Source organism: Roseateles sp. (genome assembly GCF_036404855.1).
In the GTDB taxonomy this organism is placed as follows: Bacteria; Pseudomonadota; Gammaproteobacteria; order Burkholderiales; family Burkholderiaceae_C; genus Pelomonas.
In genome coordinates this window covers 1-56665 of record NZ_DASWYS010000374.1, presented here as the reverse complement: position 1 = coordinate 56665, position 56665 = coordinate 1, and the positions used below count along the sequence as shown (strand labels likewise).

General features: G+C 68.0%; 52 protein-coding genes (1 of these 52 cut by a window edge). 39 read left to right on the top strand and 13 right to left on the bottom strand.

The genetic code is table 11. The features are described 5' to 3' along the window. From VGF12_RS25235 to ftsZ, 15 genes are all read left to right on the top strand, one after another. Window positions 1–116, top strand: the 3' portion of a protein-coding gene (locus VGF12_RS25235; protein WP_293500408.1) for a division/cell wall cluster transcriptional repressor MraZ. The gene continues 316 nt to the left of window position 1, outside the view; 116 of the gene's 432 nt are visible here — the last part of the coding sequence; its start codon lies off the left edge, out of view; its stop codon occupies window positions 114–116. Between the two features lie 11 nt (window positions 117–127). Continuing rightward, window positions 128–1069: a 16S rRNA (cytosine(1402)-N(4))-methyltransferase RsmH gene (gene rsmH / locus VGF12_RS25230; protein ID WP_331178803.1), complete on the top strand. Its 942-nt coding sequence runs from the start codon at window positions 128–130 to the stop codon at window positions 1067–1069. 4 nt (window positions 1070–1073) lie between these two features. Continuing rightward, window positions 1074–1337 carry a cell division protein FtsL gene (gene ftsL / locus VGF12_RS25225; protein ID WP_331178802.1) on the top strand — a complete coding sequence of 88 codons (264 nt, stop codon included), beginning with the start codon at window positions 1074–1076 and terminating at the stop codon, window positions 1335–1337. Between the two features lie 70 nt (window positions 1338–1407). Beyond that, on the top strand, window positions 1408–3195 hold the full coding sequence (locus VGF12_RS25220; RefSeq protein ID WP_331178801.1) for a penicillin-binding protein 2: 1788 nt from the start codon (window positions 1408–1410) through the stop codon (window positions 3193–3195). Beyond that, window positions 3195–4661 (top strand): UDP-N-acetylmuramoyl-L-alanyl-D-glutamate--2,6-diaminopimelate ligase, encoded by a 1467-nt coding sequence (locus VGF12_RS25215; protein WP_331178800.1) that lies wholly within the window; start codon window positions 3195–3197, stop codon window positions 4659–4661. The genes VGF12_RS25220 and VGF12_RS25215 overlap by 1 nt, the downstream gene beginning before the upstream one ends. Window positions 4662–4669: 8 nt before the next feature. Beyond that, on the top strand, window positions 4670–6046 hold the full coding sequence (locus tag VGF12_RS25210) for a UDP-N-acetylmuramoyl-tripeptide--D-alanyl-D-alanine ligase (protein ID WP_331178799.1): 1377 nt from the start codon (window positions 4670–4672) through the stop codon (window positions 6044–6046). Continuing rightward, window positions 6036–7214, top strand: a complete 1179-nt coding sequence (gene mraY / locus VGF12_RS25205; protein ID WP_331178798.1) for a phospho-N-acetylmuramoyl-pentapeptide-transferase — start codon at window positions 6036–6038, stop codon at window positions 7212–7214. The genes VGF12_RS25210 and mraY overlap by 11 nt, the downstream gene beginning before the upstream one ends. Window positions 7215–7218: 4 nt before the next feature. Further along, window positions 7219–8913 (top strand): UDP-N-acetylmuramoyl-L-alanine--D-glutamate ligase, encoded by a 1695-nt coding sequence (gene murD / locus VGF12_RS25200; RefSeq protein ID WP_331178797.1) that lies wholly within the window; start codon window positions 7219–7221, stop codon window positions 8911–8913. After that, window positions 8910–10166 (top strand): putative lipid II flippase FtsW, encoded by a 1257-nt coding sequence (gene ftsW, locus VGF12_RS25195; RefSeq protein ID WP_414710201.1) that lies wholly within the window; start codon window positions 8910–8912, stop codon window positions 10164–10166. Before murD ends, ftsW begins: the two co-directional genes overlap by 4 nt. Then, the gene (gene murG / locus VGF12_RS25190; RefSeq protein ID WP_331178796.1) at window positions 10163–11239 is read left to right on the top strand and encodes an undecaprenyldiphospho-muramoylpentapeptide beta-N-acetylglucosaminyltransferase; all 1077 of its coding nucleotides are present in this window, start codon (window positions 10163–10165) and stop codon (window positions 11237–11239) included. Before ftsW ends, murG begins: the two co-directional genes overlap by 4 nt. After that, window positions 11236–12627, top strand: coding sequence for a UDP-N-acetylmuramate--L-alanine ligase (gene murC / locus VGF12_RS25185; protein WP_331178795.1), 1392 nt, complete (start codon window positions 11236–11238; stop codon window positions 12625–12627). Before murG ends, murC begins: the two co-directional genes overlap by 4 nt. After that, window positions 12624–13604 (top strand): D-alanine--D-alanine ligase, encoded by a 981-nt coding sequence (locus VGF12_RS25180; protein WP_414710200.1) that lies wholly within the window; start codon window positions 12624–12626, stop codon window positions 13602–13604. Before murC ends, VGF12_RS25180 begins: the two co-directional genes overlap by 4 nt. Before the next feature lies 1 nt (window position 13605). Next, window positions 13606–14433, top strand: a complete 828-nt coding sequence (locus VGF12_RS25175; RefSeq protein WP_331178794.1) for a cell division protein FtsQ/DivIB — start codon at window positions 13606–13608, stop codon at window positions 14431–14433. A gap of 8 nt (window positions 14434–14441) precedes the next feature. Further along, complete coding sequence (gene ftsA / locus VGF12_RS25170) at window positions 14442–15671, top strand: cell division protein FtsA (protein WP_331178793.1); 1230 nt, start codon at window positions 14442–14444, stop codon at window positions 15669–15671. Window positions 15672–15755: 84 nt separating this feature from the next. Beyond that, on the top strand, window positions 15756–17000 hold the full coding sequence (gene ftsZ, locus VGF12_RS25165; RefSeq protein WP_331178792.1) for a cell division protein FtsZ: 1245 nt from the start codon (window positions 15756–15758) through the stop codon (window positions 16998–17000). Window positions 17001–17053: 53 nt separating this feature from the next. Here the strand turns inward: ftsZ and VGF12_RS25160 are convergent, their stop codons facing one another. From VGF12_RS25160 to VGF12_RS25150, 3 genes are read right to left on the bottom strand one after another with little or no spacing between them, the layout of a single operon-like run. After that, window positions 17054–18238 carry a Bcr/CflA family efflux MFS transporter gene (locus VGF12_RS25160; RefSeq protein ID WP_331178791.1) on the bottom strand — a complete coding sequence of 395 codons (1185 nt, stop codon included), beginning with the start codon at window positions 18236–18238 and terminating at the stop codon, window positions 17054–17056. Next, on the bottom strand, window positions 18235–19056 hold the full coding sequence (locus tag VGF12_RS25155) for an alpha/beta fold hydrolase (protein ID WP_331178790.1): 822 nt from the start codon (window positions 19054–19056) through the stop codon (window positions 18235–18237). Before VGF12_RS25155 ends, VGF12_RS25160 begins: the two co-directional genes overlap by 4 nt. A gap of 14 nt (window positions 19057–19070) precedes the next feature. Next, window positions 19071–19766 (bottom strand): SDR family oxidoreductase, encoded by a 696-nt coding sequence (locus tag VGF12_RS25150; RefSeq protein ID WP_331178789.1) that lies wholly within the window; start codon window positions 19764–19766, stop codon window positions 19071–19073. Window positions 19767–19883: 117 nt separating this feature from the next. Between VGF12_RS25150 and VGF12_RS25145 the strand changes: the two genes are divergently transcribed. From VGF12_RS25145 to VGF12_RS25130, 4 genes are all read left to right on the top strand, one after another. Further along, entirely contained in the window at window positions 19884–20447 is a 564-nt protein-coding gene (locus VGF12_RS25145) for a TetR/AcrR family transcriptional regulator (RefSeq protein ID WP_331178788.1), read from the top strand. An 89-nt stretch (window positions 20448–20536) separates the two neighbouring features. Next, window positions 20537–22501 carry a sensor histidine kinase gene (locus VGF12_RS25140; protein ID WP_331178787.1) on the top strand — a complete coding sequence of 655 codons (1965 nt, stop codon included), beginning with the start codon at window positions 20537–20539 and terminating at the stop codon, window positions 22499–22501. Window positions 22502–22518: 17 nt separating this feature from the next. After that, window positions 22519–23454: a UDP-3-O-acyl-N-acetylglucosamine deacetylase gene (gene lpxC / locus VGF12_RS25135; protein WP_331178786.1), complete on the top strand. Its 936-nt coding sequence runs from the start codon at window positions 22519–22521 to the stop codon at window positions 23452–23454. Between the two features lie 10 nt (window positions 23455–23464). Further along, on the top strand, window positions 23465–23650 hold the full coding sequence (locus VGF12_RS25130) for a hypothetical protein (protein WP_331178785.1): 186 nt from the start codon (window positions 23465–23467) through the stop codon (window positions 23648–23650). Between the two features lie 275 nt (window positions 23651–23925). Here the strand turns inward: VGF12_RS25130 and VGF12_RS25125 are convergent, their stop codons facing one another. Both VGF12_RS25125 and VGF12_RS25120 read right to left on the bottom strand, forming a co-directional pair. Continuing rightward, window positions 23926–25407 (bottom strand): carboxypeptidase M32, encoded by a 1482-nt coding sequence (locus VGF12_RS25125; RefSeq protein WP_331178784.1) that lies wholly within the window; start codon window positions 25405–25407, stop codon window positions 23926–23928. Further along, complete coding sequence (locus VGF12_RS25120) at window positions 25404–25901, bottom strand: YqaA family protein (protein ID WP_331178783.1); 498 nt, start codon at window positions 25899–25901, stop codon at window positions 25404–25406. The genes VGF12_RS25125 and VGF12_RS25120 overlap by 4 nt, the downstream gene beginning before the upstream one ends. A 70-nt stretch (window positions 25902–25971) precedes the next feature. Between VGF12_RS25120 and dusB the strand changes: the two genes are divergently transcribed. The 10 genes from dusB to ruvC all read left to right on the top strand — a co-directional run bounded on the left by dusB (window position 25972) and on the right by ruvC (window position 35466). After that, window positions 25972–27021, top strand: coding sequence for a tRNA dihydrouridine synthase DusB (gene dusB, locus VGF12_RS25115; protein WP_414710199.1), 1050 nt, complete (start codon window positions 25972–25974; stop codon window positions 27019–27021). 17 nt (window positions 27022–27038) lie between these two features. Beyond that, window positions 27039–27290: a helix-turn-helix domain-containing protein gene (locus VGF12_RS25110; RefSeq protein WP_331178781.1), complete on the top strand. Its 252-nt coding sequence runs from the start codon at window positions 27039–27041 to the stop codon at window positions 27288–27290. Between the two features lie 14 nt (window positions 27291–27304). Beyond that, the gene (locus VGF12_RS25105) at window positions 27305–27664 is read left to right on the top strand and encodes a hypothetical protein (protein ID WP_331178780.1); all 360 of its coding nucleotides are present in this window, start codon (window positions 27305–27307) and stop codon (window positions 27662–27664) included. Between the two features lie 37 nt (window positions 27665–27701). Further along, window positions 27702–29282: a bifunctional phosphoribosylaminoimidazolecarboxamide formyltransferase/IMP cyclohydrolase gene (purH, locus tag VGF12_RS25100; protein ID WP_331178779.1), complete on the top strand. Its 1581-nt coding sequence runs from the start codon at window positions 27702–27704 to the stop codon at window positions 29280–29282. A gap of 224 nt (window positions 29283–29506) precedes the next feature. Next, window positions 29507–30916: a coniferyl aldehyde dehydrogenase gene (locus tag VGF12_RS25095; RefSeq protein ID WP_331178778.1), complete on the top strand. Its 1410-nt coding sequence runs from the start codon at window positions 29507–29509 to the stop codon at window positions 30914–30916. Between the two features lie 3 nt (window positions 30917–30919). Next, entirely contained in the window at window positions 30920–32569 is a 1650-nt protein-coding gene (locus VGF12_RS25090) for a GMC family oxidoreductase (protein ID WP_331178777.1), read from the top strand. A gap of 199 nt (window positions 32570–32768) precedes the next feature. Then, entirely contained in the window at window positions 32769–33233 is a 465-nt protein-coding gene (locus tag VGF12_RS25085) for a hypothetical protein (protein WP_331178776.1), read from the top strand. A gap of 33 nt (window positions 33234–33266) precedes the next feature. After that, a complete protein-coding gene (locus VGF12_RS25080) occupies window positions 33267–33917 on the top strand; it encodes a lysophospholipid acyltransferase family protein (protein WP_331178775.1) in 651 nt (216 codons plus the stop codon). Then, on the top strand, window positions 33917–34918 hold the full coding sequence (locus tag VGF12_RS25075; protein ID WP_331178774.1) for a phosphatidate cytidylyltransferase: 1002 nt from the start codon (window positions 33917–33919) through the stop codon (window positions 34916–34918). The genes VGF12_RS25080 and VGF12_RS25075 overlap by 1 nt, the downstream gene beginning before the upstream one ends. Further along, complete coding sequence (gene ruvC, locus VGF12_RS25070; RefSeq protein WP_331178773.1) at window positions 34918–35466, top strand: crossover junction endodeoxyribonuclease RuvC; 549 nt, start codon at window positions 34918–34920, stop codon at window positions 35464–35466. Before VGF12_RS25075 ends, ruvC begins: the two co-directional genes overlap by 1 nt. Window positions 35467–35509: 43 nt before the next feature. On the opposite strand, the gene VGF12_RS25065 is transcribed toward ruvC, so the two are convergent. Then, a complete protein-coding gene (locus tag VGF12_RS25065; protein ID WP_331178772.1) occupies window positions 35510–35989 on the bottom strand; it encodes a PEP-CTERM sorting domain-containing protein in 480 nt (159 codons plus the stop codon). Window positions 35990–36012: 23 nt separating this feature from the next. Further along, entirely contained in the window at window positions 36013–39060 is a 3048-nt protein-coding gene (locus VGF12_RS25060) for an ExeM/NucH family extracellular endonuclease (protein WP_331178771.1), read from the bottom strand. A 105-nt stretch (window positions 39061–39165) separates the two neighbouring features. On the opposite strand from VGF12_RS25060, the gene VGF12_RS25055 reads away from it, so the two are divergent. From VGF12_RS25055 to ubiM, 4 genes are read left to right on the top strand one after another with little or no spacing between them, the layout of a single operon-like run. After that, the gene (locus VGF12_RS25055; protein WP_331178770.1) at window positions 39166–40560 is read left to right on the top strand and encodes a sodium:solute symporter; all 1395 of its coding nucleotides are present in this window, start codon (window positions 39166–39168) and stop codon (window positions 40558–40560) included. Next, a complete protein-coding gene (locus tag VGF12_RS25050; RefSeq protein ID WP_331178769.1) occupies window positions 40539–42308 on the top strand; it encodes an ABC transporter ATP-binding protein in 1770 nt (589 codons plus the stop codon). The genes VGF12_RS25055 and VGF12_RS25050 overlap by 22 nt, the downstream gene beginning before the upstream one ends. After that, window positions 42295–44085, top strand: a complete 1791-nt coding sequence (locus VGF12_RS25045; protein ID WP_331178768.1) for an ABC transporter ATP-binding protein — start codon at window positions 42295–42297, stop codon at window positions 44083–44085. The genes VGF12_RS25050 and VGF12_RS25045 overlap by 14 nt, the downstream gene beginning before the upstream one ends. 46 nt (window positions 44086–44131) lie before the next feature. After that, entirely contained in the window at window positions 44132–45298 is a 1167-nt protein-coding gene (gene ubiM / locus VGF12_RS25040) for a 5-demethoxyubiquinol-8 5-hydroxylase UbiM (protein WP_331178767.1), read from the top strand. Here the strand turns inward: ubiM and VGF12_RS25035 are convergent. Together VGF12_RS25035 and VGF12_RS25030 are read right to left on the bottom strand one after the other, a co-directional pair. Beyond that, the gene (locus tag VGF12_RS25035) at window positions 45273–46529 is read right to left on the bottom strand and encodes a patatin-like phospholipase family protein (protein WP_331178766.1); all 1257 of its coding nucleotides are present in this window, start codon (window positions 46527–46529) and stop codon (window positions 45273–45275) included. The genes ubiM and VGF12_RS25035 overlap by 26 nt on opposite strands. A 17-nt stretch (window positions 46530–46546) precedes the next feature. Next, window positions 46547–47215: a phasin family protein gene (locus VGF12_RS25030; RefSeq protein ID WP_331178765.1), complete on the bottom strand. Its 669-nt coding sequence runs from the start codon at window positions 47213–47215 to the stop codon at window positions 46547–46549. 187 nt (window positions 47216–47402) lie between these two features. Between VGF12_RS25030 and VGF12_RS25025 the strand changes: the two genes are divergently transcribed. From VGF12_RS25025 to VGF12_RS25015, 3 genes are read left to right on the top strand one after another with little or no spacing between them, the layout of a single operon-like run. After that, window positions 47403–49397, top strand: a complete 1995-nt coding sequence (locus tag VGF12_RS25025) for an SDR family oxidoreductase (RefSeq protein WP_331178764.1) — start codon at window positions 47403–47405, stop codon at window positions 49395–49397. Between the two features lie 60 nt (window positions 49398–49457). Continuing rightward, window positions 49458–50000: a GNAT family protein gene (locus VGF12_RS25020; RefSeq protein WP_331178763.1), complete on the top strand. Its 543-nt coding sequence runs from the start codon at window positions 49458–49460 to the stop codon at window positions 49998–50000. Beyond that, window positions 49997–51226, top strand: coding sequence for a saccharopine dehydrogenase family protein (locus VGF12_RS25015; protein ID WP_331178762.1), 1230 nt, complete (start codon window positions 49997–49999; stop codon window positions 51224–51226). Before VGF12_RS25020 ends, VGF12_RS25015 begins: the two co-directional genes overlap by 4 nt. A gap of 7 nt (window positions 51227–51233) precedes the next feature. Here the strand turns inward: VGF12_RS25015 and VGF12_RS25010 are convergent, their stop codons facing one another. The 4 genes from VGF12_RS25010 to VGF12_RS24995 all read right to left on the bottom strand — a co-directional run bounded on the left by VGF12_RS25010 (window position 51234) and on the right by VGF12_RS24995 (window position 53454). Beyond that, the gene (locus VGF12_RS25010; RefSeq protein WP_331178761.1) at window positions 51234–51692 is read right to left on the bottom strand and encodes a DUF1203 domain-containing protein; all 459 of its coding nucleotides are present in this window, start codon (window positions 51690–51692) and stop codon (window positions 51234–51236) included. 73 nt (window positions 51693–51765) lie between these two features. Next, window positions 51766–52248 carry a hypothetical protein gene (locus tag VGF12_RS25005; protein ID WP_331178760.1) on the bottom strand — a complete coding sequence of 161 codons (483 nt, stop codon included), beginning with the start codon at window positions 52246–52248 and terminating at the stop codon, window positions 51766–51768. 59 nt (window positions 52249–52307) lie between these two features. After that, complete coding sequence (locus tag VGF12_RS25000; protein ID WP_331178759.1) at window positions 52308–52799, bottom strand: glycine zipper 2TM domain-containing protein; 492 nt, start codon at window positions 52797–52799, stop codon at window positions 52308–52310. 97 nt (window positions 52800–52896) lie between these two features. Continuing rightward, complete coding sequence (locus tag VGF12_RS24995; RefSeq protein ID WP_331178758.1) at window positions 52897–53454, bottom strand: HNH endonuclease; 558 nt, start codon at window positions 53452–53454, stop codon at window positions 52897–52899. A gap of 205 nt (window positions 53455–53659) precedes the next feature. Between VGF12_RS24995 and VGF12_RS24990 the strand changes: the two genes are divergently transcribed. The 3 genes from VGF12_RS24990 to VGF12_RS24980 form a co-directional block, all read left to right on the top strand. Beyond that, the gene (locus VGF12_RS24990; RefSeq protein WP_414710202.1) at window positions 53660–54376 is read left to right on the top strand and encodes a TetR/AcrR family transcriptional regulator; all 717 of its coding nucleotides are present in this window, start codon (window positions 53660–53662) and stop codon (window positions 54374–54376) included. A 39-nt stretch (window positions 54377–54415) separates the two neighbouring features. Further along, window positions 54416–56206 (top strand): acyl-CoA dehydrogenase C-terminal domain-containing protein, encoded by a 1791-nt coding sequence (locus tag VGF12_RS24985; protein WP_331178757.1) that lies wholly within the window; start codon window positions 54416–54418, stop codon window positions 56204–56206. Window positions 56207–56244: 38 nt separating this feature from the next. Next, on the top strand, window positions 56245–56665 hold a 421-nt coding region (locus VGF12_RS24980), incomplete at its 3' end, for a DUF2147 domain-containing protein (protein WP_331178756.1).

Below are 56665 nucleotides of genomic sequence, written 5' to 3'. Positions count from 1 at the left end.
TGCTGCTGGGCATGGGCAGCCACTTCGAGCTCTGGGATGCCGAGGCTCATGCCGCCCACGAGGCCGAGGTGATGGCCGGCCCGCTGCCCGACGCGCTCAAGGACTTCAGCTTCTGATGGCCGCCGGGATGAACGAGAGCGCCACGTTCCGCCACACCACCGTGCTGCTGAACGAGGCGGTGGACGGCGTGCTCGCGCGGCCGGACGGTGTCTACGTCGACGGCACCTTCGGTCGAGGCGGCCATTCGCGTGCGCTGCTGGCCAAACTGGCCCCTGGGGGCCGACTGATCGCCATCGACCGCGACCCCGAGGCTATCGCTGCGGCCGCGGCCATCGCCGATCCGCGCTTCGCCATCGTCCACAGCGGCTTTGCCGACATGGCTGAGCAACTGATGGCGCTGGGGGTGCACCAGGTGGACGGCGTGCTGCTGGACCTGGGCGTGTCCAGCCCGCAGATTGACAACCCGGCGCGCGGCTTCAGCTTCCGCTTCGACGGGCCGTTGGACATGCGCATGGACACGACGCGCGGGGCGAGTGCAGCGGACTTCCTCGCGAGCGCCGACGAGCGCGAGATTGCACGGGTGATTCGAGACTATGGCGAAGAACGGTTTGCTGCACAGATTGCAAAGGCGGTTGTTGCTCGCCGCGAAACCGGTGCGCGTCTCACGCGCACCGACGAGCTGCGCGAACTCGTGGCTCGCGCGGTCAAGACCCGCGAGCCCGGCCAGGACCCGGCCACGCGCACCTTTCAAGCCCTTCGGATTCATGTCAATGGCGAGCTTGAGGAGCTTGAGCAAGGGCTGAATGCCGCGCTGCACCTGCTGGCGCCCGGTGGGCGGCTGAGCGTCATCAGCTTTCATTCGCTGGAGGACCGCCGCGTCAAGCAGTTCATTGCTGCCCACAGCAAGGCCGAGGTGGACCGCCGCGCGCCTTTCGCGCCGCCGCCAGCGCTGGCGCTGAAGGCGTTGGGCCGTGTGATGCCCAGCGCCGCCGAAGTGGCCGCAAACCCGCGCGCACGCTCCGCGGTGCTGCGCGTGGCCGAGCGCACCGATGCGCCATTGAAGGCCTGACGGAGTGGTCAAGCTCAATCTCATCCTCCTGCTGGCCGTGCTGGCCAGTGGCCTCGTGCTCGTGCACAACGCCTACGAGTCGCGCCGCCTCTTTGCCGAACGAGAGCGAGCCAAGAATGAAGGCCAGCGCCTGGCCGCCGACGCCGAGCGGCTGAAAGCCGAGCGTCATGCGCAGGCCACCAACCTGCGCGTGGAGCAGGTCGCCCGCGAGCGCCTGCGCATGCGCGTGATCTCGCCCGCCGTTGTCGCGTCGGGGGTGACGCCATGAGCACTGCCCAGCGCCTCCTCAAGCAAGCTCGCCCACGCCCGGCGGGACGCGCTGCACGAAGGGGGCAGACATGACCCGGCAGAGCAGGTCAGGCGCACGCGCCCTGGGCTCGGGCCGCGGCGTCAGCTATTCCACGAGCCCGCTGCTGGCGTCCAAGACGCCGCCCTGGCGCTCGCGCTTCCTCGTCGCCCTGGTGGGGCTGGCATTCGCCGGCCTGCTCGCGCGTGCCATCTATGTTCAGGTGCTGCACACGGAGTTCTTCCAGAAGCAGGGCGAGGCGCGCTATGCGCATACGCTGGAGCTGCCGGCAAGTCGTGGCCGCATCAATGACCGCTCTGGCCAGGTGTTGGCTGCCAGCGTGGCCGTGCCGTCGATCTGGGCCATTCCCAAGGAAGTCGATGCTGACGCCGACAAGCGCCGCGAGCTGGCCAAGGCGCTGGGTCTGTCGAACAAGGAGCTGGCAGCGAAGCTCAATCCCGAGTCGCGCTTCGTCTGGCTCAAGCGTCTGGCCGATGACGACACCGCCGCACGTGTGAAGGCAATCGGCCTCAAGGGCATCTTCCAGGACCGCGAGTACCGCCGCAAGTACCCGGAGGGCGAGGCGGCGGCCCATGTGGTCGGCTTCACCAACGTCGAGGATCGCGGCCAGGAGGGTATCGAACTGGCCTTTCAGAAGGAGCTGCAGGGCCGCGATGGCTCGCGCTCTGTCGTGCGTGATCGCCTGGGCCGCGTCGTCGAGGACATCGGCGACATCGTGCCGGCCGCCAATGGCCACGACATCGATCTCGCCGTCGACTCCAAGGTGCAGTTCTTCGCCTACCAGCGCATCCGTGACGCAGTGGCCGAGAACAAGGCCAAGGCGGGCTCCGTTGTCGTGCTGGACGTGCAGAGCGGCGAGGTGCTGGCCCTGGCCAACTTCCCCAGCTACGACCCCGGAAACCGCCAGAACCTCTCCGGCGAGCAACTGCGCAACCGTGCGCTGACCGACGTCTTCGAACCCGGCTCGACGATGAAGCCCTTCATCGCCGGCCTGTCCATGGAGACCGGCCGCTCCACGCCCGACACCCTGGTGGACACCGGCAACGGCAGGTACGCCTTCCAAGGTGCCGTCATCAGCGACACCAGGGCCCATGGCGTGATCCCCGTGCGCGAAGTTATCAAGTTCTCCAGCAACATCGGCGCCGCCAAGCTCGCGATGCAGATGCCGCCTCGGGAGATGCACGAGATGTTCACGGCAATCGGCCTGGGCCAGCGGCCGCAGATCAGCTTCCCCGGCGCCATCTCCGGCAAGCTGCGCCCCTACAAGACCTGGCGGCCCATCGAGCAGGCCACGATGAGCTACGGCTACGGCCTGTCGGCGTCGCTGTTCCAGCTGGCACGCGCTTACACCGTGTTTGCGCGCGATGGCGAGATCATCCCCGTCAGCATGCTGCGTCAGCCGCACGACCACCCGGTCGCCGGCATCCGCGTTTTCCGCCCCGAGATCGCTCGCGAGTTGCGCCTGATGCTGCAGGCCGCCGCCGGTCCTGGTGGCACGGCGCCCGATGCCCAGGTGCCCGGCTACAGCATCGGCGGCAAGAGCGGTACGGCGCACAAGCAGGAAGGCCGCGGCTACGCCAGCCACAAGTACCGTTCCTGGTTCGTCGGCGTCGCGCCCATCAGCAAGCCGCGCATCGTCGTCGCCGTCATGGTGGACGAGCCCACGGCTGGCGTGTACTACGGCGGCAAGGTCGCCGGCCCGGTGTTCAGTCAGGTCACGGCGCAGACGCTGCGCCTGCTGGGTGTACAGCCGGACCTGGACGTGAAGAGTCAGATCGTCGCCAACCAGAAGGCCGTCGCCGTGGAAGAGAGCTTCTGATGCTGACACGCCTGAAATCCTCCGACGCCGCCGCGCGCTGGCTCAGCGAGTGGTGCACCGGCACGCTGCGCACCGACAGCCGCCAGGTCCAGCCCGGCGACGCCTTCATTGCCTGGCCCGGCTATGCGCGCGACGGCCGCGAGTTCGTGAGCGCGGCGCTGGCCGCTGGCGCCGCCACCTGCCTTGTCGAGGATGGCGACGTGGAGCGCTTCGGCTTCGTCGACGCGCGCGTCGCCTCGCTTCCCGACCTGAAGGCGCGCACCGGCGAGATTGCCGCGGCCTTCTTTGGCAAGCCCACCGACACGCTGGACGTCATCGCCGTCACCGGCACCAATGGCAAGACCTCGTCGGCCTGGTGGATTGCACAGGCGTCAGGCCAGCTTGGCAGGCGCTGCGGTGTCGTCGGCACGCTGGGCATCGGCGAGCCACCCAAGCTGGACTACAACGGCCTGACCACGCCCGACCCTGTGCTGCTGCAGGCCGCCTTCGCCCGCATGCGCGACCAGGCCTTCTCGGCCTGCGCCATCGAGGCCAGCAGCATCGGCATCGTCGAAGGCCGTCTGGCGGGCAGTGCCGTGCGTGTCGCGGTCTTCACGAACTTCACGCAAGACCATCTCGACTACCACCGCACGATGGACGCCTATTGGGTGGCCAAGCGTGCGCTGTTCGATTTCCCTGGCCTGCGTGCCGCCGTCGTGAACATTGACGATCCCAAGGGCGAGGACCTGGCCGCAGAACTGGCGTCTTTGGACGTCTGGAGCACCGGCGTCGAGCGCAGCGATGCCCGGCTGTTGGCCCGCGGCCTGCACTACACCGGCGAGGGTCTGGCCTTCACGCTGTGCGAGAGCGGCGAGACCGTTGAAGTGCAGACGGGCCTGATCGGCGACTACAACGCGGCCAATCTGCTGGGCGTGGCCGGCGCCCTTCGCGCACAAGGTCATGCGCTGGCAGACGTGGCCCGCGTGCTGGGCCGCGTGACGCCGGTGCCGGGACGCATGCAGCGAGTGGGCAATGGCCGTGAACTGCCTCAGGTCGTCGTCGACTACGCCCACACGCCTGACGCGCTGGACAAGGCGCTGTCCGCCCTGCAGGGCCTGGCGCAGGCGCGCGGCGGAGAGCTGGTCTGCGTGTTCGGCTGCGGCGGGGACCGCGATCGCGGCAAGCGCCCGCAGATGGGCGCCATCGCGGCGCGCCTGGCGAGCCGCGTCGTCGTCACGACGGACAACCCGCGCACCGAGGCACCGGCGCAGATCATGGCCGACATCGCCGTGGCCGCGCCGCAGGCCCTGGTCATCGAGGCGCGCGAGGAAGCCATCCGAGCGGCCATCGCCCAGGCTGGGGCGCGCGATATCGTCCTCATCGCCGGCAAGGGCCACGAGGATTACCAGGAAGTCAACGGCGTGCGCCGCCCCTTCTCCGACGTCGGCGAAGCGCGCGCCGCGCTGCTGGAAAGGGCGGGCCTGTGAGCAACTTCATGTCGCTGGCTGAAGCGCAGGCGCTGCTGCCGGGCTCGACCCTGGTGGGCGACGGCGCGACCGGCTTCGCCCGCGTGCACAGCGACACGCGCACGCTGCGGGCTGGCGACCTGTTCGTCGCACTGCGCGGCGAGCGCTTCGATGCCAACGATTTCCTCGCACAGGCCAAGGCGTCCGGCGCCGCCGCTGCGCTGGCGGAGCGCGGCCTCGCTGAAGCAGGTCTGCCCGGCCTGCTCGTGCGCGACGCCAAGGTCGCCCTCGGCCAGCTCGCCGCCGCATGGCGCCGCCAGCAGCATCTGCCGGTGATCGCTGTCACCGGCTCCAATGGCAAGACGACGGCGACCCAGATGATCGCCAGCATCCTGCGTGCCTGGGTGGCCGACGCGGCGCTGGCGACCGAGGGCAACTACAACAACGAGATCGGCGTGCCGCTGACGCTGCTGCGGCTGCGCCACGACGACGAGACCAGCCATCGTGCTGCCGTCGTCGAGCTGGGCATGAACCACCCTGGCGAGATCGCGCCGCTGGCCGCGATGACGCAGCCGACGGTGGCCCTGGTCAACAACGCTCAGCGCGAGCACCAGGAATTCATGGCCACGGTGGAAGCTGTCGCGCGAGAGAACGGCACAGTCATCGAGGCACTGGGTCCCAGCGGCTGCGCCGTCTTCCCTGCCGAGGACGCCTGTGCGCCCATCTGGCTGGAGCTGGCGGGCTCTCGCCCCCACCTGAGCTTCGCGCTGCGCGGCCAGGCCGACGTGACCGGCGACGCGACCTGGATGGGCACCCATTGGGCGCTGGAGTTGCACACGCCCGCAGGCACCGCGCCCGTGGCGCTGCACGTGGCCGGCGAGCACAACGTGCGCAATGCGCTGGCGGCGGGCGCGTGCGCGCTGGCGGCGGGCGCGCCGCTGAGTGCCATTGCCCAGGGCCTGGAGGCCTTCCGTGCCGTCAAGGGCCGCTCGGAGCTGAAAGTCGACGCGCGCGGCCGCGCCCTCGTTGACGACAGCTACAACGCCAATCCCGACAGCGTGCGCGCCGCCATCGACCTGCTGGCAAGCCTGCCCGGCGCGGGCTGGCTCATCCTTGGCGACATGGGCGAGGTCGGCGACGACGGCCCCGCTTTCCATCAGGAGGTGGGCGCCTATGCCGCCGCGCGCGGCATCGCGCATCTCTGGACGGCCGGCTCCGCCGCCCGCGACGCCGCTGCGGCCTACGGCCCCGGGGCACGCGCCTTCGACGACACGGCCACGCTGATCGCGGCCCTGGACACACGACCCGACGCGGCCCAGACCCTGGTCAAGGGCTCGCGCTTCATGAAGATGGAACAAGTGGTCTCCGCACTTCAATCTCAATCAGGAGACACCCATGCTGCTTAGCCTCGCCCAGTGGCTGCAGGGCATCTACCCCGACCTGGGCTTCCTGCGCCTGTTCCAGTACATCACCTTCCGCGCGGTGATGGCCGCCATGACGGCACTGCTGATCGGCCTGGCCTTCGGGCCTTGGGTCATTCGCCGCCTGACCGAGATGAAGATCGGCCAGCCCGTGCGCGCCTACGGCGTGCAGGCCCACCTGGCCAAGAGCGGCACGCCCACCATGGGCGGCGTGCTGGTCCTCATCGGCATCGGCGTGTCCACGCTGCTGTGGTTCGACTGGAGCAATCGCTTCGTCTGGGTGGTCATGCTGGTCACCATGGGATTCGGCGCCATCGGCTGGGTGGACGACTGGCGCAAGGTGGTCGACAAGAACCCCGAGGGCATGCGCAGCCGCGAGAAGTTCTTCTGGCAGAGCCTGATCGGCCTGGTCGCCGCGATCTACCTTGCGTTTAGCGTGTCGGAGACCTCCTTCCTCGGCGTTGTGCAGCTGTTCTTCCGCTGGGTCACCAGTGGCTTCTCGACCGAGCTGCCACCCAAGGCCGATCTGCTGATCCCGTTCTTCAAGACCATCTCGATGCCGTTGGGCGTGTGGGGCTTCGTCGGCCTGTCCTACTTCGTCATCGTTGGAACCAGCAACGCTGTGAACTTCACCGACGGCCTGGACGGTCTGGCCATCATGCCCGTCGTCATGGTGGGCTCGGCCCTGGGCCTGTTTGCCTACCTGACCGGTTCTTCGGTGTTCGCCAAGTACCTGCTGCTGCCTTACATCCCAGGTGCCGGCGAGCTGCTGATCTTCTGCGCCGCGATGGCCGGCGCCGGCCTGGCCTTCCTCTGGTTCAACGCGCATCCAGCCCAGGTCTTCATGGGCGATGTCGGCGCGCTGGCGTTGGGCGGCGGCCTGGGCACGCTGGCTGTCATCACGCGCCAGGAGATCCTGCTGGGCATCATGGGCGGCATCTTCGTGGCCGAAGTGCTGAGCGTGATGCTGCAGGTGAGCTGGTTCAAGTTCACGAAGCGGAAGTTCGGCGAGGGCCGGCGCATCTTCAAGATGGCACCGCTGCACCACCACTTCGAGAAGAGCGGCTGGAACGAGACCCAGGTGGTCATCCGCTTCTGGATCATCACCATGCTGCTGTGCCTGATCGGCCTGGCAAGCCTGAAGCTGCGGTAAGCGCATGAAGCTGGACCTGCCGCAATTCGCTGAACAGCGCGTGCTTGTGCTGGGCCTCGGGGACTCCGGTCTCGCGATGGCCCGCTGGTGCGTGCGCTTCGGCGCGCAGGTCACGGTTTGGGATTCGCGCGAGCAGCCGCCGCAGCGAGAGGCGCTGGGCTCGCTGGGCGATCGGGCGACTTTCGTCACCGGGGAGCTGACAGCCGAGATGGCGGCGAGCTTCAACGCGGTGCTGAAGAGCCCGGGCCTGTCGCCACTGGATGCGCGGCTCGCGGCGATCTACCAGCACGGCCCCGCCGTGCGCGGCGAACTGGACCTGTTCGCCGACGCGCTCGCTGCGCTGAAGGCCCAGCATGGCTATGCCCCCGCCGTGCTGGCGATCACCGGCACCAACGGCAAGACCACAACGACGAGCATGACGGGCCTGTTCGCCGAGCGCGCCGGCAAGCGCGTCGCTGTCGCCGGCAACATCGGCCCCACCCTGCTGGACTCGTTGACCGAAGCCCTGGACGCGGAGCCCGACCCGCTGCCCGCACCGGCGCCGGCCGAGGCGATCGCTGCCGAGATCGAGAATGCCCCGGTCGAGGAAGACACGGTCGCTGAGAACGCCGCCGTGCTGCCCGACGACGATGCGCCGCTGCCCATTGACCCGCCGCAGCCGCGCGGCCCGGTGTTCGAGACGCTGCCCGAGGTCTGGGTGCTGGAACTCTCTAGCTTCCAGCTCGACAACGTCCTGGGATTCGAACCCACTGCCTGCGCCGTGCTGAACCTGACCCAGGACCATCTCGACTGGCATGGCGACATGGCCGCCTATGGGCGATCCAAGGCACGCATCTTCGGCCGCGAGGCCATCCTCGTCGTGAACCGCGACGACGCCGAGGTGGAGGGGCTGGTGCCCGCGCCGGTGTTCGTCAAGGGCAGCCGAGGCAAGCCCGGCCGCACGGTGTCGCGCCGCGTCGTGCGGTTCGGCCTGAACGCACCGACGGCGCCGGGCGACTTCGGCCTGATGGACGAGGGCGGCCTGGCCTGGCTGGTGCGTGCCCGCGAACTGGACCCGACGATCAAGAAGCGCAAGGGCGACGAAGACGAGCCGCTGGTCATCCAGCGCCTGATGCCCGCCGACGCGCTGCGCGTGCGCGGCCGCCACAACGCCGCCAACGCACTGGCCGCGCTGGCGCTCGCCACGGCCGCCGGCTGCGAGCTGGCGCCTATGCTGCACGGCCTGCGCGAATACCGTGGCGAGCCGCACCGCGTCGAGCCCGTCGGCACCATCGACGGTGTCGAGTTCTACGACGACAGCAAGGGAACCAACGTCGGCGCGACGGTCGCAGCCATTTCCGGTCTGGGCACCGACCGCGCGCCGTCCAAGCTGGTGCTCATCCTGGGCGGCGACGGCAAGGGACAGGATTTCGCACCGCTGGCCGAGGGCGTCGCGCGCCACGCCCGTGCCGTCGCGCTAATCGGCCGCGACGCACCTCAGATCGAAGCGGCGCTGGCCGCCACTGGCGTTCCGCTGCAGCGGCATGACACGTTGGAGGCCGCTACCGCCTGGTGCCTGCAGCGGGCCCAGGGCGGCGACAGCGTGCTGCTGTCTCCCGCCTGCGCCAGCCTGGACATGTTCCGGAACTACGCTCACCGCGCCGAAGTCTTCGTCGCGACCGTGCAGAGGTTGGCCGACGAGCGCGGGGTGGCACTGTGAACGCCACGCTGGCCGGATTCGCCACCAAGCTGCAGTCGCTGTGGAAGAAGCGCGACGGAGAGGACGCCAGCGTGCCGGTGCGCGACTGGGTGTCCACGTCCGCCGGGCGACCCACGCAGCTGCAGGGATTTGACATCACCCTCGTCTGGGTCGTCATCGCTCTGATGGCGTTCGGCCTGCTGATGGTCTATTCGGCCTCCATCGCCATGCCGGACAACCCGCGCTTCTCGAAGTACCTGCCGACGCATTTCCTGACGCGCCACATGGTGGCCATCGGCTTCGCGCTGATCGCCGGCCTCATCACCGTGCAGATCCCGGTGGCCCTATGGGAACGGTACGCGCCCTGGGTCTTCGTCGTGGCACTGGTGCTGCTGGTTGCCGTGCTGATCCCTGGCATCGGCAAGGTGGTCTACGGCGCGCGACGCTGGATCCCGCTGGGCGTCATGAACTTCCAGCCCAGCGAGCTGGCCAAGTTCGGCATCGCGCTCTATGCCGCCAACTACATGATGCGAAAGATGGATGCCCGGGAGAACTTCTTCCAGGCCGTGACGCCGATGGCGATCTCGCTGGCCTTCGTGGGCCTGCTGCTGCTGGCCGAGCCGGACATGGGGGCCTTCATGGTCATCGCGGCCATCGCGATGAGCATCCTGTTCCTGGGCGGCGTCAACGGCCGCATGTTCCTGCTGATCACGCTGGTGCTGGTGAGTGCCTTCACGCTGATGATCACCTTCAGCGAGTTCCGCCGCGAGCGCATCTTTGCCTACCTCAATCCCTGGGATGAGAAGTACGCCCAGGGCAAGGCCTACCAGCTGACGCACAGCCTCATCGCCTTCGGCCGCGGTGAGTGGTTCGGGCAGGGCCTGGGCGGCAGCGTCGAGAAGCTGCACTACCTGCCTGAAGCGCACACCGACTTCCTCCTGGCCGTCATTGGCGAGGAACTGGGCTTTGCCGGCGTGGCCGTCGTCATCGTCGCGTTCTTCTGGCTGACCCGCCGATGCTTCCTGATCGGTCGCCAGGCCATCGCGCTGGATCGCGTGTTCGCGGGCCTGTACGCCCAGGGCATCGGCATCTGGATGGGTGGTCAGGCTTTCATCAACATGGGTGTGAACCTGGGCGCGCTGCCCACCAAGGGCTTGACGCTGCCGCTGATGAGCTTCGGAGGCTCGGCCATCCTGATGAATTGCGTGGCACTCGCGGTGGTGCTGCGCATCGACCTGGAGAACAGGCAAATGATGCGGGGAGGGCGTTCATGAGCGAGCGCCACCTTGTCGTGATGGCGGCCGGCACGGGCGGTCACATCATCCCCGGCCTCGCAGTCGCGGAGGAGATGCAGCGTCGCGGCTGGACAGTGTCCTGGATCGGCACGCCGGCCGGCATGGAGAACCGCCTCGTGCCGGCGCGTGGCATCGAGATTGACGCGTTGCCTTTCGCCGGCCTGCGCGGCAAGGGGCTCAAGCACATGCTGCGCGGCCTGGTTGGCTTCTTCAAGTCGCTCGGCCAGGCGCGCCGGGTCTACGAGCGGCGTCACGCAACGGCCGTGCTGGGCATGGGCGGCTATGTCTGCGTGCCGGCCGGCCTGGCGGCGGCTTTCAGCGGCCGGCCGTTGATGCTGGTCAATGCCGATGCGGCGATGCTGAAGAGCAATTTGGCGCTGAAACCCTTTGCGCGCCGCATTGCCTTCGGCTTCGACGGCGCGGCAGCGGCCTCCACGTCGGGCGCCGTCGTCAGCGGCAACCCCGTGCGCGCCGAGATCGAGGCGCTGCCAGCGCCGGCAGAGCGCATGGCTGGCCGCGGCGGGTCGCTGCATGTGCTGGTGCTGGGCGGCTCGCTGGGCGCACGCGCGCTGAACCAGGCGCTGCCGCAGGCGCTGGCGTTGTGGCCGGCCGAGCAGCGCCCGCAGTTGCTGCATCAGTCGGGCCAGGATCACCTGGGTGCTGTCTGGCAAGCCTACAGCGACGCGGGTTTGACCGCCGAGGTGCGCCCCTTCATCGACGACATGGCCGCGGCGCTGGCCTGGGCCGATGTGGTGGTGTGTCGCGCCGGCGCCATCACGGTCAGCGAGTTGTGTGCTGCCGGTTGTGCTGCGGTGCTGGTGCCGCTGGTCGTCAGCACAACCTCACACCAGCGTGACAACGCCATCTTCATGGCCCAGCACGGCGCGGCCATCCATCTGCCTCAGGCGGAGCTGACGCCCGCGAAGCTCTACGAGCTGCTGAGCGGCCTCGACCGTGGTGCGCTGCTGGCCATGGGGGAGAAGGCGCGTTCGCTGGCCCGGCCGCGGGCCGCCGCGCGCGTGGCCGACGAGATCGAGGGGATGCTGAAGTGAAGCATGCGGTTCAACGGTTGCACTTCGTCGGCATCGGCGGGGCCGGCATGAGCGGCATCGCCGAGATCCTGCACAACCTGGGATTCAAGGTCAGCGGGTCGGACGCGGCCGAGAGCGCGACAACGGAGCGGCTGCGCTCGCTGGGCCTGCGCGTGGAAATCGGCCATTCGGCACCGCACATCGGCGACGCGCAGGCGCTGGTCACGAGCACCGCCGTCGGCGCCGACAACCCTGAGGTCATCGCCGCTCGGGCGCGCCAACTGCCCGTCGTGCCGCGCGCCGTCATGCTGGCCGAGCTGATGCGGCTGCGTCGCGGCATCGCCATTGCTGGTACGCACGGCAAGACGACGACGACGTCGCTGGTCACCGCCATCCTCGTCGAGGCAGGCCTGGACCCCACCTTCGTCATCGGCGGCAAGCTCAATGCTGCCGGTGCCAACTCGCGCCTGGGCCAGGGCGAGTTCATCGTGGTCGAGGCCGACGAGAGTGACGCCTCCTTCCTGAAGCTCAGCCCCGTGCTGGCCGTCGTCACGAACATCGACGAAGACCACATGGACACCTACGGGCATTCGGTCGAGCGACTGCACGAGGCATTCGTCGAGTTCCTGCACCGTATGCCCTTCTACGGCGCGGCGGTGGTCTGCGCCGACGACCCCGGCGTGCGTGCCATCCTCGGTCGCATCGAGCGGCCAGTGGTCAGTTACGGCCTGTCTGCCGGTGCCTGCGTGCGAGCCGTGAACGTGCAGGCACTGGCCGATGCACAGATGCGCTTCACCTGCGAGCGCGAGGGGGCGGCGGGTCTCGACGTGCTGCTGAACCTGGCCGGCGAGCACAACGTGCGCAACGCGCTCGCGGCCATCGCAATTGCGATGGAGCTGGACTGCCCGGACGAGGCCATTCAGAGGGCGCTGGCGAAGTTCGCGGGCGTGGGCCGCCGCTTCGAGAAGCATGGCGAATGGCCAGCGGCCGATGGCGGCCGCTTCGTGCTGATCGACGACTACGGCCACCATCCGGTCGAGATGGCAGCCGTGTTGGCAGCAGCACGCGGCGCCTACCCCGGGCAACGCCTCGTACTGGCCTTCCAGCCGCACCGCTACACCCGCACGCGTGACTGCTTCGCCGACTTCGTGCGGGTCATGCAAGGCGCCGACGTGGTGCTGTTGACCGAGGTCTATTCGGCGGGCGAGTCGCCCATCGAAGGGGCCACCGGCATGGCGCTCGCGAAGGCGGTCGGCACCTCGAACTTCGTTGCCAGGGTGGCCGACATGCCGGCCGCGCTGGCCGCGCTGACCCGCGACGGTGACGTCGTCATTGGCATGGGCGCCGGCTCGATGAGCGGGCTGCCGAGCCTCGTGGCCCAACATTTCTCGCAAGGAACGTCCAGGTGAAGACGCCAATCGATCTGAACATCGACGCCAGGGCGCTGGGGAAGGTCGCCGTGCTGTTCGGCGGCAACAGCGCCGAGCGGCCGGTGTCGCTGATGAGCGGCGACGGCGTGCTGGCCGCGTTGCGGTCCGTCGGCGTGGATGCCCATGCTTTCGACCCAGCCGAGCAGCCGCTGCAAGCGCTCAAGGACCAGCGGTTTGAGCGCGCCTTCATCGCGCTGCACGGCCGGGGCGGTGAGGATGGCACCTTGCAGGGTGCCCTTGAATGGCTGCGTCTGCCCTATACCGGCTCCGGCGTGACGGCATCGGGCGTCGCAATGGACAAGACGATGACCAAGCGGCTGTGGGCGAACGAAGGCCTGCCGACGCCGCAATACCTAGCCCTGTCGCGCGCCGAGCTGACGCGCGAGCGCGTGCGCAGCATCCCTGACATCCTCGGCTTGCCCGTCGTCGTCAAGCCGCCGCACGAGGGAAGCAGCATCGGCATCACCAAGGTCGCCGGGTACTCCGAGATGCAGGGTGCCGTCGAGTTGGCCCTGGGCTTCGACGACGAGCTGCTGTTCGAGCAGTGCATCGAGGGACCCGAGCTAACCTGCGCGGTGCTGGGCGAGGGCCAGGACGCCATCGCGCTGCCGGCCATCGAGATCCGCGCCGAGGCCGGTAACTACGACTTCGCCAACAAGTACGAGACCGACACGACACAGTACCTGTTCGGCTCGCTGCCTGCCGCGCTTGAGGCGGAGATCCAGCAACTGGTGCTGCGGGCCTACCGCCTGCTGGGCTGCCGTGGCTGGGGCCGCGCCGACCTGATGCTGCGCAAGTCGGACATGAAGCCTTTCTTGCTGGAGATGAACACCAGCCCGGGCATGACCTCGCATTCCCTCGTCCCGAAGGCCGCACAGGCCGTCGGCATCGACTACCCGCACCTGTGCCTGTGGCTGCTGGCCCAGGCACGACTGGATCGCGCCGCCAGCGCCTGACATGAATTCCGCCGTCGCCACCGCCGTGCTGCCGCCCGATGTCCGCCTGATGAATGCGGTGTCGGCGCTGCTCGTCGCGGCCTTGCTGGCGACCGCGGCCTGGGGCCTCATCCGGTGGGCGGTGCGGCTGCCGGTGTTCAACCTGCGCGCCATCCAGGTGGTGGGCGACGTCAGCCGCAACAGCGTCGCGTCACTGCGGGCCAATGCGCTGCCGCGCCTGCATGGTTCCTTCCTCAGCATGAACCTGAAGGAAGGCCGCGCCGCCTTCGAGTCCGTGCCGTGGGTGCGACATGCGCAACTGCAGCGCATCTGGCCGATGCGGCTCAAAGTCAACCTTGAGGAGCACCGCGCCGCGGCCTACTGGGAGGCGCGTGCCGATGGTGCCGACGCTGCCACCGAGGCCGCCGCGGAGCGGGCCTTGGTCAACAGCTTTGGCGAAGTCTTCCAGGCCAATCTCGGGGACGTCGAGGACGAGGACCTGCCCATGCTCGCGGGCCCGTCCCACGCCGCGGGCGACATGCTGCAGATGTGGCGGGCGCTGGAGCCCGCGGCCGAGAAGCTGGGTGAAAGCATAGAGCGCCTCGACCTGTCCGGCCGCGGCTCGTGGCGCGCCACCTTCGGTAGCGGTGCCGTCGTTGAACTGGGCCGCGGCGGCGAAGCCGAGGTCGTCGAGCGCTTCGGCCGTTTCGCCCACTCCATTTCGCAGGTCGTGGCGACCTACAACAGCCCGCTGCTGTCCGCCGACCTGCGCCACGCTGACGGCTACGCGGTCAAGCTGCGCGGCGTGACGATACAAACTCCGGGTAAACCCGTAAATAGAAAACGCTGAGGACGGACATGGCCAAGGAATACAAGGATTTGGTCGTCGGGCTGGATATTGGAACCGCCAAGATCATGGCTGTCGTGGCCGAGGTATTGCCGGGCGGGGAATTGCGCATCGCCGGCCTCGGCGTGGCCCCCTCGCATGGCCTGAAGCGTGGCGTCGTGGTCAATATCGACGCCACCGTCCAGTCCATCCAGCAGGCCCTGAAAGAGGCCGAAATGATGGCCGACTGCAAAATCTCCCGGGTCTACACGGGGATCACCGGCAGCCATATCCGTGGCCAGAATTCCACCGGCATGGTCATCGTGCGCGACAAGGAGGTCACGCCGGTCGATGTGACCCGGGTTGTCGAAACCGCCAAGGCCATCAATATCCCCAACGACCAGCGTCTGCTGCTGGTCGAACCCCAGGAATTCGTCATCGATGGCCATGAGGTCAAAGAACCCATCGGCATGAGCGGCGGCCGGCTGGAGGTCAAGGTCCATATCGTGACTGGGGCTCAAAGTGCTGCCGAAAACATCGTCAAATGCGTGCGCCGATGTGGCCTCGAGGTCGATCAGCTGGTTTTGAATCCCAGCGCTTCCAGCCATGCAGCCCTCACCGCCGACGAGCGCGACCTGGGGGTGGCGCTGGTGGATATCGGCGCCGGCACGACCGATGTGGCGATATTCACCGGCGGGTCCATCCGGCATACCGCAGTCATTCCCATCGCGGGCGACCTGATCACCAGCGATATCGCGATGGCGCTGCGCACGCCGACCAAGGATGCCGAGGAAATCAAGGTCGAATATGGCGTCGCCAAGCAGTTGCTGGCTGACCCCGCCGACCAGGTGGAAGTGCCCGGCCTGGGTGACCGCAGTCCCCGAATGCTGTCCAAGCAGGCGCTGGCGGGCGTCATTGAGCCGCGCGTCGAGGAAATCTTTTCGCTGGTCCACCAGGTCATTCGCGAGAGCGGGTATGAGGAATTGCTGTCCTCCGGCATCGTGCTGACCGGCGGGTCAGCAGTCATGCCGGGCATGGTGGAACTCGCCGAGGATATTTTTCTGAAACCTGTCAGGCGTGGCTTGCCCACCTATTCGGGGGCCCTTTTCGACATGGTCGCCAACCCGCGCTCCGCCACCGTCATGGGCCTGCTGGAAGAAGCGCGACTGTCGCGCAGCCGGGGTTTCAAGGCGGCACAGCAGGCCGGGTCGGTGCAAACCCTGCTCGGCCGCGTCAAGGATTGGTTCATGGGGAATTTTTGACCCCCCAAAACCACGAAAAATTTGTTTCAGCAGCTATTCATTCATTGAGTGCCAAGGCACAATTGCAGCAGTTAGGAGGTTGATATGCCCATCGAGATGATCGAAGAGTTTGACCAAGGCACCCAAATCAAGGTGATCGGGGTCGGTGGTGGTGGCGGCAACGCCGTGGACCACATGATCGCCCAGGGCGTTCAAGGGGTTGAATTCATCTGCGCGAATACCGACGCGCAGGCGCTCAACCGCTCCAAGGCCGACCAATTGCTTCAACTCGGGACCTCCGGCCTGGGCGCTGGCGCCAAACCCGAGATGGGCAAGGCCGCCGCCGAAGAGGCAGAAAACCGCATTCGCGAATCCATCGCCGGCGCCAATATGCTGTTCATCACCGCCGGCATGGGTGGCGGTACCGGCACGGGCGCCGCACCGGTGATTGCACGCGTTGCCAAGGAAATGGGCATCCTGACGGTGGGCGTCGTCACCAAACCCTTCGAATTCGAGGGTGGTCGCCGCGCCAAGGCGGCCGACAACGGCCTGGCCGAGCTGGAGGCCAATGTGGACTCGCTGATCGTCGTGTTGAACGACAAGCTGCTCGACGTCCTGGGTGACGACGTCACGCAGGATCAGGCCTTCGCGCATGCCAATGACGTGCTGAAGAACGCAGTTGGCGGCATTTCCGACATCATCCACATCCCCGGCCTGGTCAACGTCGACTTCGAAGACGTCAAGACTGTGATGAGCGAGCCCGGCAAGGCCATGATGGGCACGGCGCAGGCCACCGGTCCGGATCGCGCCACCAAGGCTGCCGAAGCCGCCGTGGCCTGCCCGCTGCTGGAAGGTATTGACCTGTCGGGCGCGCGTGGCGTGCTGGTGCTGATCGCCGCGAGTCGCAGCAACTTCAAGCTCAGCGAGTCGCGCAATGCGATGAACGCGATCAAGCGTTACGCCTCGGAAGAAGCGCACATCATCTACGGCACCGCTTATGACGAAGGCCTGGGCGACGCGCTGCGTGTGACCGTCATCGCCACCGGCCTGACTGCGGGCCGCGCCCGCCAGCAGGCGCCCCTGCAGGTGGTGCAGACCCAGTCCGTCGTGCGCAACGGGACCGATGGCATGCCCGTGCTGACGCAGGCCGTCGCGATGGCAGCGCCGGCTTCCGGGCAGCCCCAGCAGGCCAACGTGGGCCTGGGCCTCGGCGATTTCGCGAACGCCAATGTGCCGAGCGTCTGGCGCCACGGCCGTTCGGGCAGCGCGGCCGCGAAGGTCGAGGCGCTGTCGTCCAACGGCATGGACGAGATCGAGATTCCGGCCTTCCTGCGCAAGCAAGCCGACTGAGCCACACGCTCCGGTTGATGAAAGGGCGGGCCTTGCGGCTCGCCCTTTTGCTTTTAAGGGGCGCCGGCGATGGTGGTGGACGGCCTGGCCGGGCAGGCGAGCCAGGCCAGCAGCCCGCCACCGACGAGCACGAGGGCCAGCGCGTCCATGCGCGCTGCCGGCAGCGCTGCCGCCGCTGTCGTGAGCGCCGCCGCTGCGGCCATCTGCAGGAACCCCAGCAACGCCGAGGCTTGGCCGGCCTGGGCCGCGAACGGCGTCAGCGCCAGCGCCGTGCCCGTGGGCGACACCAGGCCCATGCCAAACAAGAAGATGCAGGCGGCGGCTGCAAAGCTCGTCAGGCCGAGCGTGCCGCCAGTCAGCATCACCAGCCCGCCGCAGGAAGCCAGTGCTGCTCCCACGCTCAGCACTGCAGGCCCACCCCAGCGCGCTGCCCAGTGCGGTGCTGCTCGTCCGGCGGTGAAGACGACAAAAACCGTGGTCGCGAAGAACAGGCCCACTTGAAGCGCCGAGAAGCGGTACTCACGCACCAGTACCAGGGGTGCCGTGCCGAAGAAGGCGAACAGTGCCCCGAGGATGGCGGCCGTCGCAAGCGCCGGGCGCATGAAACGGGGATCTCCCAGCAGCACGACATAACCGCGCGCCAAGGCGCCAGCGGGTCGTCGCAGGCGGCGCTCGGCGGGCAGGGTTTCGCCGACGATGCCCGCATAGGCTGCCGTCAGCGCCAGGCCGGCCAGAACCAGCAGCACGAACGGCGCCCGCCAGCCCAAGGCGGCTTGCAGCAGGCCGCCCAACAATGGCGAGAAACCCGGCGCCGCGGCCATGACGACCATGATGCGGCCGAGCAGCGCGGCGAGTTGCGGGCCCTCGAAACGGTCACGCGCGGCCGCCCGCGCCAGCACCGACGCCGCGGCGGCGCCCATGGCCTGCAGCGCACGACCGGCCAGCAGCAGGGGGAGGTCGCTGGCCATCGCGCCGACCGCGCTGCCCGCGATGAAGATGGCCAGCCCGCCGAGCACCACGGGCTTGCGGCCGACACGGTCGGACAGGGGGCCGACGATCAACTGCGCGACGGCGAACACAGCGAGGAAGAGGCTCAGCACCGCCGTCATTGCCGCCTCGCTGTGCCCCAGAGCCTGTGCCATCAGCGGCAGGGAAGGCAGCAGGATGTTGGTGGACAGCGTCGCCAGCGCGGCCAGTGCTGCCAGCGTCAGCAGCCAGGAGCGGGGCACGGTGCTCATGGCGCCCAGCCCTCGGCCACGAAGGCAACGCTGCGGGCAACGACATCGGCGTCGACCAGCAGCCTTCTGTGGCCCAGGCCTGTGGCCGGTTCCAGACGCGAGCCGGGCCAGGCCTGGTGCAAGGCCGCGGACGCGGCGAAGGGGACGGTCCGGTCGTCGGGATCGTGGACGATGAGGCCGGGGTGGCGCAGGCCGTGCTTCAGGCGCTCCAGGTCGACGTAGGCCATTCGGGTGCCGATGAATCCCTCCACCCAGCCCGCCAGTGCCGCCGCGTCGGCGGGGCCGAGGCCGTGCGTCCGGGCCAGGCCCTTGACCATGGGTGTCAGTGACGAGGGGCCCGCCAGGTGCACGCTGCGCCTGACCCGAAGTCCGTGCGCAAAAGCCAGCAGCGCGGCGGCTGAGCCCATGGAATGGCCGACGACTGCATGGACCTCGCCGATGTCGGTCATCACCGCGCGCAGCGCGCGGCCCGCGTGGACGACGCTGGCTGCATGGCCGCCGGAGTCGCCGTGGCCGGGCAGGTCGAACAGTGTCACGGAGAAGCTGGCATGCACCAGGGCCTGCGCGTGAGCCAGCAGGTGGGCGCCCCGGCTGTTCCAGCCGTGCACGAGAACCACGCGCGGACCCGTGCCCAGCGTCCAGCGTGCGAGCTTGAGGCCCTCGTGGCGCAGCGGCGTCTCGGCGGCGCCGGAGAGCGCGGCGCGCTCATCGGCAGACAGCGGCACGCGCTCGGGCGCCGAGAAGGCATGGCGGGCGGCGGCCAGATGGCCGTCGGCATGGGCCGCCAGCGGCGCGGCCAGGGTAAGGGACTCGACCATGGTGGGGCTCCCTGTCAGCCAGCGTAGGCCGGCGTTGGGCTGGACAGGCTGCGCTTGACCTGGCGGCTGAGGTCGTCGGCCAGCACCTCGAAGGCACCGGCCTCGACGCCTTCAAGCGCGAGGCGGGCCACGTCGGCAGGTGCGGCCTTGGGGGCTTCCAGGCCATGCGTCATGTCAGTGTCCATGTAGCCGACGTGCAGGCTGGTCACTTGCGTGCCCTGGGCCTTCAGCTCGTTGCGCAAGCCGTTGCTCAGCGACCAGGCAGCGGCCTTGGAGGCGCTATACGTGGCCACGTCCGGCAGAGTCACCCAGCTCAACACCGACAGCACGTTCAGCACCGCACCGCCGGCGTTGGCCTGCAGCACCGGCGCGAAGGCGCGCGCCAGCGCCCACGGGCCGAAGAAGTTGGTCTCGAGTTCGGCACGGGCGGCGGCCATGCCGCCGTCGCCCAGCAAACGACCCTGGCGCGAGATGCCGGCGTTGTTGATGAGCAGCGTCACGTCCGTGCAGCGGGCCGCTGCGGCGGCGACCTGGGCGGGGTCGGTGACGTCCAGCGCGACGGGCACGACGCCGGGCAGGTCGATGCGGCCTGGATCGCGGGCGGCGGCGTAGACCTTCGCGGCACCGGCCGCGAGTGCGGCCTCCGCGAAGGCGCGGCCGAGGCCGCGGTTGGCGCCGGAGATGAAGACGACGGCGTTCTTGAGCTTCATGGCAGGTCCTTCAGGTACGAGGTACGTTTATTCATGTCGGTCGACATGATTGTTATAAATGTCGTTCAACATATAAAATCAGTCAAGCGACATCCGCCAGAACTTCAGGAGATCGAGATGAAGGTCAGCCGCGCCCAGGCCGAAGAAAACCGTGAACGCATCCTCGACAACGCCGCCCAGCTCTTTCGCGAACATGGCTTCGATGGCATCGGACTGAACGACTTGATGCAGGCCGCCGGCCTGACGCGCGGCGGCTTCTACGGCCATTTCGACTCGAAGGATGACCTCGCCGCCCAGGCCACCCGGCGTGCGCTGGCGGCCAACCGGGAGCAGTGGAAGAAGCAGACCGACCGCAGCCTGTCGGCCTGGGTCAAGGCCTATCTGTCCGACACCCATCGCGACCACATTGGCGCGGGCTGCGGCCTCGTGGCGCTGGCCGGCGATGCGGCGCGTGGCGGGTCGGAAGTGCGCGAGGTCTTCGGCGAAGGCGTCGAGAGCCTGGTCGCGACGTTGCAGACGCAGATGCCCGCAACAGATCCCGTCGGGCGCCGCGAACAGGCGCTGGCCATGCTGTCCACACTAGTTGGCGCGCTGCTGCTTTCGCGGGCCGTGGGCGACGCCGGCCTGTCGCGCGAGCTGCGCGAGGCGGCGCGCAAGAGCCTGCCGGTCGACGTCAGCTGAAGGCTGGCGCCGACCGAATGGGTGCCGCCGCAGCGGTACCCCGTGTGGCATGCTGGCGCCCATGTCAATGCCTAGAAGAAGTCACGGAGATGCCTGAGCTGGGCCTGATGCTGCGCCGCTGGCTGCTGGGGCTTGCCCTGCTGGCCGGGTTGTCGGTGCAGGCACAACGCCTGCCCCAGCCCAGCACCCACATCACCGGCGACGATGCCGCCCCCGCCGAACTCGCGACCAGTGCCTGGACGCGCGCCCAGCTCGATGCCTGGTGGGGGGCGCTGCGCCATCACACGGTGACCGGCGGCGACCACCTGAGCCTCCCGCCTGAGCTGCTGCCGCCGGCGGCGGCGGCGGGCTGGCAGCCTGTGGCCATGCCCGACGTGCGCAGCCGTCCCGGGGCAGCCATGGTCACGGACGCGCGTGGCTACCAGATGCGCTGGTACCGGCTGCATGTGCCGGCCGGGCATGACGAAGCCATGGCGCTGTACCTGCCGCGTCTGGTCACGCTGTCGGCCGCCGTGCTGGCGCGCACCGAGCGGGGCTGGCAGCTGCTGCTGGACAACCAGCATGCGGAGCGCGAGCAATGGGTGCAGCCGATCTGGCTGCCGCTACCCGGCATCGGTGCTCAGGGGCTGGATCTGGTCGTGGCCCTGCCGGTGCCGGCAGGCAGCTATTACGCGGTGTCCCGCATCTGGGTCGGACCGCGCGACACGCTGGAGAAGCAGTGGCTGTGGAGGGTGCGTGCCCAGACCGGCTTGCCCCAGGCTGTCAGCCTGACGCTGGCCGTGCTCGGCCTGTTCGCCCTGACACTGTGGCTGCGTCGGCCTGGCGAGGCCATCTACGGGCTGTTCGCGCTCGGTGCGGCGGCATGGATGGTGCGCAACCTGCATTTCTACGTCAGCCTGCCGGCCTCGCCGGTGGCGCAAGACTGGTTCTGGTGGGCGACACACGCATCCATGGGCTGGGTGATGCTGTCGGCGCTCCTGTTCGCGCTGCGCTTCGCGAGCCGGCGGCTGCCGTGGCTGGAGTGGGCGCTGGCGGCAAGCGTGCTGCTCGTCAGCCTGCTCAGCGTGCCGCTGTGGCTGCGCCAGCTCGACATGGTCGTCATGCAGTACGTCGTCACAGCCTTCGTCGCAGCCATCGGCACGGTCTGGCTCGCCTTCCTCGCCTGGCGCGAACGTCGCACCGAGCTGCGCATCATGGCGGTGGCGCTGATCGTCAGCGTGCTCATCGGCGGGCACGACCTCGCCGTGCTGGCCGGCTGGGCCTGGCCGGAACACTTCTTCCTGATGCCATTCGCGACGTTGATCGTCATGATCAGCTTCCTGCACGCGGTGCAGCGCCGCTACGTCGGCGCCGTGGAGCAGGTCAAAGCCGAAAACAGCCAGTTGCAGGAAGACCTCGAAGAGCAGGTTTCGGTGCTGCAGATGCAGAACGCCCAGTTGCGCGAGGCCGAGCGTCAGCAGGCGCTGCTGCTGGAACGCCAGCGCATCATGGCCGACATGCACGATGGCCTCGGCTCGTCGCTGCTGTCGGCGCTTGTGGCGATGGAGCAGGGCAGCATGTCGCATGAGCAGTGCGTCGAAGTGCTGCGCGAATGCGTGGATGACCTGCGCCTGGTGATCGATTCGCTGGAGCCTGTCGGGCATGACCTCGTTTCTCTGCTGGCGACGATGCGCTACCGCCTCGGCAAGCGCCTGCAGACGGGCGGGCTCAAGCTCGAATGGGACGTGCAGGACCTGCCGCCCCTGCCGTGGCTGGAGCCACCTGACGCGCTGCACGTGCTGCGGCTGATGCAGGAGGCGCTGAACAACGTGCTCAAGCATGCCCAGGCCAGCCGCGTGCGCATGGTCACGCGCCATCACGGCAGCTACGTCGAGATCCGCGTCGAGGACGACGGTGCTGGCTTCGACCTGGAGACCATCCAGCACGGCCGCGGTCTGAAGAGCCAGATCAAGCGCGCCCAGCGCCTGGGCGGCAAGCTGCGTATCGACTCCTCGCCGGGCAGCGGCACCCGGCTCTCCTTGCGATTGCCCGTGGAACGCAAGGCCCAGGCTTGATCCGGGACAATCGGGGAATGCTCAAGCAACGCACCCTGAAGTCGATCACGCGCGCCGTAGGCGTGGGCATCCACAGCGGCCAGAAGGTCGAGCTGACGCTGCGCCCCGCGCCGCCGGACACCGGCATCGTCTTTCGCCGCGTGGACCTGTGTCCGCCGGTGGACATCCCCGTCGGCGTCATGTCGGTCAGCGACACGCGCATGGCTACCACGATCAGCCCGAACGGCGACCCCGGCGCCCCAAAGGTGCAGACCATCGAGCACCTGCTGTCGGCCTGCGCCGGCCTCGGGCTGGACAACCTCGTCATCGACATCAATGCCGACGAGGTGCCTGTGCTGGACGGCTCCGCCGCCGCCTTCGTCTTCCTGCTGCAGTCGGCCGGCATCGTCATGCAGGACGCGCCCAAGCGCTTCCTCAAGGTGAACAAGCCCGTAGAGGTTCGTCAGGGCGAGGGCAAGAAGCTGATGTGGGCCAGGCTGGAGCCCCACCATGGCTATACGCTGAGCTTCGAGATCGAGTTCGACAACCCGGCCGTGGCCGCCACCGGCAGCCAGTTCGTCTTCGACATGGGTTCGGGCAAGTACAAGAAGGAGATCGCCCGTGCGCGCACCTTCGGCATGACAGCCGACATTGACCTGATGCGTTCAAGAGGTCTGACGCTGGGCGGCTCGATGGACAACGCCATCGTCGTCGACGACTACAAGGTGCTGAACGCCGAAGGTCTGCGCTACGACGACGAGTTCGTCAAGCACAAGATCCTCGATGCCATCGGTGACATGCAGGTCGCCGGCATGCCATTGCTGGCTGCCTACACCTCGTTCAAGGGCGGCCATGCGTTGAACAACAAGTTGCTGCGGGCACTGCTGGCCGACGAATCCGCTTACGAGGTCGTCAGCTTCGACGATGACCGCGCCGCGCCCAAGGGCTTCGCCCAACTGGCGCCGGCCTGGTAAGCGCGTTCGCATGCTGATCGCCCGCCTCGTCATCGGACTGCTGCTGTTCTCGGCCGTCGTCTGCTTCGCCCTGTCCATCGCCACCGGCCAGGTACGCTGGCGACGCATGGGCATCGTGATCATGAAATGGACGTTGATCGCCGGCTTGGCCTTCTTCGCCGTGCTGATCCTGGAGCGCCTGGCCCTGGTGCTGTGACGCCGTTCACGGCTGGCGCCTCACCCCCCTGAGCTTGCGGGGATGGCACGGCGGCCCGTCTTGCTCAGAATGACTTCACGGTCGCAGTGCGAGTCGCAGCGACCCAGCCCAGGAAATCAGCAAGTCCTGGGCGCCACGCGTGGAGATGGCCGGGGGGCCGGGGAAGCGCGGTGGGTTGAAAGAGAGATCGTTCGAAGTAGATTGGGCCGCTCCCGGTGGGGCGGCCCTCTTTTTATTTGCGTGCGCGCCACAGTCTGGCTGTCGCTAAGCTGTCGTCAGAGGTAGCGCTGGCGCAGGTGCGTCTCGAAGTGCGCCGGGTTGAGGGCCTCCCCGCTGGCGCGTTGCACCAGCTCGGGCGTTTCGTAGCGACTGGCGACCTGCCAGACATGGGTGGACAGCCAGTCGAATACGCCGCCCAGCTCGCCGCGAGCAATGCGGGCGTCCAGATCGGGCTGCTGGGCGCGCATCGCCGCGAACCACTGGGCCGCATACATCGCGCCCAGCGTGTAGCAAGGGAAGTAGCCGAACAAGCCGGCCGGCCAGTGCACGTCCTGCATGGGCCCATCCCTGAAGTTGCCGCGCGTGTCCAGATCCAGGAGTTCGGCCATCTTGGCGTCCCACAACGCCGGGACGTCGTCCACTTCGGCCTCGCCCTCGATCAGTGCCCGTTCGATGTCGAAGCGCAGCAGGATGTGGGCGGGGTAGGTCACCTCGTCGGCATCCACGCGGATGAGGCCGGGTGTCACACGCGTCAGCAGCTTGTGCATGTTGCCGGGTTCGAAGGCCGGCTGGTCGCCGAAATGCCGGGCGAGCAGCGGAGCCAGCAGCGCAGCGAAGGCCGGGTGGCTGCCCAGTTGCATCTCGAAGGAGAGGCTCTGGCTCTCGTGGATGCCCATGGAGCGAGCGCGAGCGATGGGCTGGCCCAGCAATTCGCGCGGCAGGCCCTGCTCGTAGCGGCCGTGCCCCGTCTCGTGGATGACGCCCATCAGGGCGGGCAGAAAGTCGTCCTCGCGGTAGCGCGTCGTCATGCGCACGTCCTCCGGGACGCCGCCGCAGAAGGGGTGGGTGCTCTCGTCCAGGCGACCGGCGCCGAAGTCGAAGCCCATCAGCTTCATCGCGGCCAAGCCCAGTGTCTTCTGCGCCGCGGTCGGGAAAGGGCCGACAGGCTGAATGACAGTCTCGCCGGACTGCTTGGCAATGACGTCGCGGATCAGACCCGGCAGCCACCGCCGCAGCGGCGCGAAGGCGTGTTCGACGTCGGCCGAGCGCATGCCAGGTTCGTAGACATCCAGCAGCGCGTCGTACCGGGACAGCCCTGAGCTCTGCGACAGGCAGTCGGCCTCCTGGCGGGCGATTTTCAGGACCTCACGCAGGTTCGGCACAAAGCCGGCCCAGTCGTTGGCCGGGCGTTGCGTGCGCCAGGCATGCTCGCAGCGATTGTTGGCCAGGCTCTTGGCCTCCACCAGCGCCTGCGGCAGCGCGTTGGCGGCACGCCAGGCGCGGCGGATCTCGCGCAGGTTGTTGCGTTGAGTGTCGTCCAGCGGCTCGGCTGCGGCGGTATCAAGCAGGCCCGGCAGGGCGGGGTCCGTGGCGAGCTGGTGCAGCAGCCCGTCCATCTCGGCCAGCGCCAGGCTGCGCGCCTCGTTGCCCTTGGCCGGCATGTTGGCCGCCTGGTCCCACTGGGCGATGGCCTGTAGGTGGCCGAGGTGATGCAGGCGCTGCTGGCGCTTGGCAAGGTCTTGATAGGCGGATGTCATGACAACCAACTTTCGGGAATGAAATACAGCAGGGCGACAGTGAAGCAGAGGAAGCGCAGGCCCTTGCCCAGCGCCATCCAGCCAACGCAGGGCCAGAACGGCAGCTTGAGCCAGCCGGCCACTGCGCACAGCGGGTCGCCCACGATGGGCAGCCAGCTCAGCACGCAGGCCTTGGGGCCGAAACGTTTCAGCCAGGCCAGCGCGCGCGGGTTGGGCGGCTCACGGTGCTTGACCGCTTCGACCGCCTTTTCCGCGCCGTAGCCCAGCCACCAACTTGTCATGCCGCCCAGGGTGTTGCCCACGGTCGCCACCGCGATGACCGGCCAGAACATGCCTGGGTCGGCCTTGACCACGAGGAAGACGGCCGGCTCCGAGCCTAGCGGCAGCAGCGTCGCCGAGACGAAAGTGATGACGAAGACCGCGACCAGGCCCACCTGTGGCAGGGCCAGCGCGGCCAGCAGATCTTGGATGAGTTGAGCCAGCCAGACTTCCATGGCGGCATTGTGGTCCGAGCGCGCAAGCCCGGATGGCTACAATCTCGCCTCTTTTTTGAGCAGACCCCTCGTGCAGATCGGCCCCCATCAACTCCCCAACGCGCTGTTCGTGGCGCCCATGGCCGGAGTGACGGACCGGCCCTTCCGCCAGTTGTGCCGACGCCTGGGCGCAGGTTACGCGGTCAGCGAGATGGTCACGTCGCGCAAGGAACTGTGGAACAGCCTCAAGACTTCGCGCCGCGCGGACCACTCGGGTGAGCCCGGCCCCATCGCCGTGCAGATCGCGGGCACCGATGCCGACATGCTCGCTGAGGCCGCTGTGCACAACATCGACCGCGGTGCGCAGATCATCGACATCAATATGGGGTGCCCGGCCAAGAAGGTCTGCAACAAGTGGGCGGGCTCGGCGCTGATGCGCAACGAGACGCTGGCACTTGAGATCGTCGAGGCCGTCGTGGCCGTCTGCGCGCAGCGCGGCGTGCCCGTCACGCTGAAGATGCGCACCGGCTGGAGCGCCGATGAGCGCAATGCGCTGCGGCTGGCGAAGTTGTTCGAGGCCGCCGGCATCGCGATGCTGACCATCCACGGCCGCACGCGCGAGCAGGGCTACAAGGGCCTGGCCGAATACGACACCATTGCTGCCGTGAAGGCTGCGCTGACGATTCCTGTCGTCGCCAATGGCGACATCGACTCGCCTGAAAAGGCGCGCGACGTGCTGGCCTACACGCGCGCCGACGCGCTGATGATCGGCCGCGCCGCGCAAGGCCGGCCCTGGATCTTCCGCGAGGTGGCGCATTTCCTTTCTACCGGCGAGCACCTGCCGGCACCCACTGTCACGGAGGCGCGCGACGTGCTTGTCGAGCACCTGTACGACCACTACGGCCTGTACGGCGAGCTCAGCGGCATGCGCAGCGCGCGCAAGCACATCGGCTGGGCCGTGCGCGGCCTGCCCGGCGGTGAGGCTTTCCGCCAGCACATGAACATGCTGGAACGCAGCGAGCTGCAGGTGCAGGCGTTGCGTGACTGGTTCGATGAACTCGGCCGGACCCACGAGCGGTTGCCGCCCGCCACGGCTGCCAACGACGACGAAGCCCAGGCCGACGAAGCCTGTGCCGCCTGAAACAAGAAGCTCCTGTCATGAGTGCCCAGAAGAACACCACCCCGTCCAACCCCATCGACGCCTGCGTGCGCGACAACCTCGAAGCCTTCTTCCGCGACCTCGACGGACAGGAGCCGCACTCCATGCATGAGATGCTGGTGAAGCTGGTCGAGAAGCCGCTGTTCGAGATCGTCATGCGCGAGGCCGGCGGGAACCAGAGCAAGGCGGCGCAATGGCTGGGCATGAACCGCAACACGCTGCGCCGCAAACTGACCGATCACAACCTCTGAACGACGCCAGGCCGATGAACCAGTTTCAAGCGATGCTCAGCTGCCTGGTCCACGGCCGTCCTCGGTTCAATGTCGAGGTCGATGATGGCGTTCGGTGCGTGGTGCGGGGCAACCGTCGCCGCGTGGTCGTGAGCCGTTCCGGGCGCCATGTCGAGATCGGCAGGGCCAAGTATCCGGCCGCTGCAATTGACGCCACCCTACTGCGCCAGCGGGGTGCCATCGAGCTTGAACGCGGCCGACCGCACTGGGAGGTCGCCCTGCGCTTGCGGGCGGGCGAGGTGGTCGAAGTCGGTTTCAGTTACGACGATGTCGATGCCTCCATTGCCGCCGCGGCGTTGGGCCGCAGCATCGGTTGTGCTGTTCAGCAGGCCTGAATCACCCCAAGTTTTGTTTCCTCCAGAAGTGGCTGTCATGTCTCAACTCACTGCACTCCTCTCGGTCTCCGACAAGACCGGCATCCTCGAATTCGCCAAGGGCTTGCACGCCCTCGGTGCCAAGCTCCTGTCCACCGGCGGCACCGCCAAGCTGCTGGCCGAAGCCGGCCTGCCTGTCACCGAAGTGGCCGAGCACACCGGCTTCCCCGAGATGATGGATGGCCGCGTGAAGACGCTGCACCCCAAGATCCATGGCGGCCTGCTGGCGCGCGGTGACGTGCCCGAGCATGTCGCGGCAATGGACAAGCATGGCATCACGCGCATCGACATCCTGGCCGTCAACCTCTACCCGTTCGAGGCGACGGTGGCCAAGGAAGGCTGCACGCTGGAGGACGCCATCGAGAACATCGACATCGGCGGCCCGGCCATGGTGCGCAGTGCGGCCAAGAACTGGCGTGACGTGACGGTGCTGACCGACGCGGCCCAGTACGCCGCGGTGCTCGACGAGCTCAAGGCCCATGGCAAGACCAGCGACAAGACGCGCTTCGCGGCATCCGTCGCGGCCTTCAACCGCATCGCTCAATATGACGCGGCCATCAGCAACTATCTGTCGTCGCTGAATGAAGACGGTTCCAAGGCCGAGTATCCCGCGCAGATGAACGCTACCTTCGTGAAGGTGCAGGACCTTCGCTACGGCGAGAACTCGCACCAGAGCGCCGCGCTGTACCGGGACTTGTTCCCCGCGCCCGGCTCGCTGGTGACGGGCAAGCAACTGCAGGGCAAGGAGCTTTCGTACAACAACATCGCCGACGCGGACGCAGCCTGGGAATGCGTGAAGAGCTTCGGCACGCCGGCCTGCGTCATCATCAAGCACGCCAACCCCTGCGGCGTTGCCGTGGGCGTCAACCCGGCCGAGGCCTACAGCAAGGCCTTCAAGACCGATCCCACCAGTGCGTTCGGCGGCATCATTGCCTTCAACCGCGAGGTGGATGGCGCAGCGGCCCAGCTGGTCGCCAAGCAGTTCGTCGAGGTGCTGATGGCGCCGAGCTTCAGTGCCGAGGCGCTGGAGATCTTCAAGGGCAAGGCCAATGTGCGCCTGCTGCAAATCGCGTTGCCGCCGGGCGGCGTCCGCCCTTGGGATCAGGGCCGCAACGCCGGCGACAGCAAGCGCGTCGGTTCGGGCCTGCTGCTGCAGACGGCCGACAATCACTTCCTGAAGCGCGAGGACCTGAAGATCGTCACTGCACTGCAGCCCACGGCCCAGCAGCTCGACGACCTGATGTTCGCGTGGACCGTCGCGCAGTACGTGAAGAGCAACGCCATCGTCTTCTGCGGCGGCGGCATGACGCTGGGCGTCGGTGCGGGACAGATGAGCCGCATCGACTCGGCCCGCATCGCTTCCATCAAGGCCGACAACGCCGGCCTGAGCTTGAAGGGCTCGGCAGTGGCCAGCGACGCGTTCTTCCCGTTCCGTGACGGCCTGGACGTGTTGGCCGACGCAGGGGCCTCCTGCGTCATCCAACCGGGCGGCTCGATGCGCGACGACGAGGTCATTGCGGCCGCGAACGAGCGCGGCATCGCGATGGTGATGACCGGCGTGCGGCACTTCAGGCATTGATTTGAGCCTCTCGCCCAGCCCGTCCGCGCTGCACGCGCGGCAGGCTGGCCGCTCCCTCCGGGGGAGATGGCGATGCTTGCTGCCTCGAATCTGAAGCACATCGCCCCAGTCGGGCCGGCTTGGCGCGCTCTAGACGCGTTCCTCTAGTCCAGGGCTCACCTGTTGGTCCGGCGAGGTCTTGCGGTTAGCCTCGAAGAACTCGAGCCCGAACCGGAGACAAGGCCATGGACAACGCGCTGCAGGAGCGCCTGCATCTGGCGCTGACGGCGCAGCGCCGCGCCTTCGAGGCGCAGCGCATGCCTTCCTACGAGGTGCGCCGCGACCGCCTCCAGCGGCTGCTCGCGATGACGCGCCAGCATGGCGAGGCGCTGGCGGCCGCGATGGCACAGGACTTCGGCCACCGTGCGCGCCAGGAATCGCTGCTGGCGGACATCTTTACCGTCGAATCCGGCGCCCGCCACGCCCTCAAGCACTTGCGGGGCTGGATGAAGCCGCGCCGCGTGGCGACACCCCTGCACTTCCTGCCTGGCCGCAACGTGCTGATGCGTCAGCCGCTGGGCGTCGTGGGCGTCGTGTCGCCCTGGAATTACCCCTACTACCTGGCCATGGAGCCCGCCGTGGCGGCACTCGCAGCCGGCAACCGCGTGCTCATCAAGCCTTCCGAGCTGACGCCGGCGACCAGCGAGCTGATGGCGCGCATCGTCGCCGAGCATTTCAGGCCCGAGGAGATGCAGGTCATCACTGGCGATGCCGAGGTCGGCAAGGCCTTCACGCAGCTGCCTTTCGATCACCTGTTCTTCACCGGCTCCACCGCCGTGGGCCGTCACGTCGCGCAGGCTGCGGCGAAGAACCTGACGCCGGTGACACTGGAGCTGGGGGGCAAGTCGCCCGCCATCGTCGACCGCAGCTGCGATCTCGGACTGACCGCATCGCGCCTGGCCTTCGGCAAGCTCTTCAACGCGGGCCAGACGTGCGTGGCGCCTGACTACCTGCTGGTGCCGCGTGAGATGGTGGAGCCGCTGAGCCAGCGTCTCCTGGCCGAGATGCGCCGCATGTATCCGCGCATCGCCGGCAATGCCGACTACACCAGCATTGCCACGCCGCGCCACCTTGCGCGGCTGCAAGGACTGCTCGCCGATGCCGTGCAGCGCGGCGCCCGCGTGCTGCGCTCGCACGACGAGCAGCCTGACGACCGCCGTCTGGTGCCTGCGCTGCTGCTGGACGTGCCACTCGAGGCGACCGTGATGCAGGAAGAGATCTTCGGTCCGCTGCTGCCTGTGATCGGCTACGACCAGCTCGACGATGCACTGGCCCACATCAACGGCGGTGACAGGCCGCTGGCGCTGTACTTGTTCGGTTCGGACGGCGCCGCGCGCGACCGCGTCATGCGCGAGACGCATGCCGGGGGCGTGACCATCAACGACTGCCTGTGGCACCTGGGTCAGGAGGAGCAGCCCTTCGGTGGCGTTGGCGCCAGCGGCATGGGCTCGTACCACGGCGAATGGGGCTTCCGCACTTTCAGCAAGGAGAAGCCGCTGTTCATCCAGTCGCGCCTTGCCGGCACGAAGCTCTTCCAGCCGCCATATGGCGCGACATTCGAAAGACTCCTTGCGCTTCTCAAGCGCATCGCCTGAGCCATGCCAGACATCCAGCATTTCGACGAAACCCATGACGTCATCGTCATCGGCGGCGGCTCGTCCGGCTCCGCGCTCGCCGGCCGCCTGAGCGAAGATCCAGACACGCGCGTGCTGGTGCTGGAGGCCGGTGCCGACGTCAGCAACTGGCTGGGGACCGTGCCCACGGGCGCCGTGCTGATGGTGCCCAGCAAGCTGCACAACTACGCTTTCGAGACCGTGCCCCAGCCGGGTCTGGGCGGTCGCCGCGGCTATGTGCCGCGCGGCAAGATGCTGGGGGGCTCGTCGGGCATCAATGCGATGGTCTACATCCGCGGCCAGCGCGAGGATTACGACCACTGGGCGGCTCTCGGCAACCCGGGCTGGGCCTGGGACGACGTGCTGCCGTTCTTCGTCAAGAGCGAGGGCAACGACAGCTTCGGTGCGCCGCTGCACGGCACTGCCGGCCCGCTCAAGGTCAGCCAGCTGCGCACCGACAACCCGCTGCACGCGGCCTGGCTCGCGGCTGGCCGCGAGGCAGGTCATGCGATCAATGCCGACTTCAACGGCGAGACGCAGGAGGGCATTGGCATCTACCAGGTCACTCAGGACCGGGGCGAGCGCTGCAGCGCCGCGCGCGCCTATCTGTGGCCCCACCGGAACCGGACCAACCTGCGCGTGACGGTGCAGGCGCAGGTGCAGCGCATCCTGTTCGAGGGTCGCCGCGCCGTGGGCGTGGAGGCACGGGTGGGCGGCGTGTTGCGCCGCCTGCAGGCCCGGCGCGAGGTCGTGCTGGCGGCGGGTGCCATCCAGTCGCCGCAGTTGCTGATGCTGTCCGGCGTGGGCGACGCGGCGCAATTGCAGGCCCACGGCATTCCCGTGCTGCACCACCTGCCCGGCGTCGGTGCCAACCTGCAGGACCACCCGGACTTCGTTTTCGGCCTGCGCAGCCGCAGCCTGGACACCTTCGGCCTTTCGCTGCGCGGGGGCGGCGCGTTCTGGCGCGCAATCCGGCGCTACCGCGGTGAGCGGCGCGGCATGCTGACCAGCAACTTCGCCGAGGGCGGCGGCTTCCTGTGCACCCGCGCCGAGCAGTCGCGGCCGGACATCCAGCTGCATTTCGTCGTCGCCGCCGTGGAAGACCATGCCCGCAAGCTGCGCTGGGGCCATGGCATGTCCTGCCACGTGTGCCTGTTGCGACCGCAGAGCCGCGGCAACGTGCGTCTCGCCAGCCGCGATGCGGGCACCGCGCCGCTGATCGACCCGGCGTTCTTCCAGCATCCCGACGACATGCCGCAGATGGTGGCAGGGTTCAAGCTCACCCGCGCCTTGCTGAACCAGCCGTCGCTGCGGGCGCACTGGCACACGGAGATGTGGAGTACCGAAACGCGTTCCGACGCCGACATCGAGGCCCTGTTGCGGCAGCGGGCCGACACCATTTACCACCCGGTGGGCACTTGCAAGATGGGGGCTGATGCGATGGCGGTTGTCGACGCCGAGCTGCGCGTCCATGGTCTGCAGGGCCTGCGCGTGGTGGACGCGTCCATCATGCCCACGCTGCTCAGCGGCAACACCAATGCGCCGGCCATGATGATCGGCGAGAAGGCCGCGCAGATGATGCAGGATGCGGCCCGGCGGTCCCAGACGGTGGTGCAGATGGCCGGCGCGACCTGAGCCTGCCGGGCTGCCTGCGGAGCGCACCTCAAGCCCGCCGGGGGCCAGGAACGGCCCCGCCCCTGCGCCGCCTTGCGAAGTCTTCACGGGGTTGGCGTTAGTCCTGAATGCCGGGGAAGGCTTGCCGCCAGCTCCAGGTTGCAAACTGTCACTTGTGCGCCGCGTGTAAGGCGCGAATGAAGGTGCCAGGAGTGTTGCCATGAAGTTTTCCCGATACCTGCTCCCATGCGTGGCGCTGATCGCGGCGCTGTGGGCAGGTGTGCCCGTGTGGCTGGCGGTGGTGGGCGCCGCTGCCTTCGCTTGGCTGGTGGCGGGCTGGGCGCAGCGCCGGGCGGCCGAACCGGCACCGCTCGTGTCGGCTGGCAGCCAGGCGGCGGCGGGCGATGGCCGTGCGCCAGGCGACGCCGCGGGCGTGCCGGCGGCTGCTTCGAGCGGCCCTGGGCTGGGGGGCGTGGGTCTGGCAGCGGCCGGCGGTGTCGCGGCCGGCCTGCTGGCGGACAAGCTGCTGAACGAAAGCCGTGATGAGACTGGCGGGGGATTCCTTCCTGGAAGCTTCGATGCCGACAGCAGCGCGGCCGACGAGCTGGCGCGGCGCGACGTCGAGTTCGGCTGCGGCGACGGCTGGGGCGGCCGGGACACCGGGCTGGGCTTCGAGGATTGGTAGGCCGCCGTCTTTGGGCCGCGATAATCCCGGCCCATGACGCTTGCCGCCTTCACCGGCCAGTTGCTCGCCTTCGTCGCCCGGCTCATCACGGGCGCCCAGGGCCACTGGAAGGGCTGCCCGCCAAAAGCAGAGCAGCGCATCTACATCGCCAACCACCAGAGTCACTTCGACCTAGTCCTGATCTGGGCCGCTTTTCCGCATGAGCTGAGGGCCTCAACCCGCGCCATCGCTGCGCGTGACTACTGGACCAAGAGCGCCTTCAAGCGCTGGCTGACCACCGAGGTTTTCAACGCCATCTACGTGAGCCGCAGCCGCGCCACGCCTGACGAGGATCCGCTGGAGCCGCTGGTCGAGGCACTGGCCAATGGCGACTCGTTGGTCATCTTTCCCGAGGGCACGCGTTCCAACAAGGGCAACCCCATGCCCTTCAAGTCCGGCATCTACCACCTGGCTGAGCAGTTTCCCCACGTGCCACTGATCCCGACCTGGATCGACAACGTGCAGCGCGTGATGCCCAAGGGCGAGGTCGTGCCCGTCCCCATCCTGTGCACGGTCACTTTCGGTGCCCCCCTGCAGCTGCGCGAGGGCGAGAGCAAGGCCGATTTCCTGTGCCGTGCCCGCGAGGCCGTCATGGAGCAGCGGCCCGACCCCGCCTCGGTGGGCCGGGTGGTGGAGTCCGACTGATGGTGGCCTGGCTCAAGCAACTGACGTCCAGCGAGCAGGTGGCGCTGCTCTTTATCGTGTTGTTCGGTTTGCTGCTGCTGCTGAGCATCGGCCTGTTCCTGAACTCGTTGCGCGAGCGCCAGGACGAGGATGCTCGGCTGGCATCACAGCTTGCCTGGGCGCGGGTGCGCCGGGACCTGCGCGCCGCCTGGATCGGCGCCTGCATGTTCTGGGTCGCCTGGATTTCGGGTCCGCTGGGCGCCACGCTGCTGTTCGCGCTTTTCTCGTTCCTGGCGCTGCGCGAGTTCATCACCCTCGTGCACACGCTGCGCAGCGACCATCGCACCCTCATCGTCGCCTTCTTCGTGTTGCTGCCCGTGCAATACATGATCTGCGGCACGCGCTTCTTCGACCTCTTCACCGTGTTCCTGCCGGTCTACGGCTTCCTCGTGCTGCCCATCGTCAGCGCGCTGGCCGACGATCCGCAGCGTTTCCTGGAGCGCAACGCCAAGATCCAGTGGGGCGTGATGGTCTGCGTCTACGGCCTGTCGCATGCGCCGGCCTTGCTGCTGCTGGATTTCCCCGGCTACACGGGCCGCGGTGCCTTCCTGCTGTTCTTCCTCGTCATGGTCGTGGCGGCTGCCCAGATTGCGCAGGAGATCGCGCGTCGCCTGCTGCGCCGCCGGCCGGTGGCGCGGCGCATCAGCCGCAGCTTCTCGATGCGGGCCTGGTGGATAGGCACGCTGACCGGTTCGGCCGTCGGCGGCCTGCTGTTCTGGATCACGCCCTTCAAGGCCGGCCAGGCGCTGGCCATGGCCTTCGTGACGGCCGGCGCGGCCGGCTTCGGTGGCCTCGTCATGAAGGCATTGAAGAAGGACGCCGGTGCGCGCTACTGGGGCAATCGCAGCTCCATTACCGGTGCCGTCGGCCTGCTGGACCGCATCGCCGTACTCTGCTTCGCGGCGCCGGTGTTCTTCCATTCGGCGCGCTGGTACTTCCAGCTGCCACTGGGCTATCGCTGATGCGCATCCTCGGCATCGATCCCGGTCTGCAGACCACCGGCTTCGGCGTCATCGACGCCGAAGGCCCGCGCCTGGGCTACGTCGCCAGCGGCACGATCAAGACCAACGGTGTCGCACTGGGCGACTTGCCCGGCCGACTGAAAATCATCTATGACGGTATCCGCGAGGTCGTCGCGCGCTACCAGCCGCACTGCGCGGCGGTGGAGATCGTCTTCGTCAATGTGAACCCGCAGTCCACCCTGCTGCTGGGGCAGGCGCGCGGCGCGGCGCTGACCGCGCTGGTGTCGGCCGACCTGGCCGTCAGCGAGTACACCGCCGTGCAGATGAAGAAGGCCGTGGCCGGCCACGGTCAGGCCAAGAAGGAGCAGGTGCAGGCCATGGTGCAACGGCTGCTGAGCCTGCCCGGAGTGCCCGGCAAGGACGCCGCCGACGCGCTGGGCCTGGCCATCATGCACGCCCATGCGCGGGTCAGCTTCGAGGCGATGAGCCGCAGCACGACGCTGCAGCGCCGCCAGCACGCGCAGTTCAAGAGCGGCCGGACCTACTGAAAGCCCCGCCTTCCGCGGGGCTGCGGGCGAGGCCGGAGCGGGCTTAGGCCTTGCGACGGCGCGCGATCAGGGCAACGGCACCCAGGCCGCCCAGCATCAGCGCCCAGCCTTCAGGTTCGGGCACGGCGCTGATGTTCAGCGTGCCGAGATGGTCGGCGCCGTTGGCGTGGTAGGTGAAGCCGCTGCTGCCCCAGAAGGACTGCAGCGCCAGCACACCGCCCGACGGCGTCGTGAACAGGGCATTGGGGCCGGTCAACTGGCCGCCGTCGAACTGCACATAGGGGTCCGTCGCCTGGGCCAGCGTGTAGGTCTGGCCCTGGAAGCTGAAGGTCAGCGACGTCAGGTCGAAGCTGCCGTCGAAGCCGCCCGCGGCGGCCACGACATCATCGAAGGAGAACGTGCCGGTCAGGACGCTGGTGGCCGGGTCGGCATCGAAGCTGCCGGTGAAGCTGTAGGTGGCGGCGTGCGCTGCGCCCGCCATGGCCAGGGCCGCCAGGGCCAGCAGTGATTTGCGGATCATCATGATGTGTTTCCTCGGGGAGCTGTTCAGAACTTGAAGCTGGCGGCGGTGACGGCGGTGCAGGCGACGCCCTTGAGCTGCGCCAGGGGCTTGGAGGCCATCGGGCCCGCCGAGCCGTCGGCGTCGATGCCGATGATGGCGCCTGCAGCCGAGGCCGTGCAGGTGACGTGACCGCTGGCCAGCGGGTTGGCGCTGACGATGCCCACCGAGGCAAGCAGCTTGGTCAGCACCAGCGTGTCCATGCCGGGGGTGAAGTCGGTGATGACGTCGCCCGCGTCCAGCATGCTGCCGTAGACGAACTGGTTGCGGCCGCCGTTGCCGGTCAGCGTGTCGGCGCCAGGGCCGCCTTCTATGACGTCGTCACCCGGGGTGCCGACGATGACATCGCGACCGCTGGTGCCGACCAGGCTCTTCACGAGGTTCAGGCCGATCAGCATCGGGTCATGGTCGGAGGCGCGGAACAGGTTGGGCTGGTACCAGTCGTTGCCCGTGGCCTTGTCCTCGGTGTTGTAGTCGATCCACTCGGGTTCGTCGGCGTTGATGTGCCAGCTGGTGGCGCCGGTCACCTTGGTGGCGACGCTGGCCGTGCCCAGGCCGTGGTCCAGGCGGCCGGCTCCGGCATCGAAGACGTAGCTGTACTCGACCGGGTCGAACATGCCCACCAGGTCCACGATGCCGTTGTTCTTCAGCAGGTGGATGGGGTCTTCCTGGGCGTAGGCGTTGAAGTCACCCAGCAGGATGATGTTGTCGGTGCCGGCCGTGGCCTTGACGGTAGGCAGCCAGTCCACCAGGCGCTGGGCCTGCTGCTGGCGCTGCAGGTTCCAGCAACCCTGGAGGTCGCCAGTGTCGCCATTGGCGCCACTGCCGCAGCTGCCCTTGGACTTCAGGTGGTTGACCGCGACAGCGAACTTCTCGCCGTTGGGCAGCACGAAGCCCTGGGCGAACGTCGGGCGGTTGTTGATGGCGTTGGTATCGGCCATCGAGGCGCCGATCAGCGCCAGCTTGGCCGGCTTGTAGATCAGCGCCACACGGATGGCGTCGGTGCCGGTGCCCGCGCCGCCGGCGGAGATGACGGTCGGCAGCGGCACGGCGGCGTAGGTGCCCGCACCCATCGCCCCGTTCAGACCGTCGACGAGGTTCTGCACTGCGAAGTTGCCGTTGTTCTGGATTTCCATCAGGCCGACAACGTCGGCATTCAGTCCGGAGAGCGCGGCCACGATCTTGGTGCGCTGGCGGTTGAACTCGACCAGGTTGTTGGCGCCGCGGCAGCTCACCTGGCAGGTGGAGCCGCTGCCCGGCACGGAGTTGCCGTCGACGAAGGTCGTGAAGAAGTTCAGCACGTTGGCGCTGGCGACGCGCACGTTGCCGCCGACGGACGGCGGTGCAATCGGGCGGGCGATGGGCCGTGCAAACACCGGGGCCGCGGTGGGATGGATCTTGTACGACAGCGGACCGGACGTGGAATCGGTCGACGGTCCGAAGTCCACGACACCGGTCACGCCGTCGGCGGTGTCGCCGGCGCGCACGGTGCCGTCCTGCCAGAGGTAGGGCGTGGGGTTGGGGAACTTGGTGGACAGGCTGTCGTCCAGCACCACGCTGCGCGCCAGGTTGGCCACCTGCAGCGCCTGTGCGGCCGCGCCGGGGCGCACCACATTGGTCGGTGTCAGCGTGCGACCGCCGGCCGACAGTGTCAGTTGGCCCCAGGTACCGACGAAGCTGGTCTGGCTGACGGTCAGCGTGTCGGTGATGCGCACCAGCATGCCTTCGTAGCGTTCCATGTCGGACTGGTTGGACAGCGCGGCCAGGCTGACTTCGACCGGCTGGGGCAATTGGTTGCCGCTGCTGACGATGGTGAGGCCGCTGATGGTGGTCAGCTCGGTCAGCGGGTTGGCCTGGCTGGCGGCGCCAGTCGAGACCGAATACTCCGCGACCTTGCCGGACAGGGTGATCTTGTCGCCGACAGCCACCGTGGGTGCGGTGCTGGTGAAGACGAAGATGCCGTCGGACGTGGTCGGGTCACCGTCGCCGTCCGGGTCCTGCAGATAGAAGCCGTTGTTGATCAGCTTGGTGACGATGCCGCCCGTGGTGACCGTGGCGCCGTCCATCGGGCTCTTGGCGCCGGAGCCCTGGATGGCCGGAATCGTCACGTAACCGGCGACGTTGACCTTGAAGCTGCACGAGGCGGTCTGGGCCTCGTCGTTGTCCCACTTCAGGTTGACCGTGTAGCTGCCGCCGGACAGGCTGGCGCTGACATTGAAAGCCTGCGTGGCAGCCGCGCCTTCGGCGGAGGCTGCCGTGAAGCTGCCCAGCGTGATGCCGCTGGGGAGCGTGCCGACGACAGTCGCGAGGTTGACGCGGCTGTCAGTGTCGCTGGCGCTGACGCTGAAGCTGCTGGCCGCGCCGGCCGTGGCCGCCTGGTCGGGGCAGTTCGGGACGATGGGCTGGTTGATGGGCGTGCCGCCGCCGCCACCGCAGACATTCAGCGGGCTGCTGGCGTTGCGCGGGTTCGCCGCGCCAGCGCCGAAGTCGCTGGCGTTGTTGTCGGTGTCCGCGCAGCCGCCGCCGTTGCGCAGCGCGGCCGTCGTGTTGGACAGCAGGGGGGCGGGGCTGCCGCCTTCTGCGCCGGTGGCCGTCGGGCCCCAGGCGAGCAGGTCCTCGGCGGCGGGGCTCGCGCCCGCCAGCGCCGTCGTGCTCTTGACCAGGGCCACCTTGCCCGTGGTGCCCGACATCGCGATGCTGCCGGTGGTCAGGTCGGCGGGCACGTCCGTCGTGCCGCCGGTGCCGGCGGCTTCGCGAATCAGGTAGTACTGGCCCGGCTGCAGCGTCACGCCCGCGGGAATCGCCGTCACCTGCCAGGAGGTGCCGGCGGCGGCGGCGTACTGCACCGACCACCCGCCGATGGACACCGGGGCCGCACCGGCGTTGAAGATCTCGATGAAGTCTTGCTTGTAGACGGCACCGGTGTTGCCGCCACCGCCATACACCTGACTGATGACGATGCCGCTGGGCGATGCCAGCACCGCAGGGGCAGCAAATGCTGCCGCGAGAAAGGACACCAGGGGTTTGAGTTGCATGACGGGTTAGTAAAAATTGCCCAAGACGGCGCGCATCGTATTGATGCTTCATGACGAATAGATCCACCGCGTTCGCGGGGGTGGTCTGCGGCATAGTCGCGGCCCATGTCACCTGCACTACTTTTGATCGGGGTTCTCACCTATTTCGGGCTGTTGCTCGTATTGGCGCGGTGCGTTTCGCACGGTTCCGGGGCTGAGGGTTTTTACGTGGGGGGTCGGGAAAGTCCCTGGCCCGTCGTCGCCTTCGGGATGATCGGGACATCGCTGTCAGGCGTCACCTTCATCAGCGTGCCGGGTTCGGTCGCGACCAGCGGCTTCACCTATCTCCAGATCGCGCTGGGTCAGGTGGTCGGCTACGTCGTCATCGCCTTCCTGCTTTTGCCGGCTTTCCACCGGCTCGGGTTGGCATCGATCTATGGCTTCCTGGGCGAGCGCCTGGGACCGGCGGCGCAGCGGCTGGGCTCGGCCTTCTTCGTGCTGAGCCGCACGCTGGGCGCCACCGCCCGGCTCTACCTCGTGGTTCAGGTGCTGCACACGCTCATCCTCGCGCCGCTGGGCGTGCCCTTTGCGGTCGGCGCAGCCGTCGTGCTGGCGATGATCCTGCTCTACACGGTGGACGGCGGCGTGAAGGCGCTCGTGTGGACCGACACGCTGCAGACCGCCGGCATGCTGACCGGCCTCGTCGTCTGCGTCGTGCTGCTGTGGCGCGTGGACGCCTTCGCGCAGCTCGACGCCGCAGGCCTGTCGCACGTCTGGGTGGGCGACCCGCTCTCCCGTGACTTCTCGGCCAAGGCGCTGCTGGCCGGCATGTTCATCGCCATTGCAATGACGGGGCTGGACCAGGAGATGATGCAGAAGAGCCTGTCCGTGAAGCGGCTGCGAGATTCGCAGAAGAACCTGCTGGTGCTGGCGGTGCTGATGCTGGTGGTCGTCGGCGCCTTCCTGCTGCTGGGCGGGCTGCTGACATTGTTCGCGCGCGAACATGGCCTGGCAGCGGCGGGCGACACGCTGTTCCCGGCCGTGGTCATGCAGCACCTGCCCGCATGGGTGCAAGCGGTGTTCGTGCTGGCGCTGGTGTCGGCCCTGCTGCCGAGCGCCGACGGCGCGCTGACCGCGCTGACGGCCAGCACCTGCCTGGACCTGCTGCGAGTCGGCAAGGACGACACGCGTACTCGCCGGCGCGTGCACCTGGGCTTTGCAGTGGTGTTCCTCGCACTGGTGCTGGGCTTCAAGGCCCTGGACAACGCCAGCATGATCTACCTCATCCTCAAGCTCGCGGGCTACACCTACGGGCCGCTGTTGGGATTGTTCGCGTTCGCGCTGTTCACGCCGCGGGCGCTGTCGGGGCGGCTGCTCGTCGCGGTGTGCATTGCTGCGCCGCTGTTGTGCGCGGTACTGGATTTCGGGCAGCCCTGGCGCGGCTACCAGATCGGACTGGAGCTGCTGCTGCTCAACGGCGCGCTGACCTGGGGAGGGCTGTGGCTGCTGTCCAGGCGCTGAGCCTATCGCGCATGCTTGCGGGGTTCATCCGCGAGCATTGGCGCGCCTATGCGGCCGCCGGCGCGATGCTGACTTGCATCGCGATGCTGACCGTCTGGATCCCGCGCCAGGTGGGCCATGTGGTCGACGACCTCGTAGCTGGCGATCTGCAAGGCGATGCTTTGCCGCGGCAACTGGGCCTGCTCGTGGTGGCCGGCCTCGTCATCTATCTGCTGCGCGCGGGTTGGCGGCTGACATTGTTCAAGGCATCGTTTCGCCTCGGCGCGCGGCTGCGCACGCGGTTGTTTGCGCAGTTGGCGCTGCAGGGGCCGGCCTACTTCCAGTCGCAGCGCACTGGCGACCTGATGGCGCTGGCAACCAACGACATCGACACGGTGGAGCAGGCGGCCGGCGAGGCCATGCTGGCGGGTTTCGACGGCTCGCAGACGCTAATCCTTGTGCTTGCGATGATGACCATCGCGATCGACTGGCGCCTGGGCCTGGCGGCGTTGCTGCCCTTCCCCCTGATGGGGCTGGCGTTCTGGTGGATCTCCAAGCATCTGCATCAGGCCGCACAGGATTCGCTGACCCGATTCGGCGACCTGAACCAGCAGGTGCAGGAGAGTCTGGCCGGCGTGCGCACCGTGCGCTCGCTGGGCTTGGTGGCGCGCAGCGAGGCGCAGTTCGGCGGCCTTGCCGACCGCGCGGCAGAGGCCAGCTTCCGCTCGCAGCGCTGGGAGGCGGCCTATGAGCCGGCCGTCGGCATGACGCTGTCTGCCGCGACGGCCATCGCACTGGGCGTGGGTGGGTGGCTGGTGGCGCGCGGCGAGATCAGCATCGGACAGCTGACGGCCTTCACGATGTACCTGGGCCAACTGATCTGGCCGATGTTCGCGGCCGGCTGGGTGCTGGCGCTGCTGGAACGCGGCCGCGCGGCCTGGGGCCGGCTGGCGCCGGTGCTGGATGCGCCGCTGACACTGGCCGATGAGGGCAGGGCGGCGCTGCCGGCGCAGGCCTCGCTGCGGGCCGAGTCGCTGACGTTCAGTTTCCCCGGCGCCAAGCGGCCTGCCGTCGAGCAGGTGGACTTCACGTTGGCACCGGGCCGTACGCTAGGCATTGTCGGCGCGACAGGTGCGGGCAAGTCCACGCTGGTGCGCCTGCTGCTGCGCCAGGCCGAGCCCGATGCGGGCCGACTCACGCTGGGCGGCGTCGCGCTGCCCGAGCTGCCGTTGGCGACGCTGCGCGGGCACATTGCCTGGGTGCCTCAGGAGCCCTTCTTGTTCTCGGCGTCAGTGGCCGACAACATCGCGCTGGCCAGGCCCGCCGCCAGCCGAGATGAGATCGAAGCGGCGGCGCGGCTGGCGGCCGTGCACGACGACATCGCGCGGCTGCCCGGGGGCTATGCCACCGAGGTGGGCGAGCGCGGCGTGACGCTGTCCGGCGGCCAGCGCCAGCGCGTCGCCATCGCCCGTGCCCTGTTGAGCGATGCGCCGCTGCTGGTGCTGGACGATGCGCTGTCGGCCGTGGACACCGGCACCGAGACGGCCATCCTCGACCACCTGCGTGAGCTGAGGTCGGCGCGGCCCGACCGCAGCGTCATCGTCATCGCGCATCGCCTGTCGGCGGTCATGGATGCGGACGAGGTCATGGTGTTGAAGCAGGGCCATATCATCGAGCGCGGCACGCACCAGCAGCTGCTGGTGCTGGGCGGCTGGTACGCCTCGCAATGGCGCTATCAACAGATCGAGGCCAGCCTTGAGAGCGCCTGAGACTGCGAAGAACCACGAGAAGCCTTGGCAGAGCGTGGGCCTGCTCCTCGACGCCGCTCGGCCCGAGAAGCCGCACCTGCTGCGTGGGGGGCTGTGGCTGGTCATCGCCGCCGGCCTGGAGGTGCTGGCGCCCATCCTCGGCAAGCGCTACATCGACCACCACCTGCTGCCGGGCAGTTACGATTTCGGCGAGATGGCCACGCTGTTGGCCCTGGTGCTCCTGACCGGCTGGGCCGCGTCGTGGGTACGCTACGCGCAGCTGTCGCGCATGGCCGGTGTCGCCCGCCGCTCGGTGCTGCGGCTGCGCGAGCGCGTCTACGCGCATGTGCTTGCGTTACCCATGGCCTTCTTCGACAAGGCCATCACCGGGCAGCTTGTCAGCCGCGTCACCAACGACACCGAGTCGGTCAACCAGCTTTACCGACAGGTGCTGTATGTGATGCTGGACTCGACCATCGTCGTCGCCGGCTCGCTGGTCGCGATGGCCTTCCTCGACTGGCGGCTGATGCTCATCGTCGCGACGCTGGTGCCGGCCATGGTCGTCATCATCCTGGGCTACCAAAAGCTTTCTGCGCCAGCCGTCGCGCGCACGCGCCAGCTGCGCAGCGACATCAACGCGCAGATGGCCGAGAGCATGGCCGGCATGGCGGTGCTGCAGGCCAGCGGCGCGGCCAGCCGCTTCGGTCAGCGCTTCGAGACCACCAACGCCGAGCACCGGCTGTCACGCATCGCCGAGCTGCGCGCGAACGCCTGGCTGCTTCGTCCGGCACTGGACCTGATGAACGTGCTGCTGCTCGTGACGGTCATCTACAGCTTCGGCCGACGTGAGCTGTCGGGACTGGAAGTGGGCCTGCTGTATGCCTTCCTGGCCTACATCGCCCGTGTCGTGGAGCCGCTGATCCAGATCACCATGCAGTTCGGCCAGTTGCAGCAGGCCATGGTGGCTGCGGCACGAGTGCGCACGCTGCTGGAGGAGGACGAGCGCCGCGGCCCGGCACAGGACGGCCATGGAATCGCTCAGGGCGGCATCCGCATCGAGGGCCTGAGCTTCGGCTACGACCCGGATCGGCCCGTGCTGCACCATGTGGACGTGGACATCCCGGCTGGCACATTTGTTGGCATCGTGGGCCACACGGGGAGCGGCAAGAGCACGCTGCTGTCGCTGCTTTTGCGCTTCTACACGGCTCAGCTGGGCCGCATCACGGTGGACGGCCAGTCTCTGGCCGCCATCCCCGACGCCGCCTTCCGCGATGCGGTGGGCCTGGTGCCGCAGGAGCCCTTTCTGATGTCGGCCAGCGTGCGCGACAACATCGCGATGGGCCGGCCTGGCATCTCGGAAGAGGACGTCGAGGATGCGGCCCGGGCTGCCCGCGCCCACGACTTCATCGCCGCACTGCCACAGGGCTATGACACCCGGCTGGGTGAGGGCGGCGCTCGCGTTTCCACTGGCCAGAAGCAGCTGCTCGCGATGGCACGGGCACTGGCCGGCGCGCCGCGCATCCTGTTCCTGGACGAGGCTACCAGCAACATCGACAGCGCAACCGAGCGGCTCGTCGGCGAGGCACTGGCTGCGCTCCACGGGCGCGTGACGGTGGTGGCCATCGCGCACCGCCTGTCCACCATCCGCGCGGCCGACCAGATCCTCGTCCTCAATCACGGCCACCTGCAGGAGCGCGGCACGCACGAGGCGCTGATGGGCCTGGACGGCGGGCTGTACCGCCGTCTCGTCGAGCTGCAGACGCTGGAGGAGTCCGAGGACGATCCCGAGCCGGGCTGATGTGGGTCAAGGCGGTGTTGCGCCTGCCGCCCTAGGCTGTGCGGCCATGAATGCCCTCGCCGACCCCACCGCCCCTGCGCCCCAAGTCCTGATCTGCGGCGCCGGCCCGGCCGGCTTGGCGCTGGCCTGCGCGCTCCACGACCGCGGCCTCGGTGTGCGCGTGCTTGAGCAGTCCGATGCCAACGCGCTGCAAAGTCCGGCGGACGACGGGCGCGAGATCGCGCTGACCCACCGCTCGCGTCGCATGCTGGAGCAACTGGGTCTGTGGGAGCGGCTGGGCGACATCGCGCCGCTGCGCCGCGCCAGCGTGCGCTCCAGCGGCACGCGCACGCCCTTGCCTTTCGAGGCCGACGGGCAGGATCTCGGCTGGCTGGCCCCAAACCATCGCATCCGCGCCGCGGCCTGGCAGGCGGCGCAGCAGCGTGGCATCGACATCCGCTGCGGGCAGGTGGTCACCGGCTTCCGGCGCGAGGCCGGGGCCGCAGCCGTGCAGACGCGCTGCGGCGAGCGTCACGAGGCGTTGCTGGTCGTCGCCGCCGACAGCCGCTTCTCGCCGCTGAGACGCCTCGCTGGCATCGCTGCCCGCCACCAAGACTTCGGCCGCAGCGCGCTGCTGGTGCCACTTGAGCACGAGCGCGACCACGAAGGCCTGGCGCAGGAGTGCTTTCTCGAGGGCCATACGCTGGCGCTGCTGCCCAAGACTGGTCACCGCAGTTCGGCCGTGTGGACTGTGGAGAACACCCGGTTGCCGCAGATCGCGGCGATGGACGACGCGGCGCTGGCGGGTGCCATCGAGGCCGCGGCCGAGGGGAGGCTGGGCGCCATGCGCGTCGCCGGGGCGCGCCATGTCTATCCGCTCGTCGCGGTCTGGGCGCAGCGCTTCGTTGCGCCGCGCCTGGCGCTGATCGGCGACGCGGCAGTGGGCATGCATCCGGTCACTGCGCACGGCTACAACCTGGGGCTCTACGGCATCGAGGCGCTGTCGAGGCGCCTGGCGCCGGGGCGCGATCCGGGCGAGATGGCGCCTTTGCTGGCCTATGAGGCCGAACACCGCCGTGCGGCCGGTCCGCTGTACGCCGGCACCAATGCGCTGGTGCGGTTCTTCACGGATGACCGTGCGCCGGTGCTGGTGCTGCGTCGGGCCGTCATCGACCTGGCCCGGCACGTGCCACCACTCCGCGCGGCAATCACGCGGCGGCTGGTGGACGCCTAGCTTCGAGCACTCTCAGCGAGCCGCGCAGCGAGCGCAGGGCCTGCTCCATGCGCGTCTCGCCCGGCACGGGCAGCAGCCGGACCTCGAGGTCGGCCAGCTTGTCCTCACGCAGCGTCAGCCCGGCGCGCCGGAACTGCGGCTTCAGCGTGTCGGCTCGCTGGCGCAGCAGCTCGCGCGTGGCCTGGTAGGCATGCTCGGCGAGGCGACGGCGCTGGCCGTAGCTGAAGGTGTTGGCCAGGAAGATCTCGGCGTCGCGCGGATTGGGTTCGAACAGCACGATGTCGGTCTGCGGATGCGAGCGCTCGTAGCCTTTCAGGCCTAGCGCCAGGCGCGAGTGAATCAGGGAGCGGAAGGTCTGCGACAGCACCAGCGGCAGGCCACCGTCCACCAGCCGGTGGATACGCGGCTGCAGCGCGCGCACGGCGGGGCGGCCCAGCTTGTGGGCCAGCTTCTTCGCCTTGCGCGAACGCGCGTCGCGCGGCGACATCCGGTTGCTCTCGTAAGGCACCAGCGGGTTCAGGCAGATCAGCAGGTCCAGGCCGCGGTCCAGCAGTACGGAGGCGTGCAGCGTCTTCTTCAGCGCACCGTCCACGTAGTGCCTGCCGTCGATCTCGACCGGCGGGAACAGCCCTGGCAGTGCGGCGCTGGCCTGCACGGCCTGGGCGATGGGCACATGGTCCCAGCCCTCGGCGCCGAACGGGATGGCGTCTCCGCTGTCCAGGTCGGTGGCGACCAGCACGAGGCGGTGGCGAAGCGCGCGGAAATCGTTGCTGCGACCGGGCTCGGCAAAGACCCGCTGCAACGCTGCACCGAAGCGGTCGCTTGAGAGCAGCCCGGTGGGCAGCACGCGGCCAAGGCGTTCGACGGCGCCGAGCATGGAGCGGCCCTCCAGCACCACCTCACGCGCGGCGTCGGCCAGCAGGCCCGGCAGCAGGCGCAGTCGCTCGCCGAACTCGGCCCAGGCCGGCTGCAACAGTTCCGCGGGGTCGAAGCGGTCCGGTGCCTCGGCGGTGTTCTCGATGAAGGCGGCGCAGAGCTGGCGCGGCGTCATGCCGTTGGCCAGGCCCGCGGCGATGAAGCCGCCCGCGCTGACACCGATGTAGCCGTCACAGGCGGTGAAGTCCAGGCCGTCGATGGCCTCCTCCAAAGCACAAAGGGCGCCAACCTCATAGATGGCGCCCAGTGGGCCTCCGCCTGCCAGGGCCAGACCGATCTTCTTCGGTTGGCTCATCGTGGGAGGGAACTAGCTCAGGCCTGCGCGGCCTTGCCTTCGGAAGTGGCCTGCGCCTTCTTGGCTGGTGCAGTCTTCCTGGCGGGCGCGGCCTTCCTGGCCGGAGTCGCCTTCTTGGCCACGGCCTTGACGGGCGCGGCGGCCTTGGCCACTGCCTTCTTGGCAGCAGGGACCTTCTTCGCGACGGTCTTCTTTACGGCAGCCGCCTTCTTGACGACGGCCTTCTTGGTCGCCTTCGCGGGAGCTGCCTTCAGGCCAGCCGTCACAGCCAGGCCGTCGATGCGCTTGATGAGGTTATCAATATCACCGGCGGACGGCACCCCCAGGCTCTTCAAGGCCTTGGCGACGCGCTGCTCGAAGATGCTTTCCAGCTTGTCCCAGTGCTGGCCAGCCTTGGAGCCGACGTCGCCCGCCATGCCGCTGACCTTGCTGGCCACGGCGCTGAGCTTTTCCTCGGCGGCGGATTGGGTCTTCTTCTGCAATTTCAGTCCTTCGGAGACGAGGGCCTCGAAGACCTTGGAGCCTTCACCCTGGGCCTTGGCGAAGGAGGCGAGACCGGCAGCCCAGATCTGCTGGGCGCTGTCCTTGACGTTCTGTGCCATCGCGCCGTCGAGCAGCCCAGCGGGGAAGCCGGTGGCAGCCGAGGCCTTCTTCTTGTCAGCCATCTTCTGGAGCTTCTTGACCATGGTGGATGTCCTTGCGAGGTTTGCGAGTCGGTGACGGCACTGTAGCGGCCTGCAACGACTCCGGCACGGCGATTCCTAGTGTGCGCGCTCTACGATGGCGCCTGGGGAAAGTGCGCAGCGGAGTGCTTCCGACGATGGGGAAGAATCAAGCGAGACCGCCTCTCAATCCAACAATCAGGAGACCCGCATGCAGTATTTCGTCACCGGCGCTACCGGCTTCATCGGCAAGCGACTCGTCAAGAAGCTGCTGGCGCGGCGTGGCAGCACGGTCTACTTCCTGATGCGCGAGGAGAGCGCCGGCAAGGTCCCCGATCTGCTGGCCTACTGGGGCGTGTCCAAGACGCGTGCCATCCCTGTCCATGGCGACCTGACGAGCAAGAAGCTGGGCGTGGCCGGCGATGTCATCAAGGGCCTCAAGGGCCGGATCGACCATCTGTACCACCTTGCCGCGGTCTACGATCTCTCCGCCGACGAGGAGTCGCAGGTCGCCGTCAACATCGAGGGCACCCGCAGCATGGTGGAGTTCGCGCAGGCGATCGAGGCGGGGCACGTTCACCACGTCAGCTCCATCGCCGCGGCGGGGCTGTACGAGGGCGTGTTCCGCGAGGACATGTTCGATGAGGCCGAGAACCTCGATCACCCGTACTTCATGACCAAGCACGAGAGCGAGAAACTCGTGCGCAAGGAGTGCAAGCGGCCCTGGACGGTGTACCGCCCCGCCATGGTGGTTGGCGATTCGACCACCGGCGAGATGGACAAGATCGACGGGCCGTACTACGTGTTCAAGCTGATCCAGCGCATGCGCCAGATCCTGCCACCGTGGATGCCCAGCGTGGGCCTGGAAGGCGGCCGCATGAACATCGTGCCGGTGGACTTCGTCGTCGACGCGCTGGACCACATCTCGCACAAGGTCAGCAAGGGTCAGGGCTGTTATCACCTCGTGGACCCGAAGGGCTACCGCGTCGGCGACGTGCTGGACATCTTCAGCAAGGCTGCGCACGCGCCCAAGATGAACCTGTTCATCAACGCGGCGCTGATGGGCTTCATTCCCAAGAGCGTGAAGAAGGGCTTGATGGCGTTGGCACCGGTGCGCCGAATCCGCAACGCGGTGATGAAGGACCTGGGCCTGCCCGAGGACATGTTCACCTTCATCAACTATCCCACGCGCTTTGACTGCCGGGACACCGACGCCGCGCTGAAGGGCTCGGGTATCGCCTGCCCCGACCTGAACGATTACGCCTGGCGCTTGTGGGATTACTGGGAGCGCCACCTGGATCCCGATCTCTTTATCGACCGTTCGCTGAAGGGGGCGACCACTGGCAAGGTGGTGCTGGTGACGGGCGGCTCGTCGGGCATCGGCCTGGCTGCGGCCATCAAGTTCGCCGAGGCCGGCGCAATCACGTTGATCTGCGCCCGCGACCAGGCGAAGCTCGACGAGGCGGTCAAGGAAATCAAGGACAAGGCCGGCAAGCAGGCGCAGGTCCACGCCTTTGCCTGCGACATCGCCGATGAGGGCGGATGCGCCGACCTGATCCAGTGGTGCACCGAGAACTTTGGCGGTGTGGACTTCCTCATCAACAACGCCGGACGCTCCATCCGCCGCGCCATCGAGAGCAGCTACGACCGCTTCCACGACTTCCAGCGCACCATGGACTTGAACTACTTCGGGTGCCTGCGCGTGACGATGGGCCTGCTGCCCGGCATGGTGGCCAAGCGCCGAGGCCATGTCGTCAACATCAGCTCCATCGGCGTGCTGACCAACGCGCCTCGCTTCAGCGCCTACGTGGCATCCAAGGCGGCGCTGGATGCGTGGACGCGCTGCGCCTCCAGCGAGTTCGCGGACACCGGCATCACCTTCACCACCATCAACATGCCGCTGGTGCGCACGCCCATGATCGCGCCGACGAAGATCTACAACAACGTGCCGACGCTGTCGCCGGAAGAGGCGGCCGACATGATCGCCCAGGCCTGCATCAGCAAGCCGGTGCGCATCGCGACGCGCCTGGGTATTTCGGGCGAGATGCTGCACGCCGCGGCGCCGCGCATTGCGCAGATCGTCATGAACACGTCGTTCCGCATGTTCCCGGACAGCGACGCGGCCAAGGGCGAGAAGGGCAAGGCCGGCGGGTTGTCGCCGGAAGCCATCGCGCTGCAGCAGATGATGCGCGGCATCCACTTCTGAGCGGCGACACTCCGTCCAGGTCCAGCCTGGGCTGGGCCTTTTCCGCCGCGAGGACGAACCATGCTGAGAGGACAACGCGTCGGCCTGCGCCACGTCACGGAAGACGATCTGCCCTGGCTGAAGCGTACGACCGGCGATCCGCAGATCCGCGGCCAGTTCATGGGTACGCGCATGCTGCCGCCGCAGACCATCGAACAGCGCTGGAAGGACAACGGCTTCTCCGGCGAGGACGCGGAGCGGCTGCTGATCTGTCACCTGATCGACGGCAGCGTCATCGGCGACGTGATGCACTTCGCCGCCGCCCGCTACACGACGGCGCGCGAGATCGGCTGGACGATGGCGGACGTCGCCATGCGCGGCCAGGGCTTGACCACCGAGGCGGCGGCGCTGCTGGTGGACTATCTGTTCGAGAATTGGCCCGTGAACCGACTCTCCTGCGGCATGTCGGTGCACAACCATGCGTCGCGGCGCGTCGCCGAGAAGTGCGGTTTCAAGCATGAAGGCATCCAGCGCGGCATCGTCTTCGTGGCCGGCGAGTACGTGGACTGCCACTCGCTGGCGCTGGTGCGCGGCGACTGGCTGGCAATGAGAGGCAAGACGTGAGCACCGATAGGGAATTCGACCTCATCGTCTTCGGAGCGACCGGCTTCACGGGCCGGCTCGTCGCAGAGTATCTGCAGCTCAGCGGCGCGGCCGGCGCGAGCTGGGCCATCGCGGGGCGCAGTCTCGACAAGCTCGGCAAGGTGCGCGACGAGCTGCAGCTGCCGCCGACGGTCGCGCTGCTGAAGGCCGACGCGGGCGATGCGGCGGCGCTCCAGATGCTGGTCAGGCGTGCGCGGGTCGTCATCACGACGGTCGGCCCGTACCAGCTCCACGGCGAGTCGCTCGCCACCGCCTGCGCCGAAGCCGGAACGGACTACGTGGACCTCTGCGGCGAGCCACTGTGGATGGCCCGCATGATCGACAAGCTCACGCCGCTGGCCGAGAAGAGCGGCGCGCGTATCGTGTTCTCTTGCGGCTTCGATTCCATTCCCTTCGACCTGGGCGTCGTCTACCTGCAGGCCGAGGCCCAGCGGCGCTTCGGTGCGCCGCTGCCCGAGGTGCGCGGTCGCGTCGTGCGCATGAAGGGGGCGGCCTCGGGCGGGACGCTGGCCAGCATGATGGAGACCCTGGCGGCCGTGCGCCGCGAGCCGGGCCTCATCGGGCTGATGGCCAATCCCTTCGCGCTGACCCCGGGCTTCAAGGGGTCGCGCCAGCCTGCCGACCAGGGTGCGGATTTCGACGACTGGGCCGATGCCTGGAGCGGGCCCTTCGTGATGGCCACGATCAACACGAAGAACGTGCACCGCAGCAATGCGCTGCGCGGCCATCCGTGGGGCGCGAACTTCGTCTACAGCGAGAAGCTGCTGACCGGCAAGCCCGGCCAGGGCGACAAGGGTCGCAGAAAGGCGCTCGCGCTGGCCCGCTTCACAAAGGTGCAGAACCTTGCGCTGGGCTTCGGTCCGACGCGCTATCTATTGCGGCGCTTCGTGCTGACCCAGCCCGGCGACGGGCCAGGCAAGGCGGCACGCGAGGCCGGCCATTACACGCTCTGGTTCACCGGCAAGTCGGCCCGCGGCGAGACGCTGCGCGTCGTCGTCAAGGGCGACCGCGACCCGGGCTATGGCTCGACCTGCAAGCTCATCAGCGAAGCCGCGCTGTGCCTCATGCAGGAGATCAGCCGGGACGCGACGCCAGGCGGCGTCTGGACGCCTGGCAGCGCGATGGGCCTGGCGCTGGTGCGCCGGCTGCAGGAACGCGCGGGGCTGAGCTTCGAGGTCGCAGCCTGAGCCGGACTCAGGCGCGCCGGATCAGCGCCGCGTAGCAGCCGCGACGCGCGAAATGTGCGTGCACGTAGGCAACGCCCGAGCGCGCGAGCAGGCGTTCGATCAGATCCTCGACCTCTACGCCTTCGACGACATCCGCATCCACCATCAGATGTTGCGCGTCGAAGGCGCGCAGCGACAGCAGCCGGCTGCGAAGCGCGGCGGGCACGGTGTCGGTGGCGTCGAAGGTGGCGCCGGCGTGCTCGCGCACGAAGATGGCGTGGCGCGAGCGGTAGGGCGTGTCGGCTGGCTGGTGCTCGTAGTTGACGAGCAGGACGGTCTCGTCAACCGTGGTGTCGCGCAACTCGACGCGGTCGGGCAGGCCCTCTCCGAGGAAGCGCTGCGCACCGTGGCGGGCGAGGTCGTCGTCGTTCAGACCGAAGAGGTGGGCAAAGGGTTGGGCCGGCAGGCCGGTGATGCGGAACGACAAGGCGTGCTCCTCAGGGGAATGCGCCATTCTTCTGCGGCGATCAGCGGCCGTCTGGCCGCAATCGGACCTGCAGTCAGTCCCGGGCAGCGGGACGCTCGAAGCCGGCGTCCACCCAGGCCTCGGCCGCCGACTGGTTGAACCGGAAGCTGGCGGCCACCTTCACCTGGGCCAGGCGGTCGCCAGCGGCGTCAAAGGCGCTGAGCCAGGCGTAGGGCTCGTCCTCCGCGGGCACGATCTCCAGCGTGATCTTCAGCCAGTTGCCGTCGCGGGCGACATAGAGGGCCTTGTTGAGCTGGGCGTGCAGCTGCAGCTCGTGGCGGCGGATGACCTCGGAGGCTGTCTTTACGAGCGTGTTGAAGGCGTTGACGTCCAGGGGCTTGGGGTTCTTCTTGTCGCGCCCCATGGTCCAGGGGCCGACCAGGGCTGGCTCGCTCTCGCCGGCCTTGAACATGGCGACGGCCCAGCCTTCATCGTCTTCGTTCTTGATGACCTGGGCGGTCCAGCCGTTGTCGCGCCACAGGCGCGCTTCATACAGGGGTTCGTCGGGCTCGCTCATGGATAGGCGGAAAGTGGCGGGGCAAAGCTCGCCATTGTCCGCCGCTCACGCGCCGTGCCTCAGCCGTTGGTGCCGGGAGCCGCCGGCACAACGGCCGGGGCGCGGGTCACGCGGGTCTTGCCGCCGGTCGTCACGAGCACGACCGGGTCGCCGCTGTTGAAGGTCTCGTTGCCCCTGGCCTGAATGATGGCGCGGCGCTCGCCGTTGCGCAGCTGGACGATGATCTCCAGCGCATCCTCGCGGGTGGCGGAACGTTCGATGGCGTTGCCGATGACGGCGCCGGCGACGGCGCCGATGACGCCTGCCACCTGACCTTCACGACGTCCACCCACCGAGCCGCCGGCTATCGCGCCGGTCACGCCGCCGGCCACGCCGCCGACGCCGCTCTGCGAGCCGTCCACGGTGACGGGACGCGAGGAGAGCACGGTCGCATCCTGCACCTGCGACAGGCGCTGCGCGTCACCGCGCTGGACCACGTCGGGGCTGGTTGTCGAACAGGCCGAGAGCACCAGGGCCGCGGCCAGGGTGAGGGAAGTCATGAGCTTGGACATTCAACGTCTCCAGGGGGCAGAACAGCCGCCCAACGCGCCGGATTGTCTCGCCGTTGACGGCTGGATGCCGTAAGGCACAACTCTTTACCGTTGCCTGTCAACCGTGCAAACGCGAGCTCCTGGGTACGCTGGCGAGCAGGAACTCCATCTGGTCGGCCAAGATGCGGCGGCCGCGCAGGATCATGTCCTCATGCAGGCTGGGCACATAGGGCAGGTAGAGCAGGCTCATGTGCGCTTCCTCTGGCATGCGGCTGCCCTTGCGGCCGTTGCAGGGGCGGCAGGCGGTGATGCAGTTCATCCAGCTGTCCTGGCCGCCGCGCGATGTGGGCTGGATGTGCTCGCGGGTCAGGTCCTCAGGGAGGCGGCGGTGGCCGCAGTAGGCGCAGACGAAGCGGTCGCGTACGAAGAGCTTGCTGTTGGTCAACGCAGGCGCCTGCCGCCAGGCCCGGCTGGGCACGGCGCCGCGCACGGCGATGATGGAGTGCACCTCGATGCGGGATTGCCGCCCGGTGACGCGCTGGAGACCGCCGCGCAGGACCTGGCAGGGGTCGCCCAGGGTCCAGGCGACGCCGTCGCAGGCATAGATCACCGCTGCTTCGCGCGTGGTGATCCAGGCCTGGGGCCGGCCGGAGACATCGAGCTGGAGCACATCCACTGGGCTTTACCTCCTGCCGCGAGCCTAGCGAGAACCGGGCCAGCGCTCAAGCGTGGGTGCATGACAGCCCCGGACTTCGGGTGTTCCCTAGCTTGGCGGCAGTATTAGGTACATCACCCTAGTAAATCGGGGGGCCATGCTGGCGTTGTCACGGAAGTGACCTGCAAAATAGAACGATCGTTCGTTTTATTCTTGCCCCGTGTCGATCCACCCTGCTCCCGCCAAGAAAGCCGCCCCGCTGCGTGCCGCCAAGCCGGCACGCGTGGCGCGCTCGCTGCAAAAGGGCCAGCAGACCCGTGCGGCGATCCTGGAGGCGGCCTTGGGCCTGGCTTCGCACATGGGGCTCGAAGGGTTGTCCATCGGAGCGCTGGCCGACGTGACCGGCATGAGCAAGTCCGGTGTCTTCGCGCACTTTGGTTCGCGCGAGGAGCTGCAGATCGCGGTCGTTACCGAATACCACGCCAAGTTCGAAGAGGAAGTCTTCTTCACCGCCATCCGCGAGCCGCGCGGCCTGCCGCGGCTGCGCGCGATGTTCGAGCGCTGGGTGCGACGCGTGTCGGTCGAAGTCGACTCGGGCTGCATCTACATCAGCGGCGCTGTCGAGTTCGATGATCGGCCCGGCCCCGTGCGCGACGCGCTGGCGGGCATGGTCAAGGCCTGGCATGCGGCGCTGCACAAGGCCATCGTGCTGGCCCGCGACGAGGGCCACCTGAAGGTCGACGCGGACGTGGACCAGATCGTCTTCGAGCTGCACGGCCTGATCCTGTCCCTGCATCATGACGCGCGCTTCATGCGCGTCCCCGGCGCGCTGTCACGCGCCGGCAATGGCTTCGAGCGGACCATCCAGTTCTATGCGACCCCGCTGGGCCTGGAGATCGACCGCAGTCGATCCGCCTCCAAGAACGGCGCTGCCAAGCGCTGACCGATTCACCACCCACCACCCGTAGCCCAGGAGTACCCGATGCCCCAGTACCAACCGCCCATGCGTGACATGCAGTTCGTCATGCACGAGCTGCTGAACGTCGTCGACGAGCTGAAGATGTTGCCGGCCCATGCCGACATCGACGCCGACACGATCAACGCGGTGCTTGAGGAAGGCGGCAAGTTCGCAGCTGAAGTCATCGCCCCGATCAACCTGAGTGGCGACGCCGAGGGCTGCACGCTCGACAAGGCCACGCACGCCGTGACGACGCCCAAGGGCTTCAAGGAGGCCTACCAGCAATACGTCGAAGCCGGCTGGGCGGCGCTGTCCTGTGACACGGAATACGGCGGCCAGGGCCTGCCGTTGCTGGTGAACCAGTTCTTCTACGAGATGCTGAACTCGGCCAACCAGGCCTGGACCATGTACCCGGGCCTGAGCCACGGCGCCTATGAGGCGCTGCACGCTCACGGCACGCCCGCGCAGAAGGCGACCTACCTGCCCAAGCTGACCAGCGGCGAATGGACAGGCACCATGTGCCTGACCGAGCCGCACTGCGGCACGGACCTGGGCCTGCTGCGAACCAAGGCGGAACCGCAGGCCGACGGTACGTACAAGATCACCGGCGCCAAGATCTTCATTTCGGCCGGCGAGCACGACATGGCCGAGAACATCATCCACTTGGTGCTTGCCCGCCTGCCGGACGCGCCGCAAGGCTCCAAGGGCATCTCGCTGTTCGTTGTCCCCAAGTTCAACGTGAACGCCGACGGCAGCTTGGGCTCTCGCAACGGCATCTTCTGCGCCGGGTTGGAGCACAAGATGGGCATCCATGGCAACGCCACCGCCCAGATCGTGCTGGAAGGGGCCACCGGCACGCTGGTGGGGCAGCCCAACAAGGGACTGGCCGCAATGTTCGTCATGATGAACGCGGCCCGCCTGGGCGTGGGCAACCAGTCGTTGGGCCTCACCGAAGTGGCCTATCAGAACGCCGTGACCTACGCCAAGGACCGTATTCAGATGCGCGCCCTGTCGGGCCCGAAGGCGCCGGACAAGCCGGCTGACCCCATCATCGTCCACCCCGACGTGCGCAAGATGCTGCTGACGGCCCGTGCCTTCGCCGAGGGTGGCCGCATGCTGCAGGGCTACACCGTGCTGCAGCTGGACAAGGCGCTGAAGAGCGACGACGAAGATGAGCGCAAGGAAGCGGATGCCGAGGTCGCACTGCTGACGCCCATCATCAAGGCCTTCATCACCGACAACGGCTGGCTGGCCACCTCGCACTGCATGCAGGTCTACGGCGGCCACGGCTTCATCCATGAATGGGGTATGGAGCAGTTCGTGCGCGACGCGCGCATCAACATGATCTATGAGGGCACCAACACCATCCAGTCGCTTGACCTGCTTGGCCGCAAGGTGCTGGGCAACAACGGCGCCACGCTGAAGAAGTTCGGCAAGAAGATCGCCGCCTTCATCGAGGAAGAGGGCACGAACGAAGCGATGCAGGAGTTCGTGAACCCGCTGGCCGACCTGGGCGACAAGGTCAACAAGCTGACGCAGGAAATCGGCATGAAGGCCTTCGGCAACCCCGACGAAGTGGGCGCAGCGGCGGTGGACTACCTGCGCGTGGTGGGGCACATGACCTTCGCCTACTTCTTCGCCCAGGCCGCCAAGATCGCCCTGGACAAGAAGGACAGTGGCGACCCGTTCTACACCGCCAAGCTGGCCACGGCGCGCTTCTACTTCGCCAAACTGCTGCCCGAGACGGCGACGCTGATCCGCACCTGCCGTGCGGGCCTGGCTCCGCTGATGGAATTGGACGAAGCGCTGTTCTGACGCGGCGGCGCACCATCAACAACAAGGAGACGAAGCTCATGAAAACCCTGTTCGCGGCCTGCCTGTTGGCGCCCGTCCTCGCGTTCGCACAATCCACGCCAGTCGGCCTATGGAAGACCATCGACGACGATGGCAAGACCGAGAAGTCGCTGGTGCGCATCGGCGAGCAGGGCGGTGTGCTTGTCGGCAACATCGACAAGCTGCTGGACCCCAAGACAGCCATCGATTCCAAGTGCGACAAGTGCACCGACGATCGCAAGGACAAGCCGGTCTTGGGCTTGCAGATCATCCGAGGCGTCAAGGCTGAGAGTGATGGTGTGTGGGGCGGTGGCGAGATCCTCGACCCCAACAACGGCAAGACCTACAGGACCCGCCTGAAGCCGGTCGACGGTGGCAAGCGCCTCGAGGTGCGCGGCTACATCGGCGCCCCGCTGTTCGGCCGCACCCAGACCTGGGTGC

Excerpts from the sequence above, each read along its gene's own strand:
- rsmH (WP_331178803.1), top strand. The coding sequence starts at position 128 with ATGAACGAGAGCGCCACGTTCCGCCACACCACCGTGCTGCTGAACGAG.
- VGF12_RS25220 (WP_331178801.1), top strand. The coding sequence starts at position 1,408 with ATGACCCGGCAGAGCAGGTCAGGCGCACGCGCCCTGGGCTCGGGCCGC.
- VGF12_RS25215 (WP_331178800.1), top strand. The coding sequence starts at position 3,195 with ATGCTGACACGCCTGAAATCCTCCGACGCCGCCGCGCGCTGGCTCAGC.
- VGF12_RS25210 (WP_331178799.1), top strand. The coding sequence starts at position 4,670 with ATGTCGCTGGCTGAAGCGCAGGCGCTGCTGCCGGGCTCGACCCTGGTG.
- mraY (WP_331178798.1), top strand. The coding sequence starts at position 6,036 with ATGCTGCTTAGCCTCGCCCAGTGGCTGCAGGGCATCTACCCCGACCTG.
- murD (WP_331178797.1), top strand. The coding sequence starts at position 7,219 with ATGAAGCTGGACCTGCCGCAATTCGCTGAACAGCGCGTGCTTGTGCTG.
- murG (WP_331178796.1), top strand. The coding sequence starts at position 10,163 with ATGAGCGAGCGCCACCTTGTCGTGATGGCGGCCGGCACGGGCGGTCAC.
- VGF12_RS25175 (WP_331178794.1), top strand. The coding sequence starts at position 13,606 with ATGAATTCCGCCGTCGCCACCGCCGTGCTGCCGCCCGATGTCCGCCTG.
- ftsA (WP_331178793.1), top strand. The coding sequence starts at position 14,442 with ATGGCCAAGGAATACAAGGATTTGGTCGTCGGGCTGGATATTGGAACC.
- ftsZ (WP_331178792.1), top strand. The coding sequence starts at position 15,756 with ATGCCCATCGAGATGATCGAAGAGTTTGACCAAGGCACCCAAATCAAG.
- VGF12_RS25160 (WP_331178791.1), bottom strand. The coding sequence starts at position 18,238 with ATGAGCACCGTGCCCCGCTCCTGGCTGCTGACGCTGGCAGCACTGGCC.
- VGF12_RS25155 (WP_331178790.1), bottom strand. The coding sequence starts at position 19,056 with ATGGTCGAGTCCCTTACCCTGGCCGCGCCGCTGGCGGCCCATGCCGAC.
- VGF12_RS25150 (WP_331178789.1), bottom strand. The coding sequence starts at position 19,766 with ATGAAGCTCAAGAACGCCGTCGTCTTCATCTCCGGCGCCAACCGCGGC.
- VGF12_RS25145 (WP_331178788.1), top strand. The coding sequence starts at position 19,884 with ATGAAGGTCAGCCGCGCCCAGGCCGAAGAAAACCGTGAACGCATCCTC.
- VGF12_RS25140 (WP_331178787.1), top strand. The coding sequence starts at position 20,537 with ATGCCTGAGCTGGGCCTGATGCTGCGCCGCTGGCTGCTGGGGCTTGCC.
- lpxC (WP_331178786.1), top strand. The coding sequence starts at position 22,519 with ATGCTCAAGCAACGCACCCTGAAGTCGATCACGCGCGCCGTAGGCGTG.
- VGF12_RS25130 (WP_331178785.1), top strand. The coding sequence starts at position 23,465 with ATGCTGATCGCCCGCCTCGTCATCGGACTGCTGCTGTTCTCGGCCGTC.
- VGF12_RS25125 (WP_331178784.1), bottom strand. The coding sequence starts at position 25,407 with ATGACATCCGCCTATCAAGACCTTGCCAAGCGCCAGCAGCGCCTGCAT.
- VGF12_RS25120 (WP_331178783.1), bottom strand. The coding sequence starts at position 25,901 with ATGGAAGTCTGGCTGGCTCAACTCATCCAAGATCTGCTGGCCGCGCTG.
- VGF12_RS25110 (WP_331178781.1), top strand. The coding sequence starts at position 27,039 with ATGAGTGCCCAGAAGAACACCACCCCGTCCAACCCCATCGACGCCTGC.
- VGF12_RS25105 (WP_331178780.1), top strand. The coding sequence starts at position 27,305 with ATGAACCAGTTTCAAGCGATGCTCAGCTGCCTGGTCCACGGCCGTCCT.
- purH (WP_331178779.1), top strand. The coding sequence starts at position 27,702 with ATGTCTCAACTCACTGCACTCCTCTCGGTCTCCGACAAGACCGGCATC.
- VGF12_RS25095 (WP_331178778.1), top strand. The coding sequence starts at position 29,507 with ATGGACAACGCGCTGCAGGAGCGCCTGCATCTGGCGCTGACGGCGCAG.
- VGF12_RS25090 (WP_331178777.1), top strand. The coding sequence starts at position 30,920 with ATGCCAGACATCCAGCATTTCGACGAAACCCATGACGTCATCGTCATC.
- VGF12_RS25085 (WP_331178776.1), top strand. The coding sequence starts at position 32,769 with ATGAAGTTTTCCCGATACCTGCTCCCATGCGTGGCGCTGATCGCGGCG.
- VGF12_RS25080 (WP_331178775.1), top strand. The coding sequence starts at position 33,267 with ATGACGCTTGCCGCCTTCACCGGCCAGTTGCTCGCCTTCGTCGCCCGG.
- VGF12_RS25075 (WP_331178774.1), top strand. The coding sequence starts at position 33,917 with ATGGTGGCCTGGCTCAAGCAACTGACGTCCAGCGAGCAGGTGGCGCTG.
- ruvC (WP_331178773.1), top strand. The coding sequence starts at position 34,918 with ATGCGCATCCTCGGCATCGATCCCGGTCTGCAGACCACCGGCTTCGGC.
- VGF12_RS25065 (WP_331178772.1), bottom strand. The coding sequence starts at position 35,989 with ATGATGATCCGCAAATCACTGCTGGCCCTGGCGGCCCTGGCCATGGCG.
- VGF12_RS25060 (WP_331178771.1), bottom strand. The coding sequence starts at position 39,060 with ATGCAACTCAAACCCCTGGTGTCCTTTCTCGCGGCAGCATTTGCTGCC.
- VGF12_RS25055 (WP_331178770.1), top strand. The coding sequence starts at position 39,166 with ATGTCACCTGCACTACTTTTGATCGGGGTTCTCACCTATTTCGGGCTG.
- ubiM (WP_331178767.1), top strand. The coding sequence starts at position 44,132 with ATGAATGCCCTCGCCGACCCCACCGCCCCTGCGCCCCAAGTCCTGATC.
- VGF12_RS25035 (WP_331178766.1), bottom strand. The coding sequence starts at position 46,529 with ATGAGCCAACCGAAGAAGATCGGTCTGGCCCTGGCAGGCGGAGGCCCA.
- VGF12_RS25030 (WP_331178765.1), bottom strand. The coding sequence starts at position 47,215 with ATGGTCAAGAAGCTCCAGAAGATGGCTGACAAGAAGAAGGCCTCGGCT.
- VGF12_RS25025 (WP_331178764.1), top strand. The coding sequence starts at position 47,403 with ATGCAGTATTTCGTCACCGGCGCTACCGGCTTCATCGGCAAGCGACTC.
- VGF12_RS25020 (WP_331178763.1), top strand. The coding sequence starts at position 49,458 with ATGCTGAGAGGACAACGCGTCGGCCTGCGCCACGTCACGGAAGACGAT.
- VGF12_RS25005 (WP_331178760.1), bottom strand. The coding sequence starts at position 52,248 with ATGAGCGAGCCCGACGAACCCCTGTATGAAGCGCGCCTGTGGCGCGAC.
- VGF12_RS25000 (WP_331178759.1), bottom strand. The coding sequence starts at position 52,799 with ATGTCCAAGCTCATGACTTCCCTCACCCTGGCCGCGGCCCTGGTGCTC.
- VGF12_RS24985 (WP_331178757.1), top strand. The coding sequence starts at position 54,416 with ATGCCCCAGTACCAACCGCCCATGCGTGACATGCAGTTCGTCATGCAC.